The 47,369-nt window shown below is 61.8% G+C and carries 43 protein-coding genes, 1 tRNA gene and 3 pseudogenes; 17 read left to right on the forward strand and 30 right to left on the reverse strand.

The genetic code is table 11. The features are described 5' to 3' along the window. Positions 1-447: 447 nt before the first annotated feature. Positions 448-1,092: an outer membrane lipoprotein carrier protein LolA gene (locus K0M74_RS15560; protein ID WP_293974457.1), complete on the reverse strand. Its 645-nt coding sequence runs from the start codon at positions 1,090-1,092 to the stop codon at positions 448-450. 110 nt (positions 1,093-1,202) lie between these two features. Continuing rightward, positions 1,203-3,515 (reverse strand): DNA translocase FtsK 4TM domain-containing protein, encoded by a 2,313-nt coding sequence (locus tag K0M74_RS15565; RefSeq protein WP_293974460.1) that lies wholly within the window; start codon positions 3,513-3,515, stop codon positions 1,203-1,205. A 123-nt stretch (positions 3,516-3,638) separates the two neighbouring features. On the opposite strand from K0M74_RS15565, the gene K0M74_RS15570 reads away from it, so the two are divergent. Both K0M74_RS15570 and K0M74_RS15575 read left to right on the forward strand, forming a co-directional pair. Further along, positions 3,639-4,880, forward strand: a complete 1,242-nt coding sequence (locus tag K0M74_RS15570) for an FAD-dependent monooxygenase (RefSeq protein ID WP_293974463.1) — start codon at positions 3,639-3,641, stop codon at positions 4,878-4,880. 199 nt (positions 4,881-5,079) lie between these two features. After that, the gene (locus tag K0M74_RS15575; RefSeq protein ID WP_293974468.1) at positions 5,080-5,619 is read left to right on the forward strand and encodes a hypothetical protein; all 540 of its coding nucleotides are present in this window, start codon (positions 5,080-5,082) and stop codon (positions 5,617-5,619) included. A 147-nt stretch (positions 5,620-5,766) separates the two neighbouring features. Here the strand turns inward: K0M74_RS15575 and K0M74_RS15580 are convergent, their stop codons facing one another. Further along, complete coding sequence (locus tag K0M74_RS15580) at positions 5,767-6,417, reverse strand: LON peptidase substrate-binding domain-containing protein (protein ID WP_293974471.1); 651 nt, start codon at positions 6,415-6,417, stop codon at positions 5,767-5,769. Then, the gene (locus K0M74_RS15585; RefSeq protein WP_293974474.1) at positions 6,417-7,328 is read right to left on the reverse strand and encodes a tetratricopeptide repeat protein; all 912 of its coding nucleotides are present in this window, start codon (positions 7,326-7,328) and stop codon (positions 6,417-6,419) included. The genes K0M74_RS15580 and K0M74_RS15585 overlap by 1 nt, the downstream gene beginning before the upstream one ends. 172 nt (positions 7,329-7,500) lie before the next feature. Between K0M74_RS15585 and K0M74_RS15590 the strand changes: the two genes are divergently transcribed. After that, positions 7,501-7,575, forward strand: a tRNA-Gly gene (locus K0M74_RS15590). A 337-nt stretch (positions 7,576-7,912) separates the two neighbouring features. On the opposite strand, the gene K0M74_RS15595 is transcribed toward K0M74_RS15590, so the two are convergent. Beyond that, on the reverse strand, positions 7,913-8,290 hold the full coding sequence (locus tag K0M74_RS15595) for a transposase (protein WP_293974477.1): 378 nt from the start codon (positions 8,288-8,290) through the stop codon (positions 7,913-7,915). Beyond that, the gene (locus tag K0M74_RS15600) at positions 8,287-8,565 is read right to left on the reverse strand and encodes a transposase (RefSeq protein ID WP_293974480.1); all 279 of its coding nucleotides are present in this window, start codon (positions 8,563-8,565) and stop codon (positions 8,287-8,289) included. The genes K0M74_RS15595 and K0M74_RS15600 overlap by 4 nt, the downstream gene beginning before the upstream one ends. 203 nt (positions 8,566-8,768) lie before the next feature. On the opposite strand from K0M74_RS15600, the gene K0M74_RS15605 reads away from it, so the two are divergent. Together K0M74_RS15605 and K0M74_RS15610 are read left to right on the forward strand one after the other, a co-directional pair. After that, positions 8,769-11,729, forward strand: coding sequence for a TonB-dependent siderophore receptor (locus K0M74_RS15605; protein ID WP_293974483.1), 2,961 nt, complete (start codon positions 8,769-8,771; stop codon positions 11,727-11,729). A gap of 88 nt (positions 11,730-11,817) precedes the next feature. Next, positions 11,818-12,375, forward strand: coding sequence for a Rid family hydrolase (locus K0M74_RS15610; protein WP_293974485.1), 558 nt, complete (start codon positions 11,818-11,820; stop codon positions 12,373-12,375). Here the strand turns inward: K0M74_RS15610 and K0M74_RS19895 are convergent. The 13 genes and pseudogenes from K0M74_RS19895 to K0M74_RS15670 all read right to left on the reverse strand — a co-directional run bounded on the left by K0M74_RS19895 (position 12,372) and on the right by K0M74_RS15670 (position 25,299). Beyond that, positions 12,372-12,479 (reverse strand): oxidoreductase C-terminal domain-containing protein, encoded by a 108-nt coding sequence (locus K0M74_RS19895; RefSeq protein WP_366932681.1) that lies wholly within the window; start codon positions 12,477-12,479, stop codon positions 12,372-12,374. The two genes, K0M74_RS15610 and K0M74_RS19895, sit on opposite strands and share 4 nt — an antisense overlap. Further along, positions 12,431-13,462 carry an FAD-dependent oxidoreductase gene (locus K0M74_RS15615; protein ID WP_293974487.1) on the reverse strand — a complete coding sequence of 344 codons (1,032 nt, stop codon included), beginning with the start codon at positions 13,460-13,462 and terminating at the stop codon, positions 12,431-12,433. The genes K0M74_RS19895 and K0M74_RS15615 overlap by 49 nt, the downstream gene beginning before the upstream one ends. Further along, a pseudogene (gene fghA / locus K0M74_RS15620) lies at positions 13,438-14,286 on the reverse strand (S-formylglutathione hydrolase). Before fghA ends, K0M74_RS15615 begins: the two are co-directional and overlap by 25 nt. Before the next feature lie 6 nt (positions 14,287-14,292). Next, positions 14,293-14,610, reverse strand: coding sequence for a 2Fe-2S iron-sulfur cluster-binding protein (locus K0M74_RS15625; RefSeq protein ID WP_293974489.1), 318 nt, complete (start codon positions 14,608-14,610; stop codon positions 14,293-14,295). Then, complete coding sequence (locus K0M74_RS15630) at positions 14,610-15,722, reverse strand: S-(hydroxymethyl)glutathione dehydrogenase/class III alcohol dehydrogenase (RefSeq protein ID WP_293974571.1); 1,113 nt, start codon at positions 15,720-15,722, stop codon at positions 14,610-14,612. The genes K0M74_RS15625 and K0M74_RS15630 overlap by 1 nt, the downstream gene beginning before the upstream one ends. A 216-nt stretch (positions 15,723-15,938) precedes the next feature. After that, entirely contained in the window at positions 15,939-16,676 is a 738-nt protein-coding gene (locus K0M74_RS15635) for an SDR family oxidoreductase (RefSeq protein ID WP_293974491.1), read from the reverse strand. A gap of 96 nt (positions 16,677-16,772) precedes the next feature. Beyond that, entirely contained in the window at positions 16,773-17,231 is a 459-nt protein-coding gene (locus K0M74_RS15640; RefSeq protein ID WP_293974494.1) for an SRPBCC family protein, read from the reverse strand. A gap of 25 nt (positions 17,232-17,256) precedes the next feature. Further along, positions 17,257-18,594 (reverse strand): FAD-binding oxidoreductase, encoded by a 1,338-nt coding sequence (locus tag K0M74_RS15645; RefSeq protein WP_293974497.1) that lies wholly within the window; start codon positions 18,592-18,594, stop codon positions 17,257-17,259. Between the two features lie 76 nt (positions 18,595-18,670). Continuing rightward, positions 18,671-20,209 (reverse strand): aldehyde dehydrogenase family protein, encoded by a 1,539-nt coding sequence (locus K0M74_RS15650; RefSeq protein WP_293974500.1) that lies wholly within the window; start codon positions 20,207-20,209, stop codon positions 18,671-18,673. 138 nt (positions 20,210-20,347) lie between these two features. Continuing rightward, positions 20,348-21,475, reverse strand: a complete 1,128-nt coding sequence (locus K0M74_RS15655) for an iron-containing alcohol dehydrogenase (RefSeq protein WP_293974503.1) — start codon at positions 21,473-21,475, stop codon at positions 20,348-20,350. Positions 21,476-21,497: 22 nt separating this feature from the next. Further along, positions 21,498-22,697: a cytochrome P450 gene (locus K0M74_RS15660; protein ID WP_293974506.1), complete on the reverse strand. Its 1,200-nt coding sequence runs from the start codon at positions 22,695-22,697 to the stop codon at positions 21,498-21,500. Further along, entirely contained in the window at positions 22,690-24,360 is a 1,671-nt protein-coding gene (locus tag K0M74_RS15665) for an FAD-dependent monooxygenase (protein ID WP_293974509.1), read from the reverse strand. Before K0M74_RS15665 ends, K0M74_RS15660 begins: the two co-directional genes overlap by 8 nt. A gap of 15 nt (positions 24,361-24,375) precedes the next feature. Then, positions 24,376-25,299 (reverse strand): VOC family protein, encoded by a 924-nt coding sequence (locus K0M74_RS15670; protein ID WP_293974512.1) that lies wholly within the window; start codon positions 25,297-25,299, stop codon positions 24,376-24,378. Positions 25,300-25,602: 303 nt separating this feature from the next. On the opposite strand from K0M74_RS15670, the gene K0M74_RS15675 reads away from it, so the two are divergent. Then, the gene (locus K0M74_RS15675) at positions 25,603-26,475 is read left to right on the forward strand and encodes a fumarylacetoacetate hydrolase family protein (RefSeq protein ID WP_293974515.1); all 873 of its coding nucleotides are present in this window, start codon (positions 25,603-25,605) and stop codon (positions 26,473-26,475) included. A gap of 209 nt (positions 26,476-26,684) precedes the next feature. Here the strand turns inward: K0M74_RS15675 and K0M74_RS19900 are convergent. The 3 genes and pseudogenes from K0M74_RS19900 to K0M74_RS15685 form a co-directional block, all read right to left on the reverse strand. Further along, positions 26,685-26,744, reverse strand: a pseudogene (locus tag K0M74_RS19900) (hypothetical protein); the annotation flags it as partial. Continuing rightward, the gene (locus K0M74_RS15680) at positions 26,723-27,013 is read right to left on the reverse strand and encodes a hypothetical protein (protein ID WP_293974518.1); all 291 of its coding nucleotides are present in this window, start codon (positions 27,011-27,013) and stop codon (positions 26,723-26,725) included. The pseudogene K0M74_RS19900 and the gene K0M74_RS15680, both read right to left, overlap by 22 nt. Before the next feature lie 74 nt (positions 27,014-27,087). After that, positions 27,088-29,430, reverse strand: a complete 2,343-nt coding sequence (locus tag K0M74_RS15685) for a TonB-dependent receptor (RefSeq protein ID WP_293974521.1) — start codon at positions 29,428-29,430, stop codon at positions 27,088-27,090. Positions 29,431-29,656: 226 nt separating this feature from the next. Here K0M74_RS15685 and K0M74_RS15690 point away from each other — a divergent pair, with 226 nt between their 5' ends. Then, positions 29,657-30,574 carry a LysR family transcriptional regulator gene (locus K0M74_RS15690; protein WP_293974524.1) on the forward strand — a complete coding sequence of 306 codons (918 nt, stop codon included), beginning with the start codon at positions 29,657-29,659 and terminating at the stop codon, positions 30,572-30,574. A 4-nt stretch (positions 30,575-30,578) separates the two neighbouring features. On the opposite strand, the gene K0M74_RS15695 is transcribed toward K0M74_RS15690, so the two are convergent. After that, on the reverse strand, positions 30,579-31,508 hold the full coding sequence (locus K0M74_RS15695) for a 3-keto-5-aminohexanoate cleavage protein (protein ID WP_293974527.1): 930 nt from the start codon (positions 31,506-31,508) through the stop codon (positions 30,579-30,581). Between the two features lie 654 nt (positions 31,509-32,162). Continuing rightward, positions 32,163-33,065: an SDR family oxidoreductase gene (locus tag K0M74_RS15700; RefSeq protein WP_293974530.1), complete on the reverse strand. Its 903-nt coding sequence runs from the start codon at positions 33,063-33,065 to the stop codon at positions 32,163-32,165. Between the two features lie 98 nt (positions 33,066-33,163). On the opposite strand from K0M74_RS15700, the gene K0M74_RS15705 reads away from it, so the two are divergent. Further along, positions 33,164-34,012, forward strand: coding sequence for a helix-turn-helix transcriptional regulator (locus tag K0M74_RS15705; RefSeq protein WP_293974533.1), 849 nt, complete (start codon positions 33,164-33,166; stop codon positions 34,010-34,012). A gap of 306 nt (positions 34,013-34,318) precedes the next feature. Here the strand turns inward: K0M74_RS15705 and K0M74_RS19905 are convergent, their stop codons facing one another. Together K0M74_RS19905 and K0M74_RS15710 are read right to left on the reverse strand one after the other, a co-directional pair. Continuing rightward, positions 34,319-34,594 carry a tyrosine-type recombinase/integrase gene (locus K0M74_RS19905; RefSeq protein ID WP_366932683.1) on the reverse strand — a complete coding sequence of 92 codons (276 nt, stop codon included), beginning with the start codon at positions 34,592-34,594 and terminating at the stop codon, positions 34,319-34,321. Beyond that, positions 34,564-34,743, reverse strand: coding sequence for a hypothetical protein (locus tag K0M74_RS15710; protein WP_293974536.1), 180 nt, complete (start codon positions 34,741-34,743; stop codon positions 34,564-34,566). The genes K0M74_RS19905 and K0M74_RS15710 overlap by 31 nt, the downstream gene beginning before the upstream one ends. A gap of 253 nt (positions 34,744-34,996) precedes the next feature. On the opposite strand from K0M74_RS15710, the pseudogene K0M74_RS15715 reads away from it, so the two are divergent. The 9 genes and pseudogenes from K0M74_RS15715 to K0M74_RS15755 all read left to right on the forward strand — a co-directional run. Further along, positions 34,997-35,191: pseudogene (locus tag K0M74_RS15715) on the forward strand (hypothetical protein); the annotation flags it as partial. A 231-nt stretch (positions 35,192-35,422) separates the two neighbouring features. Next, the gene (locus tag K0M74_RS15720) at positions 35,423-36,166 is read left to right on the forward strand and encodes a LuxR family transcriptional regulator (RefSeq protein WP_293974539.1); all 744 of its coding nucleotides are present in this window, start codon (positions 35,423-35,425) and stop codon (positions 36,164-36,166) included. 83 nt (positions 36,167-36,249) lie between these two features. Further along, complete coding sequence (locus K0M74_RS15725; RefSeq protein ID WP_293974542.1) at positions 36,250-36,864, forward strand: acyl-homoserine-lactone synthase; 615 nt, start codon at positions 36,250-36,252, stop codon at positions 36,862-36,864. A 10-nt stretch (positions 36,865-36,874) separates the two neighbouring features. Next, positions 36,875-37,783, forward strand: coding sequence for a phytanoyl-CoA dioxygenase family protein (locus K0M74_RS15730; protein WP_293974545.1), 909 nt, complete (start codon positions 36,875-36,877; stop codon positions 37,781-37,783). Beyond that, a complete protein-coding gene (locus K0M74_RS15735) occupies positions 37,780-38,403 on the forward strand; it encodes a GntR family transcriptional regulator (RefSeq protein ID WP_293974548.1) in 624 nt (207 codons plus the stop codon). Before K0M74_RS15730 ends, K0M74_RS15735 begins: the two co-directional genes overlap by 4 nt. A 97-nt stretch (positions 38,404-38,500) precedes the next feature. Then, a complete protein-coding gene (locus K0M74_RS15740) occupies positions 38,501-38,623 on the forward strand; it encodes a hypothetical protein (RefSeq protein ID WP_293974551.1) in 123 nt (40 codons plus the stop codon). A gap of 72 nt (positions 38,624-38,695) precedes the next feature. Then, entirely contained in the window at positions 38,696-38,818 is a 123-nt protein-coding gene (locus tag K0M74_RS15745; protein ID WP_293974554.1) for a hypothetical protein, read from the forward strand. Positions 38,819-38,873: 55 nt separating this feature from the next. Next, entirely contained in the window at positions 38,874-39,527 is a 654-nt protein-coding gene (locus K0M74_RS15750) for a lasso peptide biosynthesis B2 protein (RefSeq protein WP_293974557.1), read from the forward strand. Beyond that, the gene (locus K0M74_RS15755) at positions 39,443-41,215 is read left to right on the forward strand and encodes an asparagine synthase C-terminal domain-containing protein (protein WP_293974560.1); all 1,773 of its coding nucleotides are present in this window, start codon (positions 39,443-39,445) and stop codon (positions 41,213-41,215) included. The genes K0M74_RS15750 and K0M74_RS15755 overlap by 85 nt, the downstream gene beginning before the upstream one ends. On the opposite strand, the gene K0M74_RS15760 is transcribed toward K0M74_RS15755, so the two are convergent. From K0M74_RS15760 to K0M74_RS15775, 4 genes are all read right to left on the reverse strand, one after another. Further along, complete coding sequence (locus K0M74_RS15760) at positions 41,122-43,110, reverse strand: Atxe2 family lasso peptide isopeptidase (RefSeq protein WP_366932684.1); 1,989 nt, start codon at positions 43,108-43,110, stop codon at positions 41,122-41,124. The genes K0M74_RS15755 and K0M74_RS15760 overlap by 94 nt on opposite strands. Continuing rightward, on the reverse strand, positions 43,104-46,046 hold the full coding sequence (locus K0M74_RS15765) for a TonB-dependent receptor (RefSeq protein WP_293974563.1): 2,943 nt from the start codon (positions 46,044-46,046) through the stop codon (positions 43,104-43,106). The genes K0M74_RS15760 and K0M74_RS15765 overlap by 7 nt, the downstream gene beginning before the upstream one ends. Before the next feature lie 63 nt (positions 46,047-46,109). Beyond that, a complete protein-coding gene (locus tag K0M74_RS15770; protein ID WP_293974565.1) occupies positions 46,110-47,069 on the reverse strand; it encodes a FecR domain-containing protein in 960 nt (319 codons plus the stop codon). After that, the coding region (locus K0M74_RS15775) for a sigma factor-like helix-turn-helix DNA-binding protein (protein ID WP_293974568.1) at positions 47,066-47,369 on the reverse strand (304 nt) is incomplete at its 5' end. The genes K0M74_RS15775 and K0M74_RS15770, both read right to left, overlap by 4 nt.

The raw sequence follows: 47,369 nt of genomic DNA on the forward strand, positions 1-47,369 counted from the left end.
TTCTTTAGACCTTTATTTTTCCCCCTTCGCGTCGGGGGGGGGGTCCGCTTTTTATATCCCCCTCCGCTTGGGGGGTGGGTGCATGGGGGGGGCTATCGGGGCCCGGCGGGGGGGGCGCAACGAGGATGCTTGGGTGTGCCAGCGCCGAGAATCATAAACCCCCGTCCCAGGGGCGGTGGAACGGGGGTTCAAGGTCAGCGTTCGTCACGCTCTTGAATGAAGACACCGGGCAATCCGGGTGGGGCAACAGGGGGAAACCCAAATCCGGGGCCGTGTTGGCGTCTTCGAGAGTTGAAATAGCCCCGCGTCCCTGTCGCCAAGCTGAACGAAAAACGGCGGCACAGCGCCGATTTTGCAGTTCGTCGATGCTGGGCGACGGTTCGGCGGAAAAAGACCGGGGAGTTTTGCAAGAAAACGCACCGGCCCGAATTTTTCGTTCAGCCTCGGTCAGCGACCGCGTTTGTTCGGGCGAGGATCGGTCCAGCGGAACGCCGAATCGGCGACCGCGACGTTGAATTTCTGGTTACTGAGGTCGATCCGCGTCCGGTTGTTCTGCGAATCGAGCGCGACCCAGCCGCGCAGACGCAGTCCGGCGGGCGCGCCACTATCGCGCACGAACACCATCGTGATCGTGCCATATTCGGGGCGTTTGGTATCCTTGACCTCGACGCTCAGCACATCGTTGCTGCCGGTGGGGATGACCTTGGCATATTTGGTCAGGTCGCGATCGGGGTCGAGCAGCGCGCCGAGCGGTGAATTCTTCACCGGCCAGCGCTGCACCTGCCGCACCTCATAATCGATCATCGTCAGTGAACTCCCGTCGCCGACGATCAGCAGCGGGACGTCCTTCTGATATTGAAACCGAATTTTGCCGGGGCGTTTGAGCGTCAGCTTGCCCGACAGGCGCTGGCCGTTGCGGTCGGTCTGGACGAAATCGGCGGTCATCGACCCGGTCGATTTGAGATGCGACTGCACCGCCGCGAGGGTGTTCGACGACTGCGCGACGGCAGGAACGCCGATCGCGAGCCCGGCGACGGTCAATGGCGTCAGCGTCCAGGCGGCAAGGCGGGTGAGGGAATACTTCAGGGTCATGGGACTCTCATTCTGTTCTATGTTCGCTCGGCTCATCGCAGGCGGGCATTGAACCCGCCGTGAACCTGCTCGTCAGACGCCGTTCAAACCGCGAGACGGGCGAAGGTTCCTCACCGCTGTTGGCCATATTGATCGGTCAGCACATCGCGGCGGCCGACATGGTTGGGCGGACTGACCAGCCCTTCCTCCTCCATCCGCTCGATCAGCCGCGCGGCGCTGTTGTACCCGATGCGCAGCTGGCGTTGCAGCCAGCTGGTCGACGCCTTCTGGCTTTCGACGACGATCTGGCAGGCTTTCGCATACATGCGGTCCTCGGCGCTGTCGCCGCCCGCGGGAGCGCCCTCCATCGCAAAGCCGCCATCCTCGGGATCCTCGGTGACGCTCTCAATATAGTCGGGGCGGCCCTGCCCGCGCCAATGATCGGCGACCGCGCGCACTTCGTCGTCGGACACGAACGGGCCATGAATACGCGTGATCTGCTTGCCGCCGGGGACATAGAGCATATCGCCCTTGCCAAGCAGCTGTTCGGCACCCGCCTCGCCCAAAATGGTGCGGCTGTCGATCTTCGACGTAACGTTAAAGCTGATGCGCGTCGGCAGGTTCGCCTTGATCACGCCGGTGATGACGTCGACCGACGGGCGCTGTGTCGCGAGGATCAGGTGGATGCCCGCCGCGCGCGCCTTTTGCGCTAGCCGCTGGATCAGAAATTCGACCTCCTTGCCCGCGGTCATCATCAGGTCGGCGAGCTCGTCGACGACGATCACGATCTGCGGCAGCGGCGCATAGTCGAGCGCCTCTTCCTCATAGACCGGCTGGCCGGTGTCAGGGTCGTAGCCGGTCTGGACGCGGCGGCCGAGCGACTTGCCCTTGGCGAGCGCGCCGCGGACCTTGTCGTTGTAGCTTGCGAGGTTGCGCACCGACAGCGACGACATCATCCGGTAGCGGTCTTCCATCTGCTCGACCGCCCATTTCAAGGCGCGGATCGCCTTTTTCGGTTCGGTCACCACCGGGGCGAGCAAATGCGGAATATCGTCATAGACGCTGAGCTCCAGCATCTTGGGGTCGATCATGATCATCTTCACCTGGTCGGGGCCAAGGCGATAGAGCAACGACAGGATCATCGCATTGAGCCCGACCGACTTACCCGAGCCGGTGGTACCCGCGATCAGCAGGTGCGGCATCGGCGCGAGATCGGCGATCATCGGGTCGCCGCTGATATTCTTGCCGAGAATGATCGGCAGCGCCCCGGTCTGGTCCTGGAACAAGGCACTGCCGATGATTTCGTGCAGCACCACCGACTCGCGGTTCGCGTTGGGCAGTTCGATGCCGATCACGGTGCGGCCCGGAATCGGCGCGATGCGTGCCGACAGCGCCGACATGTTGCGCGCGATGTCATCGGCGAGGTTCGACACGCGGCTCGCCTTCGTCCCCGGCGCGGGTTCGAGTTCGTACATGGTGACGACGGGGCCGGGGCGGACCGCGGTGACAACGCCCTTGACCTGAAAATCCTCTAGCACCGATTCGAGCAGGCGCGCGTTGCGCTCCAGCCCGGCCTTGTCGATCTGGCCGGTCGGTCCCGGCGGCGGCGGCGCGAGCAGGTCGATCGACGGCAGCTGATAATTGGTGAACAGCTCGGTCTGCGGCTTGGGCCGGGGCTTCGACGGCACGGTGCGCTGCGCGGGGTCCGCGATCTCTGGCGGCGCGCGGTCGCTGGGTTCGGCGATCGCGCGCGGGCGCACGACGCGCTCCATCAGGTTCGGCGCCCTGCCACTCTCGTCGGCGGCGCGCGCCGGCTCGGCGATGCGGCGGCGCTCGGCGGCGGGCAAGCGGAAGCGCGACGCCCATCCCTTTTCCAGCCGCAGCGCGCGCCACGCGAGCCACAGGCCGATGGTGACGAGTAGCAGGATGGTGGCAATGCGAATCAGCGCCGCCGCGGGTTCGCCCGCCGTCGCAAACAGCGGCGTGATCGCGCCGCCGATCAGCAGCGCGATGATGCCACCCCAGCCTGCGGGCATCGGTGCGCTCGTCGCGGGCGCCCACAGCTCGACGCCCAGCCCGACGAGCAGAATGCCGATGAAGCTGTAGGCGAGCTGGCGCAGCCAATAGGGTTGCGGCGCGCCTAGCCACAGCCGCCACGCGAGCAAGCCGAGCAGCGGTAGCAGCAAGGCAATCCCGACGCCGCCGATTGACAGGCCGAGATCGGCGAACCACGCGCCCGCGCTGCCCATCCAGTTGGCGGCGGCGCCGTGCGCGGCGGTGTTGAGCGCGGCATCGGTGCTGTCATAGGTGACAAGCGCGAGGGTCAGGAACAGCGTGAACAGCGCGAGCGCCGCCGCGGCGCTGATCACCAGCGATCGCGCGATGCTCTGGCGGAAAACGGTGCGCCAATCGGCCTTTGCCGGTGCGCCCTTGCGGCTGGCCATGCTGTTTGCGGTTCCTATCAGTTAACCACGGCGATATGCACATGCGCCGGACTCGCCGTCAAGCGCGGGGCAGCGCGCGTCCACAGCCTTTCCAAGCGCGCCGCGGCGCGCTAGGGCAGGTTCATGAGTGAAACCCTGCGCAGCGATGTCCTGATCTCGGGGGGCGGCCTCGTCGGCCAGGCGCTCGCCCTGGCCCTGTCGCACCATGGTCTGTCGGTCCAGATCGTCGATCCCGCCGACCCGGTCACGACGATCGCGCCGGGCTTCGATGGCCGCGCGTCGGCGATCGCCAGCGCGACTTGGCAGATGTTCGAAGTACTGGGGATCGCCGAGCGGCTCAAGGGTCACGGCTGTCCGATCCGCGCCATTCAGGTCGCCGACGGCGCCCCCGACAGCGGCCGCGGCGGTAATCTCGATTTCGTCACCGCTGACGGCGACCCGCCGCTCGGTACGATGATCGAGAACCGCCAGCTCCGCCTCGCGCTTGCCGCGGGGCTTGCCGATGCGTCGCTGGTCCGGCTGCATATGCCCGCCGCGGTCGTGTCGCGCGATATCGATGGCCATGGCGTCACGCTGACCCTCGCTGACGGTACGAAGCTCGTCGCCCCGCTGCTGATCGTCGCGGAAGGCCGCCGTTCGCCGACGCGCGACGCCGCAGGCTTCAGCATTGCCAACTGGTCGTACCACCACCATGCCCTGATCGGCGCGGTGTCGCATGAACGGACGCACGACAATGTCGCGCACGAAATCTTCTACCCCTCCGGCCCCTTCGCGCTGCTGCCGCTGGTCGATGACACCGAGGGACGGCATCGCTCGGCGTTCGTGTGGACGGTCGCCGAAAATGACGGTCCCGGTTTCGCCAAGCTCGGTGACCGCGGCTTTGTCGCCGAATTGCAGAAGCGCGCGGGCGGGGTGCTTGGCGCGATGCAGCTCGTCGCACCGCGCATGAGCTATCCGCTCGGCTTCCACCACAGCGCGTCGATCGTCGCCGAGCGCATCGCGCTGGTCGGCGACGCCGCACATGGCATCCACCCGATCGCCGGGCAGGGACTCAACCTCGGCCTGCGCGACGTCGCGGCGCTGACCGAAGTGCTCGTCGAGGGCGCACGTCTCGGGCTCGACCTCGGCGATGCTGCCTTGCTCGCGCGCTATCAGCGTTGGCGCGGGCTCGACAATATGATGGTCAGCCTCGCCACCGACGGGCTGACCCGCCTGTTCGGCATCCCCGGCCGCACCGCCGCCGCGGTGCGCCGCACCGGCTTGGGAGCGGTGCAGCGCCTGCCGATGCTCAAGCGCTTCTTCATGGACGAGGCGCGCGGCGAGGCGGGCGATTTGCCAAGGTTGCTCGCGGGGGCGGAGGTCTAGACGCAACCTCTTAGCCCGTTTGTGTCGAACGAAGTCAAGACACCTCGCGGTCTTACGCATCGTCGAGGGGCATCTCGACTTTGCTCGATTCGAACGGGATTGTACGTATTTCTACCTACCTCCTCATCAGCCCGCGGCTCATCTATTTCCCTATCCCCGTCACCGCGGCACCAACGCCGCAGCACCATGGGGACGGACCATGTCGGCGAAAAGCGACGCGCTCAAAACGGCGATGACAGACTATATCCAGGCGCGAACCGCGCGCGGCGCGGCGCCGGACGCGCGGGCGCGGGTGGTCGCCGACCGGGCGTTCGCGCGGCTGGCGGCGCTGGTGGCGCCGCGCATCCGCTACTTCACGCGCAGCTATGGATTGGCCGACGTCACCGACGATGCGGCGCAGGTCTGCGCCATCGCGCTCCACCGCGCCGCCGAACGCTATGATCCCGCGCTGGCGCGCATCACGACCTATGTGAACTGGCAGCTGCGCGCCAAGCTGCAGGAGCTGCGCTTCCGCCTCCACGGCAACCAGCGTTCGGCGGGGCGGCGGGCTTGTCACTGCGACGCTGTCGCTCGATACGCTGCAAGCCGACGGGGCCGACGACTGGCTGATCGATCCCGTCACAAAAGCCGCGACCGAACAGGCAGCGGGCGACGACCTCGCGGGCCTCGTCGCCGACCGGCTGGTCGGCGAATGGGTAGCGCGCCGTCGCACCACACTGCTGCGAGCTTCGCGAGTTGACAATGATCGCATCGAGACGCACCTCGCCGCCGAAAAGGCGCTGGTCCGCGATCAGCTCAGGGGGAACGACGCCGCGGAACGGCTGCGCGAATGCGACCGCCATATCGTCCGCCGTACGGCGCCTCGCAAATTGAACTGAGCACCCGCCTATTGCAGCGTCGCGCGCCCGTCGTCGCTGTCATAGCGGCCGAAAAATTGCATCAGCTGGACGACCAGCTCAGCGCGCGCGTCGATCGGGGTCGCTTCCAGCAGTGCCTGCTTCGCCGCGGCATCGAAGGGCGCGACCTGCGCGATGCCGTTGACCAGCGTCGCATCGTCGAGCTGGCCAACCGAATCCCAGTCGACGACATAGCCCTGCCGCGCCGCAAAGCGCTTGGCCTCGCGCTCCAGGCTGGCGCGTTCGACGCTCGAAAGCACCGCGTCGTCCTCGATCTCGGTTTCGATCTCGGCTTCGACCTGGCGAAACGGGGTGACGACATCGAGCTCGCGCCGGACGCGAAAGCGCGCGACGCCTTCAAGCACGAGGTTGAAGCGCCCGTCGTCGAGCGCCTCGACATCGACGATGCGTCCGACGCAGCCGACATCATAAAGCGCGGGCGGCTCGCGGCTTTCTTCGCCGGGCAACTGGCGCGGCTGGATCATTCCGATCTGACGGTCGCGCGCCAGCACTTCCTGCACCATCGCCGAATAGCGGGGCTCGAAAATATGCAGCGGAAGGTGCAGCCCGGGAAACAGCACCGCGCCGGGCAGCGGAAAAATCGCGATCCGCTGGATGGTCAGGGGCGCTTCGGCGTTCATCAGCCGAACAGGATCAGCGACAGACGACGGCGCTGCGCCGCGACCCACGGATCTTCCAGCCCGACGGCTTCGAACAGCGCCAGCAATTTGGCGCGCGCGCTATCCTCCTGCCATTCGCGGTCGGCGGCGACGATGTGGAGCAGATTGTCGGCGGCGGCGTCGCGCTGCCCCGCGCCGATCTGCGCGCTGGCCAAGTCAAAGCGCGCCTGATGGTCGTCGGGATTGGCGGCGACCGCGGCTTCGAACGCGGCCAGTTCACCCGCGTCGGGGGCGTCGGCGGCGAGCGCGAGCGCACTTTTTGCCTGCGCGATCGCGGGATCGTCGGCGAGTTCGGCGGGCACCATGTCGAGCGCACCGTGCGCGCTCGTCAGGTCGCCCGCGAGCACAAAGGCGCGGATCAATCCGCCATGCGCCGCGGCGTTGTCGGGCGCCATCTCGATGATCTGCCCAAAAATGCCGGCTGCGCGTGTCCCGTCGCCTTCGGCCAGCACGGTTTCGCCCATTTCGATCAGCGGCGCGATCTCGACCGCGCGCGCCTTCGCCTCGCTTTCAATCGGCAGCTGCGCGAGCAGCTGGTCGAGCGTTGTCTTCAACTGGCTTTCGGTTCGCGCGTTGGTCAGATTGGCGACCGGCTGCCCCTGAAAAATCGCATAGACGGTCGGGATCGACTGGACTTGGAACTGGCTGGCGATGAAGCGATTCGCATCGACATCGATCTTGGCGAGCAGTACGCCCTTTTCAGCGTAGTCGGCGGCGACCTTTTCCAGGATCGGGGTCAGCTGTTTGCACGGCCCGCACCATTCGGCCCAGAAATCGAGGATCACCAATTTGGTCATCGACGGCTCGACGACGTCGCGGCGGAAGGCTTCGACGGCTTCCTTCTCGGTGGGGTTCAGACCCAAAGTGGCCACGCGTCATGCTCCTGTTTAAAAATGCCAGGTCATCTATGTGGGAATTGCGGCGAATATGCCAACCCTTCGCCCGCGATAAGATGCGAAATGCATGAAGAGGGGTTGCCGACTCAAAAACCCGATGCTAAGCGCCCGCCTCACCCGCTGGAACCGACCGGTTTCAGCCGCCAGAGCGGGCGTAGCTCAGGGGTAGAGCACAACCTTGCCAAGGTTGGGGTCGAGGGTTCGAATCCCTTCGCCCGCTCCAGTTTTTCCAGTATTTTCAACGGTTTACGTAACGACTCGTTCGACGTCTAAAACGCTCGTTTTCTTTGGGCTACCACCGGGCTACCACGGATCAAGGTTGGTGCTCGCATCTCCTAAAGCCCACCAACGGTTGCGCAAGCATTTGTATCGGCGACGCATTCAAGGCAATGTAGCTATCCCTGGCTAGGGCCAGGACTCATTGATCAGAGCCAGAAGATGACGGTAGTGGCGAGGGCTACGGCGGAGAAGATGGCCTTCGGACACCGATCGTAGCGCGTGGCGACGCGCCGCCAGTCTTTGAGACGACCGAACATGATCTCGATGCGATTGCGGCGTTTTTAGCGCCGCTTGTCGTATTTTACGGCCCTGTTCCGTATTTGCCGGCCCAGGATGCAGGGCGTGATCCCCTTTTCCTGCAAGGCGTCACGGAACCAGTCGGCATCATAGCCTCGGTCGGCCAGCATCCATTGCGCTTTGGGCAGACTGCCATGCAAAGCGGCCGCGCCAGTGTAATCGCTGACTTGGCGAGCGGTCATGAAGAAACTGATGCGACGGCCATTCGCATCGGCGATCGGCGCAGGCGCGGAACCGCCTCCACAGCATGCAGCTTGGTGTCCATGCCGCCCTTCGTGCGCCCGATCAGGCGTCCCGGACCCCTTTTTTACCCGCAGGCTGGAAGCCGTGCGGTGAGCCTTGAGATAGGTCGCGTCGATCATGATCGTCTTGCGTTCGGGAGCCTGAGGTGTCGCCGTCCCTCCATTATGCGGATGAAGATGCCTTTGTCGCTCCACCGCTTCCAGCGCTTGTAGAGCGTCTTTTCCGGGCCGTATTCTCTCGGAGCATCGCGCCACCTCAGCCCATTGCGATTGACGAAGATGATGCCGCTCAAAACCCGCCCGTCGCCGACGCGCTCGCGGCCATGGCTCTTCGGAAAATAGGGCTGAAGACGCGCGATCTGACCGTCCGTCAGCCAATACAAATCACTCATCATTCAGGCCCTCGCAGTGAGCCTGAATCACAGCGGCCTGCTCAAATCAATGGGCCCTGCCCCTAGAATAAAATTCATCCGATGAATGATTGATACGTGATTCATTGATTTGAAGATTACGCAAAGCTCGAGCACAAACGCACACCTGCAAGCTAGATTAGCAATACAAGACAATTGGAAAGAAAATTCAGAATACAGGGGAAAGTATGAAAAGTAATCTTAGGAATTTTCGCTTTATCAGTCCGATTATTGCGTCTTCTATGGCAGGTTTTGGAGCCCCTGTTGTTGCTCAGGCAGTCGAGCCGCACTCGCCGACCTCAGATTCTGAAATTTCCTTGCCCATGGCAGACTCTGCTGACAGCGAGAATGCGAACAGCAACGAGATTGTTGTCACCGGGTCACTGCTCAGAAATCCCGCATCGGAGGGCCAGGCTCCGGTCCTGGTGCTCAATGCCGATGAAGCAAACCAGCGTCAGGCCAACACAGCGCAGGACCTGCTGCGTGATTTGCCGGGCGCGGTTGCCGGCATAGGCACTGCTGTCAACAATGTTGGCGTGACGGGAACATCGACCGTTAACCTCCGGGGCCTTGGGTCAAACCGCAATCTTGTTCTGCTCGACGGAAATCGTGTCGTCCCTTCTGATCTGACCAGCGTTACCGATCTGAATAACATTCCGCTGGCTCTGATTGAACGGACAGAGGTACTGACCGGAGGCGCATCGACCACATATGGGGCGGACGCTATTTCAGGCGTGGTGAATTTCATCACACGAAAGGACTTCGTTGGGGCGGAGATTGCGGCGAGCAGCCAGATCACGCAGAAGGGTGACGGAGCCTATCATCGGATCGACGTTACTTTGGGAGCCGATTTTGCCGATGACAGAGGTAATGCAGTTCTCTCGCTGGGCTATCAGAAATCTGATCCGATTTTTCAGAGCGATCGCGACTTTTCCCTGTTCAATGTCAACTCATTCACGGGTCGAGAGATCGGATCAAGTTCGGGCGTACCGTCGATTATTTCGATTGCAGGTACTCCTCTCAGCGGCCTGCAGGTGGATGCCGGGAGCGGTGCATTAGTCCCGGCCTATCGACCTTACAATTTTAATACGCTGAATCTGCTGCAGACACCCTTCGAACGATACAACGTCTACGGTGCGACACATTACGACGTCACCGATGATGTCACCTTCTACATGCGGGGGATGTATTCGCACAACGTCGTTACATCGGTTCAGGCACCCTCCGGGAGCTTTGGCAGCACCTTCGTCATTCCTTTGAGCAACCCCTATCTGCCGATCGCCGCGCGCGACCAGATATGCTCGGCACTGACCCTGAACCCGGCACAGTGCACAGCCGCGAGTTCAGCAAGCAGCGAGTCAGACCCGAACTACCGGACTATAAGGACCAACCTCTTCCGACGCGCCGTCGAAGTGGGACCTCGCATTTTCGACTTCACGACGGATCAATTCGATGCGCGCGCCGGCCTTCGCGGAGCAATTTCCGACAGCGTCTCGTTCGACGTGAGCGGTGCGTATGGCGAAAGCACGAACACTCAGAATGTCGAAGGCTATATACGGATCTCGCGTCTTGCCAATGCGCTGCTCGCGACAAATCCCGATAGCTGCCTGAGCGGGAATTCCGGCTGCGTGCCGGTCAACGTCTTCGGTGACGAGGGCAGCATCACGCCTGAGATGGCGCAATATCTGACTGCGGACAGCAGTTCATTCGTGAAAACATCGCTTGGTCAGATCCGCGGAGTCATCAACGGAGATTTCGGGACCAGCCTGCCCTGGGCATCTGATATGATCGACTTCGCTTTCGGCGCGGAGTATCGGAGCTACACCGCTTTGCAGGCCGGAGACGAACTATCAAGCAGTGGTGATCTCGGTGGTAATACCGGGGCTATCCTGCCAATCAGTGGCCGCTACGATGTGGTGGAGGGTTTCAGCGAAATCAGTATTCCTGTCATCCAAGACAGGCCAGGCATCGAAAATCTGCTGCTGAATGGCGGGATCCGCTACTCCAGCTACGAGATCTTTGCGCCGGATTCTCCAACCTTCAACACCACAACATGGAAAATAGGTGGCGAATATTCGCCAGTGAGGGGACTCAGGTTCAGGGGGGGCTACCAGAGGGCCGTCCGCGCGCCCAACTTTGGTGAACTCTTCAGTCCTTCACAGCGAACTCTCTCGTCACTCAATTCCGACAGATGTGCCGGTGCCGCTCCGACAACTGATGTCATTTTGCGCGCTGTGTGCCTGGCCCAGGGCGCCCCCGAAAGTGCCATTGGCTTCATTCCCGAACTGACCTCCGGTCTGGCCAATAACACCTCTGGCGGAAACCCGAACCTCAGCCCCGAAAATTCCGACAGTTATACCGTGGGGTTGGTCGTGGAGCCGTCAATCTGGCTCGACGGTTTTTCAGCGACAGTCGACTATTATCATATCAGAATCGTCGACGCGATATCCGCGCCCAGCGCCGCTGAAGTATACGGGCAGTGCTTCAATAACCTGACGGGCTCCAGTGCTGCCAGTCCCGAATGCACGCAAATAAGACGAAATCCGGTCGATGGGTCGCTTCTGGGCAGCGACGGCGTGCCTGGTGTACCGACTCCGCTGACGAATGCCGGAAAATATGAGACGGCGGGTATCGATGTCGGCGTCAATTATCGACGCAGCATCGGGGCGGTCGACCTCAATCTGAGTTTTAACGGTAACTGGACTTCGTATGCCCGGTATCAGGCAACCTCCGGTTCGGTGAACCGGGACTGTGCTGGCTATTACAGTGTGTCCTGCGGCTCGCTGCAGCCGAAAATCTCCTGGACCCAGAGAACGACGCTTGTCTACGATGACGTTTCTCTTTCCCTGCTCTGGCGGCACCTTGGATCAATGGAACAGGAGCCTCTGTCTGTCGCCACGGGTGGTTTGGCGTGTTGCGGATACGACAGGATTTCCGCCTACGATCTTTTCGATCTGACGGCGAGATTTGAACTGCGCGATCGCTTCACCTTCCTTGCGACCGTGCAAAACCTCTTCGATCGAGATCCTCCATTTGTCGGCGCCAATATCGGGCCCCGCAATCCCTCGTTCAACCAGGCGAACACCTTCCCCTCGACTTACGACGCGCTTGGTCGCCGTATCGCTGTAGGTGTCAATGTGACTTTCTGAGCAGACCTCGGTGAAGCAATCAGGTCGGGCAGCTGATGGATATGGCGGAACATATTTTCGGCCATGATATCGTGAAAGGTAAAATCGAATGACTCACAATCTTGCTGACAGACGCCGCGTTCTGACCGGGCTGGCAGGAGCTGTCGGAGCGGCGGCGGTGATATCTACAAATGGCCACGCGCAGGAGTCGAAGGGGACAGGAACCGAAGGACCGCTTCCACCGGAAGGTGAGATCACCAAATTCAGCACTGGCGGGTATTATGAAATCAATCACAATTACTCGCGAGCGGTAGTCCTCGACAACTGGATTTTCATGTCCAACACAGCCGGGATAGACCCTGCAACGGGCACATTTCCGCCGGATCCCGTTCAGCAAGCGAGGTTTGCAATCGATAAGATCGAGAAATCTCTTGCTGAGCTCGGCAGTGGTCTGGCGGATATCGTCCGTTATGTCGCCCACATCCCCAACAGAGATGACCTTTTTCCGGTGATGAACTTTGTTACGAGTCGCTTTGAGGGAATTGATCCTGCCGTGACCCTGTTATGTACGCCGCTTGGATCAGACGATTATAAAGTTGAGCTCGAGGTCACAGCCTATCGAACAGCAGGCAAGCGAACAGAGAAGCGCCTTCTGAAGAAGCTTTAATTTGCCTGACTCCGGCGCATGCTGCCGCCGGAAAAAGCGTGCCCGACTGACAGCCCTATAGTCTGAAGTCTGAGATCATACTGGTTGGACCAGAACCAAGGCAAAGCCCTATACGACGCGGTTTCCTCCAGATGTTTGCAGCTGCCGCCGCAGCCATATCGACAGTGTTCTGAACGCTTTCGAGGCGCAAGATCATGCCGCCAGCGAAGCGATTGTGATGTTCGGCACAATCTCCGTTCGCATAGACGTCCGGCAGCGAAGTACGGCAGTGATCGTCAGCTCTGATTCCGTTTTCGCCTGCTGCGCCTGCCTCGCACAGCGGACCGATGGCGGGAACGATACCAATGCCTTCGATGACCAGATCGCATTGCACGCGAGCGCCGCTCAACAGCCGTAAGGCGCAAAGGCCGTTCGCTACCTTGTCAGCGCCCCCAACCTGTACGCCGAAATGGAAAGCCACTCCGCGTGCCTCGTGCTCTTGCTGATAAAAGGCTGCGATCTCCTCGCCGGCCACGCGCGCCAGCGGACGATCCTGTACCTCGATCACCGAGACCCTGCATCCGCGTTCGCTCAGCACCGCAGCGGCCTCCAGACCGATGTATCCTGCGCCTATGATCGCGACCCCCGGAGTGTTTGCGCCGAGGTCGCTCCGCAAACGGTCGAAATCGGCCCGGCACCGGATGACATAGCTTTCTGACATGCCCGAAAGCGCTCCACCAACTCTGCGCGCGGCACCGCCGGCAGCCCAGATCATGGATTTCAATGCGATGGAATCTCCGTCCCGCGGGCGGGCCGTCTTGCCTGATGCATCAATCGCGACGACTTCTGCACCGAGCTGCAAGTCGATTTGCTTCTCGCCCCAAAAGCTTTCGGGGCGAAGGAGCATCTTGGGCAAACTGGTTTCGCCGGCGAGGTAGGACTTGGAGAGCGGAAGCCTCTCGTAAGGGAGCTCGTTTTCCGCGGAAAGTAGGACAATAGAGACCTGATAGCCCTTCCGGCGCAACTCGATCGCGGCATGGGCGCCTGCATGACCGGCCTCGACGATCAGAACGTCGGCACAACTCATCGCAGCCAATTCGCGCGCCATGAAACGTGATCCGCCATGACGGCTGAAATGAAATAGTAGGAGTGGTCGTAACCCTCCCGCATGCATATTTCCGGGCTCATTCCCGCCCTCGCACACGCGATCGCCAGCGCGCCTGTCCTGAACTGTTGTTCGAGGAACCGGTCGGCCGTGCCCTGATCGACGAGGAGACGTTCATGCCTCGCTCCGTCTTCGATCAGCGCCACCGCATCTTATTCTCGCCAGGCACCCGCATCCTTACCGAGATATCTTTCGAAAGCTTTCATGCCCCAGGGCACTTTCGTGCCACGACGGGACTGTACGCGCTGATTGACCTGAAGCGATCAGGTTTGCGGAGGCCGATCGTCAATGCGCCATGACCTCCCGTCGAATGCCCCATGATCGACTGCCTCGATATGTCTGCGGGAAAGTTGTGAGCCAGCACTGCGGGCAATTCCTGCTCGACATAACTCCTCATGCGATAATGCTGCGCCCAGGGCTCACGAGCCGCATCGACATAGAAACCGGCTCCTGTCCCGAAATTGTAGCGTTCAAGGTCCGGCACATCCTGGCCGCGCGGGCTCGTATCCGGCGCGACAAAGATCAGCCGATGATCGGCGCAGGCCCGTCGAAATTCACCCTTTTTCCGTCACGTTCGCATGTGAGCAGGTCAGGCCCGACAGATACCAGAGCACCGGCATTGTCTCGCCCGCTTCGAGCTCCGGAACTTAGGCAGAGAATGTCATCTCAGTACCTGTTTGCGTCGAGGCGTGGGTATAAACGCCCAGAACGCCGCCATACGCCGTGGCTTCGCTATCGGCATGGAGCTCGGGAGCTTTGCGCGACATTGTGGGTCAGTCTTCCTGCGCGATACGCACCTGCAGCCCATCGAGGACGTCTGTGATTACGATCTGGCAGGACAAACGCGACTGCCGGTTCCGGTGCCCGGAGCCGTCGAGCACATCGTCCTCATCTTCGCTCAGGACTGGAAGCCTCGGAACCCATTCCTCTGCGACATGAACATGGCAGGTCGCACAGGCGCAGCATCCGCCGCACAGGGCGAGGATCTCATCGAAGCCCGCATCGCGCAATCCTTCCATCAAGCTGACCCCCGCCGGGATCGCCACATCCTGCGTTTGGCCGGAACGCTGTGTTACCGTGATCGTCGGCATCAGAACACCACGACGCTACGGATCGACTTGCCTTCGTGCATCAGGTCGAAGGCGGTGTTGATCTCCTCCAGCCCCATGACGTGGGTGATCATCGGGTCGATCTGGATCTTGCCGGTCATGTACATGTCGACGATCCGGGGCACATCGGTGCGGCCCTTGGCCCCGCCGAACGCGGTGCCGCGCCAGTTGCGGCCCGTCACCAGTTGGAACGGGCGGGTGGCGATTTCCTTGCCCGCTTCGGCCACGCCGATGATGATGCTGGTGCCCCAGCCGCGGTGGCAGGCTTCCAAGGCGGTGCGCATCACTTCGGTGTTACCGGTGGCATCGAAGGTGTAATCCGCGCCGCCATCGGTCATTTCGACCACCTTGGCGACGGTCTCCTCGCGGCTCAGCCCCTTGGAGTTGAGGAAGTGGGTCATGCCGAAACGGCGGCCCCACTCTTCGCGATCGGGGTTGATATCTACCCCGATGATGAGGTTCGCGCTCGCCAGCCGCGCGCCCTGAATGACGTTCAAACCGATCCCGCCAAGGCCGAAGACCACGACGTTGTCTCCGACCTGCACCTTGGCGGTGTTGGTGACAGCGCCGACCCCGGTGGTGACGCCGCAACCGATGTAGCAGGCGCTCTGAAACGGTGCATCCTCACGGATTTTCGCGACCGCGATTTCGGGCAGCACGGTGAATTTGCTGAAGGTCGAACAGCCCATGTAGTGGTAGATCGACTGGCCCTTATAGCTGAAGCGCGTGGTGCCGTCGGGCATCAGCCCCTTGCCCTGTGTCGCGCGGATCGCGGTGCACAGGTTGGTCTTGCCGCTGAGGCACGACTTACACTGGCGGCATTCCGGGGTGTAAAGCGGGATCACGTGATCGCCCGGCTTGACGCTGGTGACACCCGGTCCGACTTCGCGCACGATGCCTGCGCCTTCGTGGCCCAGCACGCTGGGGAAGATGCCCTCGCTGTCCAATCCATCGAGCGTGTAGGCATCGGTGTGGCAGATGCCGGTCGCCATGATTTCAACCAGCACTTCACCGGTCTTGGGCCCTTCCAGATCGAGTTCGACGATTTCGAGCGGCTTTTTCGCTTTAAAGGCAACGGCGGCGCGGGTCTTCATGGCGTACTCCTTTTGCTTCCAGGTCGACCGGATGTCCGCAACCGCCTGCATGTCCGAGGAAAGGGCTTTCTGATCTGCTCAGCGCACGATCGTTTGCGTCTTTCCAGCTCGGGTTCGCAGATGCCGAAAGCGCATGCCCAAGCCAAATTGACCTGTACGATGCTCAAAATTCAGCAATCGAATAAATCCGGGATAAAAATTCATGAGACCCGGGCGTTAATTCATGCCCCCGTTCACGAAGATTGTCTGCCCGCTGACCCATCGCGTCCCGCTCGCGAGGAAAGCGATCACCTCTGCAATCTCGTCCGGCTTGCCCAGCCGGCCGAAGGGATTGAGCCCGGCAATCTTCCGCACGAGATCCTCGTCCTTACCGCGCAGGAAGAGATCGGTTTCCGTGGGACCGGGTGCGACGGTGTTGACGGTAATGTCGCGCCCGTTCAATTCCCGCGCCAGAATGAGCGTCAACGCTTCGACGGCGCCCTTAGTCATGGCATAGGGCCCGTATCCGGGAATGGCCTGCCTTTCCGCAGCGGTCGAGATGTTGATGATCGCGCCGCCGGGGCGCGTGCGCCTCGCGGCTTGCTGCGAGACGAGAAAGGCCCCCCGGATGTTCACCGCAACGAGGCGATCGAAGGTTTCGGGGTCGAACTCCACGAGCGGGCCAACCATCATGTCGCCCGCGCAATTTACTGTCACGTCCAGCCTGCCAAATGCCTCTTCCGCCGTGTCGAACAGGTTGCTGACATCGTCACTGGAGGCGACGTCACAGCGCACGGAAATGGCCGATCCGCCGGCCTGCCTGACGGCATCAGCCACCTCCTGCGCGGCAGCCTCGTTCGAATGAAAGGCGACAGCGATATCATAGCCTTCTGCGGCCAGCCGTTCGGCTACCGCACGCCCGATTCCGCGGGAGCCCCCCGTGACAACCGCCGTTCTTTTCGATTCTGATGCCATGGGCACCTCCCCGCTCCGTGATCAGGCCTCAACGTCATTCAGAATGCATCTGGACATCAGCGGCTGTCGCCGCCGGCACCGGTCTTCCCTCCTGCGTCAATCACGCGAAAGGTGAACGCCCAGCGCGGCGATGCCCGCCTGATAGGCACGCGACAGAAACTGACCGGCTTCCCCGGGATTACCTCCGGTTGCGGTGAGGCTGCTCGACCAGATAACAACGCTCCTGCCGCCTGAAAGCGGCAGCACCTGCATTTTCCCGAGATACCCTTCGAAGGGAAGTTCCTCCGGGGGAAGCAGCTCATATTCAAAAAAGCGTTCGCGATCCGACAAGGCCAGCAGCCGTTCTCGTGCAACGGCTCCGGTATCGAAGGTCATGCGTCGGATTGCCCCCACCTCACTGACGCCCGCACCACCCTCCATCACGCAAGAGACGATCTCACCGGCCCATCGAGCGGCGGAGGTGAAGTCCCGGAGTACTTGCCAGGCCGTATCGGCGTCAGCGGCGATCACGCCGCTCTCCTGAAGTCTGATAACAGTCAATTCGAACTCCTTCATCCGGGCGGCACGGCTGTCCTGGCTTTCAGTTTCCGCCGAAGCTGAAAAAGCGGCGCGCGGGATCGTATTTCGCGCGCAGGGTTTCGAGGCGCGCCAGATTGGACTCAGACATTACTCTGGCAGGGCGACGGCGCAGGTTTTCGTCGGCGAGCTGCGATCCCGCGCTGTGAAGCATGAGAGCTTCTGCGGCTTTCGTCGCCCAGTCACGATCCGAAGGCTGCCATTTTTTCCCGCGAAGGCCGCCATAAAGCGCGAGATAGGTCCGCGCCTCTATCGAGAAGGCCATGGCATCGCGCGTTCCCGGCGCGGGATTCCAGTTCAGCCAGAGAATGTGACTTGGCGCACCCGGCTGGTTTGCCGCAGTTTCCTGAAGCACCGGAATGACCTGCTCGACCGGTCCGTCGAGCCAGACATTGTCCGCATGCCAGCGGGTTCCGGTTGGAAAAATGACCTTCTCAGCCACTTTCATGATGTTGCCGAGGGGCGCGCCAATCAGGGGTAGCGTAAGACTGGCGGCGGGCCGCAGGGGGCCTTTGTCGATGAACGCGACCAGCTCCTTCGCCTCGGCCCTGCTTTCGGCGAATACCGGTGTGACGACCTCGACCCCGTGGCTGAAAATACCGAAGGCCTTCCGGTTGACGACTATCTGGAATTCGACCTGCGATGAGATTTGCGGGCCGATTTCATGCGCCCATCGGATGACCTTTTCCAGATGCTTCAGCCGGAAGACCTGCATCTTGATGCCCGTAAAACCAGGCCTTTCGTGCAGTGCGAGATAAAACTTTGTGACGATGCCGAAAAAGCCAGTCCCGCTTCCCCGCAGCGCCCAGAAAACATCTTCGTTCTGTGAGCGGCTTGCATGAATCAGCGTTCCATCGGCCAGCACAACGTCGGCTCCGGTTACGTTGTCGCAGCCAAGGCCCACCATACGGCTGTTCCAGCCGAACCCGCCCTGAAGGAGGAATCCGCCCATGCCCACGGTGAAAGCATGCGCCACAGGGAAGAACAAACCATGCGGCGAGAGGGCAGCGTCAAGGTCACCCGAAATACAGCCGGGACCAACCACGGCGCTGCGCCCGGCCGGGTCGATCGCGATCTCGTCAAGTGCGGAGAGGTCGATAAGCAGACCACTGTCGCGAATGTGATTCTGCGACCATGCATGCCCCCCGGAACAGCATGCGACCCGCCAGTTCCGGTCGCGGGCCCAGAGTACAGCCTGCGAGACATCGTCTGCCGATCGCGCTTTGACCAGCGCGTGGGGCCGGATACCGGGATCCTCTTCGCCGAAACTGGTCGCGAGCACCGCTTCGTCAAAGCCAGGCTCGCCCCTCTGCCTGGCTATTGCGCGCACGTCCGGGTTCATGACGTCCTCGACAGCGAATAGTGAGGGTTGCCCCGCGAACAAGGCGGAGCTGCGTGCGGCGGCCAAACCCCGGCCATCAGCTCTCCGAATTGGGCGCGGGTGCCCGCACAGCGTAGTTTGAATGCGGCTCTTCGAGATTGATGACCACCGCCTTCGATAGCGTATAGTGATCGATCGTCTCAAGACAGCCTTCCCGTCCGAAACCGCTCTGCTTGTACCCGCCAAGAGGCATTCCAGGCTTGAAGTTGTAGTACCGGTTGACCCAGATCATGCCTGTTTCAAGACCGCGCGCTATCCGATGCGCCCGGGTGAGGTTGCTGGTCCAGATGCCGCCGGCGAGACCATACTCGGTATCATTGGCCTGCCGAAGCATTTCCGCCTCGTCGTTCCAGCGGATAACCGATGTGACGGGACCGAAAATCTCCTCCTGCGCCACGCGCATATCGTTCCTGACGCCCGAGAAGATCGTCGGCTCGATGAATAACCCGTCCTCGAGGCCGGTGACGCTGGCCGGCTTGCCGCCCATCGGTATGTCGACGCCCTCATCACGCGCGAGGTCGAAATAGCCATTGACCTTGTCGTACTGGATCTTCGACGCCATGGCCCCGAGCTGGGTCGCCGGGTCGAGCGGATCTCCCTGGACCACGGCCTGTAGCTGGCGTCGGAAGGATTCGAGGAACTGATCCTCGACCTTTTCATGGACGAAAACGCGGGTCCCTGCCGAGCATACCTCGCCCTTGTTGAAGATGTTGGTGACCACGGCGGATTGCGCGGCCGCGTCGATGTTCGCGTCTTCGCAAACGATATTGGCCGACTTTCCGCCGAGCTCCATGGTCTGCGGGATCACATTCTTCGCCGCATAACCGATGATCTTCTGGGCCGTCGGGCGCGAACCGGTGAAAGTCACCTTGCGGACCTTTGGATGGGTCACGAGCGGTTCGCCGATGACTGGCCCGTAGCCCGTGATCACGTTGATCACACCGGGCGGGACGATATCCGCGATATCCTCGATGAACTGCATTACCGAAAGGCACGCGATCTCAGCGGGCTTGAGCACCACCGTACACCCCGCGGCCAGCGCCGGAGCCAGCTTGAACGCAGCCATCAGCAGGGGGACGTTCCAGGGAATGATCTGCGCGGCCACGCCGATCGGCTCGCGATGTACGAGCATCGTCGCATCGGCGAAATCGGCTGTCGAACCGTGCGGGTAGAATGCTGCTCCGGCGAAGAATTCGAAATGCCCCATCGCCCCGACGATATCGTGGGTGAAGGCGTCGGTTATCGGTTTGCCATTGTTGAGCGATTCCAGCAACGCATAGTCGAAATGCCGTTCACGAATGCGCTGCGCCAGCGCACGAAGAATGTTCTGCCGCTGCGCAGGAGCCGAAAGGGCCCATTTCGGGAAGGCGGCGGCGGCGGCCTCGACAGCCCGGTTGACGTCTGTCGCATTGCCGTCCTGGATGTATCCGACGAGTTGCCGGGTCGCCGGATTTTCGAGAGCGATCGTCTTTCCGCTATCGCCCGCGATCCATTCCCCGCCGATGAACTGGCCAAATGTCTTGGGCTTCCCGAGTTCGCCTGCCTTCTGACGCGCAAGCTCAAGCGTTATTTCCATTACCAATGTCCTCTCACGCCGACGCTTCCGATCCGGCTCACCCGATCAATTGATTTTCAGCCTCATCTGCTGGGCCATGCCGCGCCAGCGAGCAAATTGATGTATCCGGCCTTGCGAATAAGTCTGCTGAATATTGCATCAGTCAACCAGTGCCAGCGATGAATATAGCATCCGCTCGTAATCGTCCCGCGAAGGGGGATAATGGGCGAAACCATTCAGGAAGTGGGCATGCGCCGCGCTAGCCAGCCCGGGTACATCCTCGCTCCGGTATCCGAGCGCCGCGAGACTGATGGGGAGCCCGACCTCCTTCATGAGCCCGGCAAAAGCGTCTCCCAGAGAATCATCCGGATTGATCCCGAATGCGGCGCACAGCAGACATTTGTCTCCGCGCCTTTTCTCCAGCACCTGGTCCACCGTCACGACCACGCCGATCCCGCTCAGTATCCCGTGCGGAAACCCCTGGTCACTACAAGTGAGCGCAAGGGCATGCGCAGGCCCCGTCCCCATGCTCATCGCGATGCCTCCGGCATAGCTCGCCAGCAGCATTTCCGATCGCGCGACAAGGTCTCCCGGGTCTTTCATGACCGTACGAAGCGCACTGACACCTCGTCGCAGACCATCGAGCGCGATCAGTTTAGCGAATGGTACATCGTCCTTCGAAAGAAAGCCCTCGACGCAATGCGACAAGGCATCGATCCCGGTCGCGGCGGTGATGCGAGGCGGAAGCGTGCTGGTGAGTTCGGGAGCGAGCACCGTAAGCTTCGGCATGACCTGGTAAGACGCGATGCCAACGCCGGCGCTCTTGCTGTCCGGATGGATGCCTGCGTAGATATCCGCATCGCTGCCCGTACCTGCGGTGGTCGGGATCGCTATGATCGGCACGGCGCACCCGATCTCGCGCTCGGGATGGAGAGCAAAGGACGCAATGTTCTCGCCGGTGGCCACGACGACAGCGATGCACTTCGCCGTGTCGAGAACGGACCCGCCCCCGAAACCAAGAACACAGTCGCACGCGCTCGCTTGATAGGCCACCGCTCCCGCGTCGACATCGCCGAAGACGTTGTTTTCAGTCACGCCGTCGAAAATGGCATGATCGACACCGTCAAGCGCCGCCGCGAGTCTTTCCAGCAGTCCCGCGGCAACGATGCCGCGGTCAGTAACGACAAGGGGGCGCGCCAGACCCAGAAGCCGTAACTCCTTCCGCAAGACTGCAAGTGCTCCTTCACCGAATACGGTGCGTGGCAACTGGAGAACGGCCTGGTTCACTGTCGAATCCGTGGAGTTGCTTTCACGCCCATTGCGGCTGGATCACAAGCTTCGAAAGCCCGCGCAGCGTGTTGTGAAGCTCCCTGTGCTCTTCCACGATCACGAAGCTGTCCATCCTGTCGAGAAGGATGCGCAGAACCGTTTCGATTTCGAGCTTGCCGAGGTGGCGGCCCGCACACATGTGGGTTCCGTAGCCAAAGGCATTGTGATCACGCGCGTCGCGCATGACGTCGAACCTGTCCGGTTCCGGATAATGGCGTTCGTCGCGATTGGCCGCCGCATACTGCATGATCGCACGATCGCCGGCGTAGAGCCTGACGCCTTCCAGGTCATGATCCTTTGTCAGGACCCGCGTGAAGGCCCGGATCGGCGACTCCATCCGCAGAGCCTCATCAATCGCAAAGGGGACACGATCCCGATTCTCTTTCAGCAGGGCCCACTGGTCGGGATTGTTGCCAAGAAGGTACAGGGTGCTGCTGAGCCCGTGGATTGTCGTATCGAGCGCGGGCGCGGTGTAGTCCATCAGCATATTCTGCGCTTCCTGATGGGAGAGCTTTCCCTCGTCGGCAGCAACAAAGAGGGCAGCCGCCCAGCCGTCCGGATCCATTTCCTCGCGCTTGAGGCCGGCGAGATAGACGAAGGCTTCCTGGCCGATTTCGAGACCCGTCACCGTGCGCGGATATCCGTCAGGGCCCATTGCATCGAATAGCCCGGCGGCCCAGATCAGCATGTTGTTCTTCCCGTCCTCGCTCAACCCGAGCAGCTCGGTGACGACGGTGAGCGGCAGGAAGTGAGCCAGTTGCGAGACGGCATCGAAGCTGTCCTCCTGCATAAGGCTTTCGACATGGCCCGATGCCAGTCCATGCAGCCGCACCCTCAGGCCCTTCATCGCCCCGGGACTGAGTGGCCTTGCGAAGGTTCGCCGCAGCCTCATGTGTTCGGGGTCGTCGGCAAGCAGCATGATGCCGTCCGACGCCTGGTTCAGAATCCCGTTCATCGCGATGCCTTCGCGGGATGTGAAAGTCTGTGCGTCGAGAAGCGCCTTGCGAATGCTGCTGTAGCGCGGGACTACCCATGCATTGTGCCGGGACAGCCAGACAGCCGGGCCCAGATCCCTGAGCTTCCTGTAGTGCGGATAGGGATCACGCAGGACCTCGTCGGACCACAGATCCAGATCCGAGGCCGGCTGGCGTGTCCGGGTCGCTGTCGTTGCTTCAGGCATCTTCTCTCTCCGTTTGTCGCCCGGCCCTGCCGATGCTCTTGCGCATGACGACGAGCGCTTCCTCGCTGCTTACCCGGTCGCCCTGCCATGCGATATGTTCATCCGGCCGCGCAAGCACGAGCGCTTCGGGAAAGAACGCCGCGGCCTCGTGCGGAATTGTCAGGATTTCGAGCGGAACCGACAAAGCGCTCGCGGCGAGCCTAAAGGCGGTGACGCCGTCACTCGCCTGCTCCCTCGTCAGGAGCGTCAATCCGGGCCCGAAGCGATCGTAAACCGAAACCCCCGGCGCCAGCCAGAAATGCGGGACAAGCTTGCCCGGCACCGCAACGGGGTCGTATTCCTCGGCCACCGGCGCGCCGAGGTCATCACCTCCCGAAACGATCGGCGACCCTCCGTAATGGTATCCCAGCACAAGGCCGATCGTGTGGAATTCGCGGCGCTTCTGCTCTACGGCTTCCCTGCCAAGCGCTTCGCGGGCCGTCTGCCCTTCGCTGCCTGGATCTTCGAGATCCTTACGCAGCAGATCGGCACTCAGCACAGCATAATTGGCGACTGCTTCGTCGACCGTCCACCGGTGAACCTGCCCCCGTTCGTATTCGTAGCTGTCGAGGAGGCCTTCCCCGCCCCATCCCGCCAGAACGGCGCCCAGCTTCCACGCCAGATCGGCCGCATCGCCAAGTCCCATGTTCATTCCGTAGCCGCCAAAAGGCGGACGCAACTGACACGCGTCACCGGCGATGAAGGCGCGGCGGTCGCGATAGGTGTCGGCAATGAGCTCATGCGCATACCAGGGGTCGAGCGCCATGACCTCAAAGTCGACCTTCCTGCCTATGATGCCCTGCAGGTATCGGTCGATCTGCTCTTCGGTCATGCCGCTGTCGCCGCGCGGCAGCCTTTTAGCGATGTACCAGAGCTCGCCGATGGGTCCCATGATGCCCGGACTGTCCTCGTTGATCAGCCAGTGCATGATGCCGCGATTGGCTGGTGGATTCTTGTTGAGTTCGGGAATGCGCAACACCATGTTGTAATTGCAGGCGTAGGCATATCTGCCTTCGAGTTTTCCGCCGATGATCTCTCGAACCTTACTTGATCCGCCGTCGGCGCCGACGATGAATTTCGCACGCAAAGTAAATTCTTCTTCGTCGCCTTTCTGAAACGAAGCGGTCACGCCGTCATCATTCTGCGAGAAGCCGAGAAGCTGCGTCCCGTATTCCTGCTGCACGCAGGCGAGCTCGTCGAGGCGGGTCTTGATCACCTCCTCGACCTTGTATTGCGGAATCCATTCGCTCGGCTCGCAAAAGCGCAGGTCACCGGCGTGGCTGTTTCCGCGAAAGTAGATGTTGGGCAGCGTCGCGATATGGTGACCATAAAGACGCGTCTGGAAAACAATGTCCGTTGGCAGGTCGTCGGGCGTAGGACTGGCCTCGCGGACCTTCTGCGCGAGCCCCCAGCGCCGCAGATGTGTGAGCGAACGCATGTTGAGTGTCTTCGCGCGCGGTTGCGGCCCGCGCGAACCATCGCGTTCGACCATGATCACCCGGTGCCCACAAAGTCCGAGTGACAGCGAAAGCGCCAGCCCCACCGGGCCCGCCCCGATGACGAGCACATCGGTATCGAAACTCTGCGTGTCAGACACGGTCACCCCCGGCAATGCTTCGTCCAAAATCCATTCTCAGCATCATGCGAGCTCATAATTCGTGCCGAAATCTTCGGGAGGTCTCGGGCCCCATTGATAAAAGGAGTCTTCCGGGGGGCTGTCCAAAGCCTCCCAGCCAGCCCCCGCAGCGATGAAGTCCATGTCCGCAGAAAATTCCGCGTAGCTGCCCCAGGGATCGCGCGCGTAGTAGAAGTAGTTTGACCCCAGGACATGACGGCCAACACCCCAACCACTCGGATAGCCGGCCTCTTCCATCTGCATGGCGCCTTGGCCTACCTCGGCGATCGAGCGCACCTCCCAGCTGCTGTGATGCAGGCCCGGCCCCCCGGACCTCGCCAGCGCGACCATGTGATGTTCGCTCCCGTGCGGTCCGTGCATGAACGCGACATCGTCGCCTGACTTGTCGGAAAGTCTCAGGCCGAGATATTCCTGATAGAAAGAAATCGCCTCCGGCACGCTTTTCGAAAAGAGCGCGAGATGCGCCAGGCGACGCGGGCGGATCACTCCCATCGCGCTGCGCGGCCCCGTGCCCCTGGCATGGGAATAAAGAGGAGGGAGACCGCACTCGACCTTCTCATCAGGGGACGTTTTCCCGCTGACCGCGACCTCGACACAGAGACCGTCCGGTGCCTTGATCCACATACTGGTACCCAGCGCACGGATGGGCCGATCCGCCGCGACCGGCCCGAGACGCTCTTTGAACGCCTTTTCATCTTCAGGGAAAATCCCGAAACGAACCGACTTGAGCTTCTTGCGCTGCTCCCGGATGATGTCGGCCCAGACATGCTCGGAGCCGAAACACCGCAGGTAGAGCCGCGCCGCGCCCCGCTCCACATCCAGTCCGAAAGCGCGAAAGAATTTCTCCGCTGCATCGAGATCGGGAACTGCCAGTGTAAAGTGGTCAAGCGAATGGACGCCCAGGGGTCGCTGCTTTCCGTTCGTCATACTCTGCCTGCTCAGCCTCTCTCGCACCCGGCACTGCGGTTCGGGGCCTGCCGCTGTGTCCACAGTCAGGGTCGCCCCGGCCCCATGCAGACCGTTCTTTCGGCTGCGGGTATTGAAGGCGTCAGGACCTCTGGCAAATTGATGATCTGGGGGAGATTTATTTTCCACTGTGATGATGGGCCGTTATCCGGGATTCTTCCTCATTATTGGCAAAGAAAATACCGTCGGAAGAATGTATCAATTTGCAATATGGCGGTCCGTGTCAAATCTGCAGCCCGGCGAAAACTATAGAAGCGGAGACAGATGGTGCGGTTCGTACGGTTCGAATACCAGAATGAAACACAGGTCGGCGTTCTGACCGGTGAGACGATCACCTCGCTGGCGCCGCTGGCTTCCGAATTCCCGACCATGCTGTCTATCGTGCAGGGCGGAGACGAGGCCCTCGCCGCCGTGCGGGCGCATGTGGACCGGACCAGGCCGGATATTCCGCTTGCAAACGTCCGGCTTCTTGCGCCGATCGAGCAACCCGGCAAGTTTCTGGCCATAGGCATGAACTACCGAAAGCATGTCGAGGAATCGGCCCGCGTCGGGGTGAAGGCTCCGGCCAACCAGATGTGGTTCAACAAGCAGACAACCTGCATTTCCGGACCCTGTGACGACATCGATCCGGGGGTTACCGAAAAACTCGACTACGAAGCCGAGTTGGGTGCGGTCATGGGCAGGACGGCAAAGCATGTCTCGAGAGGCGATGCCCGAAGCTGCGTATTTGGCTATTTCGTCGCAAATGACGTTTCCGCACGCGACTGGCAATTTCACACGCCAACATTCACCATGGGCAAGTCGTTCGACACCCATGGCCCAATAGGTCCATGCATCGTGACTGCGGACGAGCTGGGCGATCCGCACGCTCTGGGAATCCGCTGCTTCGTGAACGGCGAACTGCGACAGGAAAGCAACACGAGCCAGATGCTCAACGACCTCTGGGATCAGATTGCCTACCTCACTACCGCGTTCACACTCCAGCCTGGTGACCTCATCGCAACAGGAACCCCGGAGGGCGTCGGGGCGGGCATGGATCCGCCGAAATTCCTGCAGGCCGGTGATGTGGTTCGATGCGAAATCGATGGCATCGGGGCGATTGAGAACACCGTTGCCGCCAGGTCCGAAGTGGCCTGAAAGAACTGCGAATGATCCTGGTTACTGCTCCCACCGGAGACATTGGCCAGCTTGTCGTGCGAGCGTTTCTGGCCGCGGCCGGGGAGTTGCGACTTATCGCGGTGTGACACGCAGACCTGGCGCATTGCCCGACTACCTTCAGGCAGTGGTGCGAGGCAGGCCGGCGTGTACGCTCCGTCTGCGAGGCTCATCATCGTTCGGGCAAGCACAAGCATGAACAGGCCCGTCGCAAGACCGCTGGCACCGATCAGGACCGAAAACGCAACCATGGAAGCCACGAGCACGCGGCGGCGGCCGATGCGGTCCGCAAGATGGCCCCGTGAAAAGAGCGGCCACGCCCCAGGCGATCGACAGGGCGCCCCGCAATGATTCCGAGATCGCTGAAGTTCAGTCCGAGATCCCTCGCGATGGCCGGGAACACGGGTGAGATCATGAAGCGATCCACGCCCACGAGTCCGAAACCGAGAGCTAGCAGCGTGACCGTGCGCCAATCGGTGGATTTGCTGATTTCCTGTTTTCCCGGCGCGGCTTCCGTCACTGTCCCTCGCTCTTTACAAAAAGTGCAGCGGGGAGCCATCGCGGGCTCCCCGCTGCCGGAGAGGCCAGCAGGGGTCAGAAGCGCTTCGTGACTGTCACGCCTGCCGTGAGAGGCTCACCAAACTGAGCGGTATTGGGGAAGCCGAGAAGGCCGTTCGATGTGGCCTTGTTGCTGTAGTAATCGTCGTCCAGTAGGTTACGGACATAAGCTGTGACCGTCAGATCGGTCGCGTCCGCTTCCCAGGTAAGGAAGAGATTGACCATCGTCCTGGAAGGCTGGCGAAGTTCCGCAACGTTGAATTCAGTGAAGAAGACCTCGTCGAACCAGGTCACGTTGGCTCGCGGCGTGAAGCTGCCAACATCGGTCACTATCTCGTAACCGATGTTGCCGCCGATCTGCCAGCGCGGCGCGTTGGCGAGCTGATTGCCGCGCAGATCTTGCAGGCCGAGTTCGGGCTGGCTCGGATTGACGCTCTCGAACTCCCTGTACTCACCATGGAGATAGGCACCGTTGAGATCGAGCGTCAGCGCATCGGTCGGCCGGATCGTGATCTCGGCTTCCGCACCGTAGAGCCTGGCTTCGGCAGCATTGCGAGTGATGAGATTATTGCCGATGACGATATTCTGCTGGAGATCCTCGTAGTCATAACGGAAGGCTGAGACGTTCGCGCGCACGAGATCGTCGAACATATCCGTCTTCACGCCGATTTCGTAGTTCGTGAGGCTTTCTGGTCGGAATGGAGCCTGCAGGCCTCCCAGGTTGAAGCCGCCTGACTTGAAGCCTTGCGAGAAGGTCGCATAGAAGAGCGTGTCGGGCGTGGCCTGGTAACTGAGGGTGATCTTGGGGTCAAAAGAGCTCCACGTTTCTTCCTGCTCGCGAAACCCGGCTCCGAGTGGACCACCGCCGAACAGTCCGTTTGCCGGATCGAGGTCCGGTCTGAGGCTGTCGCCTTGTTCGAACAGTGACAGGACATCGAGCTGACGGCCTTCGAAGATGTTCTTCTTCTCCGTGCTGTAGCGCGCGCCAAGCGAAAGTTCGAGCTTGTCGGTGAGATGGATGTCGGCCTGAGCGAAGGCGGCAAAAGCATCAGTTCCGACATCACCGAAAGTGGCGAAGAAGTCGATCAGATCGACAGGATCGCGTCCTGCCACCAGCGCAGCGAACGGACTTCCGGGCTGCTGCAGCACAATTGCCTTGTGGGGAACCTCGTTGAGCGCGGAATTGCTTTCATGGAAATAATACCCGCCGACTATGATGTCCGCGAACTCGCCGAACGAATGCGCGATGCGAACCTCCTGGGTGAACAGCTCCGATTTTTCCGAGATGTACTGGCGGGTAAGTTCCTGGACGAACCCGTCGACATTGGATTCTAGGCGGGCATCGAGCGAGCGATAGGCGGAGATTAGATTGAGCGTCGTATTGCCTCCCAGTTCGAACTCGGCATCGAGAGCGATGCCATAGGTTTCGATCTCCTGCCGAGGTCCGAAGCTGGCGCTGTCCTGCACGTCGCGCGGGACGCTGTCCGGACCGCCGAGAATGAAACCGAGGGGCGTGATATTGAAATTACCAGGGCCGCCGTAGCGATAGCCACCGGACCGGTCGTTGACCCGGGAGTAGTCGCCGGTCAGCCTGATCTCAACCGCTGAAGACGGCTCGAATATGAGACGGAGGCGCGAGCTGATGCTCCGCTCGTCTCCGACATCGGCTCCCGACGTCAGATTCTCGCCGAAGCCTTCGCGGTTGACCGCCCTCACGGCGAGACGCGCGCCGAGGGTATCGGACAGGCGAACCCCGACTGCGCCTTCGGCCGCGAGCAGACCGTAGGTCCCCACGGTCGTCGACCCGTACCCGTTGAAGGTCAGGCCCGGATCCCGGGTGAGGATGTTGATCGTCCCCGCGATCGCGTTGCGACCATAGAGCGTTCCCTGCGGACCGCGCAGCACCTCCACCCGATCGACATCGTAGAATCCGAGGAGGCCGGCTTGCGTCCGGCTCTGGTATACGTTGTCGGAATAAAGAGCGACTCTCGTCTCTCCGCCAGGCGATATACTGTTGTATCCGATGCCCCGGATAAAGATGCGCGCATCGCCGGCATTGCGCTGAAAAGACAGGTTGGGGATTACATCATTGAGGCCTTCTATGTTGGTGATACCCGAAGACTGAAGATTTTCACCGCCGAGCGCGGTGATCGCGATGGGAGTGCGCTGAGCCGTCGATTCCCGACGTTCGGCAGTCACGACGATCGTATCGAACCGGTCCTGTCCGGGGGCATCGGCGGTGACTGCTTCACTGCCTTGCCCGGCCTGTTCGGCTTCGCCCGCATTCTGCCCATACGCTGCGCACGGAAGAACCGCGATGGAGATCAGGGATGCACTGCTGAAGATTCTGCGCAGTGCGGTTGTGGAAATGCCTTTCACTATGTCCTCCCCATGTGTCGCTGCCTTTTGCAGAGCAGCTCTTGCCGGGTTTCCGGCTCTTATCGGGAGGTCATATTCCGGCAGATTCCACCTTGTTCAAATTGATATATCGCGGCAACAACATCTTTGACAGTGATAATGGTCCCGAAAAAGCGGGGTCGCAACGATCCGTAGTTGCGGCAAGCGCCTCGTTTTCAGGGTCGCAGAATGGAGCGAAACCCGGGCAATGGTAAATTTGCGCACGTTCGATCTGAACCTCTTGCGGGTGTTCGAGGCGGTGAACATCCACCGGAGCGTGACACGAGCGGCGGACAACCTTGGCATGTCCCAGCCCGCGGTGAGCAACGCCCTTAACCGACTCAGACAGCAGCTGGATGATCCGCTTTTCGTCCGTACGCCGTCGGGAATGGACCCCACACCCAAGGCGCGCGAACTGGCCAAGGCCGTCAACAGCGGCCTCACCTCCATTCGCTCTGGTCTCCTGGCAGGCACCCAATTCGATCCCGCAGTATCGCGCCGCCACTTCACTCTGCTGATGACCGATGTGGGAGAGATCTCGTTTCTTCCGCCGCTTCTGGAAGCCATCGGAAGAGAAGCCCCGAACATCGATATCCACGTTCTGGAATCCGGTCTCGAAACATACGGAAGCCATCTGGAAAGTGGGATTGCGGACCTTGCTCTCGGCCGGATCAGTCTCAGCGAAGGATTCGAGGCGCGCCTGATTCACAACAGCCCTTTCGTGGTCCTGCTGGGGAAACACAATCCGGTCCTGAATGGCAGCGAGCCAACAATGATTTCCTACTCGCAATACATGTCCTGCCGGCATATTCTCGTCCAGCCAAGAGGAGCTTCCGCCGATCCGATCCACGCCGCCCTGGGGAGAGACGCGAAGAGGCGGGAGATAGCCTTGACGATCCCGCACGCGACTGTGCTTCCGGGAATAATGCGCAATACAGACTTACTCGCGACCATCCCGAAGGTAGCCGCCGACAAACTGATCGCGGCAGATCACCATTCTCTGACATCCGTGCCGGTCCCGTTCGAGATACCCGAAAACGAAGTCTTTATCTGGTGGCATCGCAGAAACACCGCTGACGAAGGCCATGCCTGGCTGCGAGAGACCCTCGCCAGCGCCGGGGTCTGACCATCTAGAAGTCGGCCCGGCCTGAGCCTTTCAGGCCCAGCATTTCCCGCGTCTCTGCCGGTGTGGCCGGTTCGCGGCCCATCTCAAGGAGGATCCGCACAATTTTCTCGACCTGCTCGGCGTTCGAGCGAGCGAGTTTGCCGCGTTCGATGAAAAGGCTGTCTTCCAGACCTACCCGCACATGGCCGCCCATCAGTGCGGCCTGAGTCAGAAAAGGCATTTGGTAACGGCCAGCCGCAAGGACTGACCACTGGAAGTTATCGGGGCCGAACAAGCGATCAGCGGTCTGCTTCATGAACATCAGATTTTCCAGGTCGGGGCCGATTCCGCCCATGATCCCGAAGATCATCTGGATGAAGAAAGGAGGCTTAACCGCGCCGGTGTCGACGAAGTACTTCAGGTTGTAGAGGTGCCCGACATCGTAGCATTCATGCTCGAATTTGGTGCCCGCGTCGGACATCGTCGTGAGGATCGTGGAAATGTCTCGAAACGTGTTCCGAAAAATGTAGTCGTCAGATTCTTCCACATAGGCCTTTTCCCAGTCGTGTTTCCAGCTGGTGATCCTCCGGGCTGCGGGGAAGAAGGAGAAATTGATCGAGCCCATGTTGAGCGAACAGAGCTCCGGCCTGAATTCTATAGCAGCGGCCAGCCTCTCGCCGACAGTCATCCTGGTCGACCCGCCTGTGGTAATGTTCACCACGGCATCGGTGCCCTGCTTGATGGCGGGAAGAAATTGCCTGTAGATGCCCGGGTCACCGGTAGGCTGCCCCGTCCCGGGAACGCGTGCGTGCAAATGAAGGATCGCGGCCCCAGCTCTCGAGGCATCGATCGACTGCGAGGCGATCTCGTCCGGCGTGACCGGGAGAGCGTCGGACATGGTCGGCGTGTGAGCTGACCCTGTCACCGCGCAGGAAATAATAACTTTGTCTCGCATCCCGTCCTCCGTTTCGGAAGGGCACTGGCCGCTGGCGGGCCATGAAACCAATGGATAGTGAGGTCTTGAAAAATTCACCTCGGTTATAACTGGCCAGTATTCCGTGCCTACCCGGCAGCACCCTCTGAGCACGCACCCCTGAGCTCATCATCGTCAAGAACGGATGACAGGCAGGCGGCGGGCCTTGGTTGCACCGTTAGTGACGCCTGAAACGGATCGCGCGCTGAGACCGCCAGGTGACAAGCTGATGCCGATTCAGGCGGAAATGCCCGCAGAGGTAATACCGCGGCCCCGCCGCGCATGGCAGGCTGCCCGTTGGCCTCCCAATCAGGGCAAGAATGGCATTGGCTACGGCAGGTGAAATCGGTGCCAAACCCGGTTCCTCCATCCCTGTCGGACGGTTGGAGGTCGGGATAATATGGTTCTCAACTTGCGGCATTTCGTTCATCCTGACCACCCGGCAGCTGTCGAAATTGGTTTCCTGCGCAATTCTTTCGCGCAGCGCTACCGCCCCGAAGAGACCGGGGGGACAGGCCAACGCCGACGCTGCCTTCCAGCTGGGCGGCGACTTGATCAGGAGATACGGCAACGCCGCAATCGACCCTTTCCCCTTTGAGAAGAGGGCCCAGCGATGACCTGAATTGGTTTACACCGTCAGGCGACAGGCTCCGGTGCGTAATCCATTGCCTGCAAATCAGCTATCAGGCCCGGACCAGCCGGTTCCCAGCCAAGTCTAGCCCTTGTCCAGTCGTTCGACGCTGCACCGTTGCGGCCAATGAACATCGCCAGCCAGCCGAAATGGGCTTCGGCCTCTTCGGGAGGCAGCGAGACCAGCGGAACATCGAGGCCGGCGGATACCGCCTCAGCGATATTCCGGAAAGCAACGCCTGGCTCGCCAACTGCATGGTAGGTTTCGCCACCCGTTCCGTGCTCGAGCACCGCTGCAAATATCTGCGCGACATCGGTGACATGCGCCGCCGACCAGCGGTCATCGCCGTCACCGACAAAGCCGGCACGGCCCGAAGCGCGGGCGTGTTCGATGTAAAAAGTAATGAGGCCCTGCTTGACCGGATCGTGCACCTGAGGAAGCCGGACGACCCGTACATCCACGCCCGAGGCGAGAACCGACCTTGCGGCATTCTCGGTCGCGACGCGGGGAATGGGCGCGCTTGCGTTGAACGCTGCTTCAAGCGCCGGCTCGCCATCGCCGCTGTCACCAAGCACAGTGGCTGAGGTGACGATGAAAGGTCGGTCAGACCCCTGCAATGCAGCGCCAAGCGCGGTGATCACGCTGTGGTCCTTTTCGCAGTTCGCCGCATAGGTTGCAAAATTATGGTCGAAGGCCGTGTGGATGACCGCGTCGGCCTGCGCTGCACCTTCCTGCAGGCTTTCGAGATCCTCGATGGTCCCAAAGTGAGGGCGTGCACCGGCCGCCTCAAGCTGATGCTTGCCGCTTTCGGAGCGTGTCAGCGCCAGGACCTCATGTCCTGCGGCCAGAAGTTCCGGAATGATGCGCGAGCCGATGAAGCCGGTCGCACCTGTGAGAAATATCCGCATTAAGAGCCCTTCACGAATGTTGCGAAGCGCTCTTCGGCGTACAAAACATCTTATTAAAGTAGTGGTATTATCATATTAAAACAGCCAACAGGATTGCGATGTCTGAAAGTAGCAGCACACCCACTCCGCTCGGGGCTTTCCTTCGGGATCGCCGGGCACGGATGGACCCGGCGTCCTTCGGCTTTGGCGGACGGCGGCGTACGCCCGGTCTGCGCCGGGAAGAAGTGGCCCAGCGGGCAAACATCTCACCGACCTGGTATACCTGGCTTGAACAGGGGCGCGGAGGGGCGCCGTCCTCCGATGTGCTCGATCGTCTCGCAAACGGGCTGATGCTGACCGCACCCGAGCGCGAGCACCTCTTCCTGCTGGCGCTCGGGCGCCCGCCGGCGATGAAGTATTCGCGGCCCGATCATGTGACTCCGCGGCTACAACGGGTGCTCGACGCGCTGCCGACCAGCCCGGCGATCATTAAGACGGCCACCTGGGACGTCATCGCATGGAACACAGCGGCGACCCGGCTGCTCACCGATTACAGCAAGCTCCGGCGCGAAGAGCGAAATGTCCTGCGTCTGATCTTTACCAATTCCGTCACCCGAGCCGCGCAGGATGATTGGTGGAATATCGCGCGATATGTGGTTGGTGCCTTTCGTGCCGACGCAGCCCGCGCCGGGGCGGGCGCGGAAATCAACGCCATCGTCGATGAATTGTCGCGCATCAGTCCCGAATTCGAGAGCCTGTGGCGCGAGAATGATGTTGCGGCCCATGCCGATGGCATGAAGCGCCTGCGCCATCCGGAACACGGACTCATCGAACTCGAATTCTCGGTGTTTGCCGTGGAGGGGCGCCCTGACCTCGGGATGCTGGTCTATAATCCCGCAACACCTGATTCCGCACGCCGTGTAGCAGAACTCCTTTCTGCACAGAATGATGGCAGCGCGAACCCCTGAACTTGGTCAGGTCAGTACGCTTCAGACGGCCTCCATCCGTACGTGACACCGCTGAGACCTTCGAGTTGTGACCAGAGCTTTTGAGCAGACGCCTGGTCCGTCGCTGCTCCGGGAACCTCGAGCTGATCCGGTGCGCCGCCCAGCCCACCAAATCCGGCCGGGCCGATATAGCTTCCACCTCCCGCCTCGTTCCGACTTTCCCTACTCCTGCAGGTATGACGATGGCGGCGAGAGCCGTTGCGTGATCTTAGCGCTATAGCGAAATGGTGACGCTAATCTTCGCCGACCACTGCGCGTCGTGCGATTTTAAGCCAATGCTGGGACTTCCCGCTCTTTCTTCTGAAATGGGGCGGGCTGACCTAGCGCTTCTGCTATTGGAGCGGTCGCAGGGCCAGCTGCCATGCTGGCGGGATCATGCGAGACATGCGCATAAATAGCGGTAGACCGGGCATTCGAATGCCCAAGCAATGACCCGACCATTAGTAGCGCTTCACCCCCCGAAGCGGCCGCGCTCCCCAAGGTATGACGCAGAACGTGCGGCGTCACGCCAGTCAGGCCGGCTTTCTTGATGGCCGCCTGCACACGGTTTTTGTTCCCTGATAGAATCCATCGCGGCGCTCGGCCGGGAACATGTAGCCATCTGCTTCATCGGGCTTAATAGCCTCAAGAAGCGCGGTGGCAGCCGCTCCCAGCGGACGAACACTACGGCCGGTTTTGGAATTGTCGAACATCAGCAAGCCGCGTTTGCGATCAACTTCCGACCATTTCAGGCCCGCAATCTCGTTTCGACGGCAGCCCGACAGCGCCTACAAGCGCGCGATGTTCACGGCCTTGGCGTTAGCGCCCGCGGCTTCGACCGCGTGGAGCGCGCCGCCCAGTTGTTTCACTTCTTCGATTGAGAGGAAGCGCGTCCGGTTGTTGTCCGTTTTTCGGACGCTCGCGTCTTCGACCGGGTTGTGCGTGACGCGGGCTGAAAACCTGGGTGTCGTGCAGGTCGCCTTTCAACCCGACTGGAACCGCCACGGAAAAGCAGCGCCGTTTAAGCGGAACGACCGAATGCTCGACGCGCCGCCCGTCGGGGTGATCGTCTTTCCTGGAACCGGAATTCTGGACAATTTCGCCGACAAGGCGCGCAAGATGGGAATTCCGATCTGGGATTTTCGGAACAGATCAAGCTGAAGCCGCGCGGCGCGCCGTTTTGGGAATTAGCCCCGATTTGGCTCTATATCTCGAATATAGTAGGAATATATGAGCTTAGCCGCCATTTTCGGATTCTCCCACGATCGCCTGGACCAGCGGCGGTTACGCCGTCGGCGGCCGGCCTTGTAAGAGGGCGGGGCTTGCCGGCCCTTACGAGGGGCACGCGGATCGACTGGCTCGGAAACGGCGGTCGGCGCGCCAGGGTTCGTAATGCCGACAATCGACACCGCCCACGCCTTCGAGCTGGAATTCGCGCATATAAAAAACGGGACCAATCTGGCCAACCTGCTTCGTGACGCCTGCGCCTCCATGGGCTGCGCCTGGTTCGCGCTCAGCCACCATGTCGATTTTCTCGCCACGCCCGAGAAGGGCGTGCGGCTTCACAATTATCCGGACGAGTGGGCCTATTGGTTCGATCAAAACCGCCTCGGGCCGTCCGATCCCGTACACCGGGCGAGCCAGCGCAGCAGGGCGGGCTTTCTCTGGCACGACATGCGGCGCTACGACGCACCGCGCCCCGGTGACGAGATGATCCTCGCCGAAGCCCGGCGCCATGGCATCGGCGACGGGCTGACAGTGCCCGCCCATCTTCCCGGTGATGCCCATGGCTCGGTGTCATTTGCATGGCGGCCCGGCTCCGCGGCCGATCCGGACGCGCTCCAATTTGCGCGCATGATCGGCGGCGCCGCCTTCGAAGCGGCGGACCGGATCGCCCATCCCGAAAGGCTGCACATCGGTCCGCGCCTGACCCACCGCCAGCGGCAATGCCTCATTCGGGCCGCTCAGGGCAATCCAATTCGGCGGATCGGACTCCATCTCGACATCTCGCCGGACACCGTGCGCGAGCACCTGCGCAACGCCCGCCAGCGCTATGGCGCCAATGGCGGCACCGTGCTGACGGTGCGCGCGCTTTATGATGGCGACATCAGCTTCGCCGATCTCGTTCGCCGCTAAAAAACGCCTGCACCCCCCTATCATGCTATGGTGCAGCTGAAAAAAGCGGTTCAATTGGATCGCCTCTTTGAAAGGAGGCATCCATGTTACTTATCATCGACCATCAGAACGTCGCGCGCGAACATCGAGCCCTTCGCTCGATGTTCGAGGCGCGTAAGCGTGTTTTCATCGACCTTCTAAATTGGGACCTTCCCGCGCTTGCCGGCCGGTTCGAGCTCGACCATTTCGACGATGTCGATGCGACCTATCTCATCGTGACCGATGGCGATGGCGAGCATCTCGCCTCGGCGCGGCTGCTTCTCACCACGCAGCCCGGGCTTCTGGACAGTCTGTTCCCGCAGCTCGTTGACGGACCGGTCCCGCAGGGACCCAAGGTTCTCGAAATCACCCGCTTCTGCCTGTCGCCGGGGATCGGGGCGCGGCAGCGGAGGGTCGCGCGCGATTCGCTGCTGGTGGGACTTGTCGAATTCGCACTCGCTAACTCTATCCGCACCTATACCGGCGTCGCCGAGCTCGGCTGGTTCCGGCAGATCGAGGCTTTCGGCTGGGACTGCCGGGCGCTCGGCGCGCCCTGCCTTCACGGCGGCCAGGCGCTCACGGCGCTTCGCATCGACCTCGACGGTTCCACCATCTCCCGCCTCGCCGCAGCGGGCATTGTCAGCAAGGCGGTCGCGGTCTCCGCGGCGCGCGCCGCGTGAGGAGGGCATGATGATTGTTCATCCGGACATGGCAGTAATGCCTGCCTGCCATTCGCCCGCAGGATGTGAGCTGCTCGAACAGGGCTATACCATCCTGCGCGGTGCGGCTTCCGCTTCGCTGATCGGCGGCATCGCGCGCGATCTCGAACCGCGTTTCGCGGCGACGCCCTTTTGCGAAGGCGGTTTTTACGGCGAGCGTACCAAGCGCTTCGGCCGGCTTCTCATCCGCTCGCCGCTTATGGGCGAACTGGTGATGCACCAGCCGATCCTCGATCTCGCAGAACTCGCGCTCGGGAAATGGTGCGAGAGGATCCAGCTCAACCTCGCGCAGGCGATTGAACTTCATCCCGGCGAGCTCGCACAGTTTCCGCATCGCGATCAGGACATGTGGCAGGGCTCCCTCGGCGAGGTAGAATATCTCGTCAATGTCATGTGGCCGCTGACCGATTTCACCGAGACGAACGGGGCAACGCTGATCTGGCCAAGGAGCCATGGTGTCGAAGCGCTCGTCGAGCAGCCGGCCGAGCCGCCGATCGTCGCGGAAGCGGAGCCGAGCGACGCGATCGTCTTTCTCGGCTCCACCCTGCACGGCGCGGGGGCGAATCGCAGCGTGGCCGCGCGGCGCGGCATCATCGTCAGCTACTGTCTCGGGTGGCTCAAGCCCTATGAAAACCAATGGCTTGCCTATCCGCCCGAGGTCGCGAAAGACTTTTCGGCCGACCTTGCGGCGCTGGCAGGTTATGCGCAGCACCGCCCCAACCTCGGCAACTTCGAAGGCCAATGTCCGTCGGTCCTGTTCGGCGGCTGCCCTGCCGAGCCGCTCGCCGCGGTCGACGCGCTCCGCCCCGACCAGAGCGCGCTGCTTGCCGATCATATAGCCCGGCAACGATCCGCGCATAGTGAGGAGCGAGCGGCATGAACGCCGGCTCGACGATGGAGCGGGTCTATCTCGAACTTAAGGCGCGGATCGTCGGCGGTGCCTATCCGCCGGGGACGCGCCTCGATCCCTTCCACCTCGCCAAGCGGCTTGCCGCAAGCCCGACGCCGGTGCGTGAAGCGCTCCATCGCCTGTCGGGCGAACGCATTGTCGACAGCTGGCACCAGGAAGGATTCCGGCAACCGATCTTCGCCGAATCCGACCTCAGCGACATCTATCGCTGGACCGGCGCGCTCGTCGGGCTTGCGCTCGGCGCGCCAGCAATTCGGTCTATAGAGCCAGCGACATCGCTCGTGGCGATGGAGGTCGAAGATTATCCGGCGCGAGTCGCGCGGTTGTTCCGGGCGATCGCCCTTCTCAGCGACAATCGCGAGCTTCGTTACGCGATCGTCAATTCCGTCGAGCGGAGCGAGTTTTTCCGCGCGGTCGAGGTGCGGACCGATCCCGTTGCAGAGGAGCAATTAGCCACAATGGAGACGGCATATCAGGCGCAGCGCTGGGCCGAACTTCGCGGCAAAAGCGCCGCATTTCACCGTCGGCGGGTAGCGCGGGCGGGCCGGGTCGTCGCCGAACTTCGGCCGCGCTCGCAAACAATCGAATGATATTCTCCGGATTGTGAAAACACATAAATTCTATCTTTTCCAGCGGCGTAAGATCGTCGGTGCCGCAATTCCGCGGCACGTGTGAAAGGAAACGATCATGGATCGTGAAACCAACGACCTCGTCGAACTCGGCAGTGTCAGCACCGACACCGCCGGCGAAGAGCGCTTCGGCATCGAGCCGGGCGGCAAGGAACTCGTCGCGGGCCTGCGCCAGGACTGAGACGGGCGTCCGGGGGCCGGCCGAGCCGGCCTCCGGCACCGCCTGTTTGAACGTTTATGAAAGGCTGCGACGATGAACAACGAAACGAACGACCTTGTCGAACTCGGATGCGTCAGCACCGACGCGGCCGGCGAGCACGGACTTCCCATGGAAATGGGCGGCCGCGAAGATTGGGCCGGTCTTACGCAGGACTGACCTTCACGTCGGGGACCGGCTTCGCCGCCCGTCTCCTGTTTTACTGGAACAGAGTATGGGCTGGAAGCTGGTCCCCGGTACGGGCTTTTGCGAGACGGGCGGCCAGCTCGTCTTTCTCGACTTGCGGCGCGACAGGTATTTCGCGCTTGAGGGCAACGATCGTTCGGCGTTCGAGCGCCTCCGCTGCGGCGAACCGAATGACAGTGATGCGATGACGCGGCTCGTTGCGACGGGACTGCTCCGCCGATGCGATGGTCTGAGCCAAATCGAGCCTACTGCGGTTGAAGTGCCCGATCACGACCTGTCAGCTGTTGGCGATACGAGCGTCGACTTCGCCATGGTTGTCCGGGCCGGCCTAGCGCTACACTGGGCACGCCGCGCGATGCGCCCGAACCGGCTCGCGCAGACCTTCGAATCTCTGCAGGCGCGAAGGTCCGCGCTCGGGCGTGAAACGGACGATATGGCTACGACCGCGGTCGCAGCAGGCTATGCGGGCAATCGGTGGATGCATCGCGCACCGCCGCGCTGCCTAGTCGATGCGCTGGCCCTTGATCATATCCTGTTGTCCCGCGGACACGCTGTCACTTTCGTATTCGGCGTGCGAACGGCGCCGTTCAAGGCCCATTGCTGGCTTCAGACCGCATCTGCCATTCTCACCGGCACCGCTGCCGAAGCGCGCAATTTCACCCCGATCCTCGTGATCCGATGACACCCGCTATCCTTGCATGGCTTGGAAACCTGGAAGCGGGTGCTGACGTGGCTCTGGCCGCTGAACGCCATGGTATGATCGCGGTAGACCAGTCACCGGGCAGGCTGATATTTGCGAGCGAAAATGTCCCGCTAAATCGAAAGGCTGACGGCCGGATCATCATCGGAGATTGTTTTGGCGATTCGACGCGCTCGCCAATGCCCGAGCCCTGCTGGGGCAATTTCCTCGCTTTCTTCAAGAATGGAAGACGGCAAAGCGTCGAACGGGCAGCACTCACCGGCCTGCCGCTCTACTGGCGCCAGAGACCGGACGGTGTCCTGCTCGCGTCGGACGAACGGCTAATGCCGCAAGCCGCGCCGGTCTCGGTCGACTGGGACTTTGTTGCGCACACGCTAGCCTTCATCAACCTCCGCTCTGAGCAGACCGGCATGGCTGGGCTCCGCGAGCTGTTGCCGGGGACGCGCATCGATTGTGAGGGAGGCTGTGCCGCAGTCGTTTCGACATGGTGCCCTTGGGACTTTGTTGCCCAGCCGAAATCGGGGGAACTGGCCGACATCGCGTCCGATCTCGAGCGCCGGATCATTGACTGCACGGCAGCGTGGAGCGCGACGCGGCGCGATATCATTGTTGAACTCTCTGGGGGGCTCGATTCCTCCATCGTGACCGCGGCACTCGCCGCCGCCAGCGCCGACTTTTCCGCGATCACGTTCGCAACCCCTGACGCCGAGGGCGACGAGCGCCGCTATGCGCGCGCGGTCGCGTCCCATTACGGCATCAAACTCATTGAGGTCGAGCATGACGATCAGGCGATCGATCTTGCCGCTCCGCTTGCTGAAGCGTCCGCGCGGCCGGGCGCCTACAGCGTCCTCGGCGGCCTGGATCTGGCATTTGCCGAAGCCGTCCCTGATCGCTCGCGGTCGATATTCGGCGGGATCGGAGGCGACAGCGTATTTCATCTCGACGGCACAATTGCCCCCATTCTCGACGCCTACGCCTCCTTTGGTGCGTCCCGACAAGCATTCGAGACGATGCGCGACGTGGCACGTGCCAGCGGCGCGACGGTCTGGGAAGCAGCAAGGCTGGCGTGGCGCGCCCACCGCGCCGGCCCGCGGATCGGCTGGCGCCGCGACACGGACTATTTGAATGAGGCGCGGCTGCCGTCAGCGCCCTATTCACATCCGTGGGACGGCGGTGCTGAGCAGTTTTCGCAGGCCAAGCGCAATCATGTGGAATCGGTGCGGAGAATCTTGGATTTTCTCGACCGCCCGCGACGCTGGCTAGGGCGTGAGACCTTTGCTCCCTTATTATCCCGGCCTGTCGTTGAGCTGTGTCTGGCGATCCCCAGCGGAACATGGTTTTCCGGCGGACGAAATCGCGCGGTCGCGCGCGCGGCCTTTGCGCGTCGATTGCCCGCCGACGTCGTCTGGCGACGCGGGAAGGGGCGCATGGAGGCGCTCTGCGCCGCAGCCTATCTGAGGCAGCGGACAGGGCTGAAGGAATTACTTCTTGCAGGACAGCTGGCCGAGCGCGGGCTGCTCGACCTGCCGGCAATCGAGTACTATCTCGACCGAGATCTTGTCGAGGGTGATTTTGACTATTTTCGCCTGATCGAGATCGCCGACGTCGAGCGCTGGGTGCGAGCTGTTGAATCGGAAGGCAGGGCCGGGTTCAGCTTTGCCCATCGTTGATACTGCTGCGCCTTGGAAGGATCGGGATCGACCTCGCCTTTCAACCAGAAGCGAAACCAGTCGAGATTGCGCTCGTAGGCGGCCAGTTTCTGCCGCGGCTCGACCTTGATGTGTGGGGCGTACGGGAAAATATGTGTCTCGCCCATATGCGCGGTCGCGAGCCGGCTGACCAGTTCAATGGAAAGGCGGGCCTCTTGCTCGGGGAATTGCATCAGAACCGGTGCGCTGATCTTGTCGATATTGAGCGCCGGTGAAAGCCGCTTCCAACCATCCGGCGTCTCGTCAGGCGACCGCACGCCCCATGTCTTCTCGATATTATCGTCGAAGGTCTCACGTCCTGGTCGCGCGTTGAACCAGTAATAGGCCGGCTCCATCTGGACCGAAGCAATCGATATTGCCTTGAGGATGTTGCTGCGGGTCGCGGTCCACATCGTGACCTCGCTTCCGAAGCTGAGCCCGCCCATGCCGACCCGGTCTACATCCACGATCCCCCTGTCGGACAAGAGCTTCGTCACGCTCTCCACCGCTGCGAGCGCCCTGTCATAGCGAACGGCCTTATCCACATTTCCTGGAACAGCGTTGATGCAGAGCGACGCGATGCCATGCGCGGCGAGCGCGCGCAAAGGCCATTCATCGCCAACGCCCCCGCGAAGATAGCCCGCGCAGCTATAGTAAGTGATGAAGAGCGGCAGCCGCCCGGGGATCTTCGGGCGAATAAGAACGCCCGACGCACGGCTGCCGCCCGCCTGCCACACGATCGTTTCGGCAAGGAGCCCGTCGTGGTCAGGATGGGAATTGGGAGCGTCGATGATCTGCTTGGTGCCATTTTTGCCGATGCGGACGAGGCGCGGTGGCAGTGCGGCCGCGGCTTCAACGCAGAAGAGCGCATCGCCCGTCAGCGCGCACGGCGTGAAATATTTGCGGTCGCCCGAAAGCTGACCGTCGGATGCTGCCATTTCTGTCAGTCGCCGGCTTTTTTGCGACCAGCGCTGTAGGCGTTGACGAAAATCGGCGTCGTGCGTCGCGACGATGGCGTCGCCGCCATCGAGCGCGTGCCACCACGAAAGGCGCGGGAGTTCGGCGGCGCAGCCGACTTTAGTCTTGCAGACACCCTGCGCTTCGAGTGATGCGCGCAAATCGGAGGGAAGGTCGCTCGTCAGGAGAAAGAGAGAGTCTCGTTGCGGTGCGAGCAACGCTTTCTCTTCCCCGCGCGCAAGGCGCGTCAAGCCGTCCGGCGCGCGGGCCGAGATTTTGCGAGGTTCTGCGGAGAGCAGGGGCGCGCGATCGAACCAGTCGTTCACAAAACGTTGGCTCGCGGCGCGGCCGTTGACCAGGGCGCCGCGGAAGAGAGGCTGCGCGAGATCGGTGTGACCGTCGACGAGAATGCCATTTTCGCGTTCGGCTTCTTCGGTGCGGGCGATCACGTCGCGCGGCGGACCTTGGCTGGCGACGAGCGTTCCGTCCTCGCTGAACGCAAAGGTCTCGACATCGCCTTCTCCCGCAACAATTGGACGAAATCCCGATCCGTCTGCGGAGCTCGCCCAGAGCGCGACCCGGCCATCGACGAGCGCGCGGATGACAAGGCGCTTCCCGTCCGGCGACCATTTGGCTTCACCGGGGATGATCACGCCAGCATCGTTCCACATGGCCGTCCCGGCGCGCCCCAGCGAACGCGGCGCCGACTGCCCGTCGGCAGCAACGATATACCAATCGACGTCGATCCGGTTGGTCAGAGTTGATGGACGCTCGATGCGATACGCAATCCATTTGCCGTCGGGCGATGCCTCGATTCCCGAGATATCAGCAGTCTCGGCAATCGCGCGCGACGTTATCTGACTGGCCGCAGGTGACGCTGCGGCCATCAGGGCGACGAGAAGGGCTGCGCGGCTTACCATCGGATGACTGCCTGGACCGAGATCATGCGACCAAGTGGGCTCGCCTTTTCCGGATCATAGCCGAGCGCCGACGTCTGGCTCTTGTTGTTCACATAGGGCGGATCGCGATCGAAAAGATTCTGGAGTGCGAGGCTGAGTTGGAGGCCGCGCCCATCGGTTTCGTCGGCTTTCTGGCCGATGCGCTGCGACAGGGTTAGATCGACCGTGGTCCACGACGAGACATGCTCATTGGGGATCGCGACCTGGTTCCGATAGCCATCGGTGTAGTTGACGAACGCATTGGCAGAAAATCCGCCCTTTGCCCATCCAAGGCGTCCGCGAAGCCGCCATTTGACCGGGCTCGCATAAAGACCGACGAAATCGCTGCTCGCCGAGCCGGGAGACAGCTGCTTGATGATCGAGAAAATGTGCGTGCCGCTGACTCCGAGGTCGAGCCTCCCTCCCTCGAACTCGGGCGCGTAGCCAAGATCGATGTCGATGCCGTTCTGATGCTCACGTGTAAGATTGCGGGTCTGTCCGTCCAGAATCGCAACGACCTGGTTCGGCGCAATGGCGATCGGGTTCGTGAAGCTTGGCTGGTCATAGTAGAACTGGACGAGATCGAGCGGTGGATTGTCGAGGACGACGCCCCCGAAGACGTCGCGGTTGGCGAGGAAGCGCAGATAATCCTCGGTGAGGGTTCCGATTCGATCGCGATAGTCGACGTCGAAATATGTGAGCGAAGCCTTGAAACCAGGCATCGAAGATGGCGCAATATCGAAGCCGGCAGTCCAGGTCGTCGCTTTCTCCGGCTGTATGTTCGGTGCATAACCAAAGAGCGCGAGGACGTTAGAGCTTCCGGTCGGCGATGCAGGATCAGGAACCGAGAGCGTCGTGTAAAGCGACAGCGCCGGGCCTATCAACTCGTCAAACTGCGGCGCTCGAAAGGAGGTGCCGTAGGAACCACGTAGCGCGATGCCTTGAACTGGCTCCCAGCGAAGGCTGAACTTGGGATTCTCGGTGCGGCCAAACTGGTTATAGTCCTCGATGCGCCCAGCGAGCGTCAAGTCGACCTTGTGGAAGCCCGGCATCTCGTTATCGGGTCCGAAGACGGGCACGAGCATTTCGGCATAGATTGACTTTACATGACGCGGGCCGGGGAAACCCGGATAAGGCGCGGCGACGGGAGCGAGCGTGCTCTGGTCCTGAATGCGGAAATAGTCATTGGCCTCGCGGCGATACTCGGCGCCAACCGCGAGGCGGACATCGCCTGCAGGCAATCGGAACAACGGTCCATCGGCGCGGAGCGCGGCTGACCATGTTTTAAAAGTGTCGATCGTTTGGTTGCTGCCGCGGATATAGTCGATCGTCGCCTGATTGTTCGCCGTGCCGTCGCCGAACACGTTGAACGACGTTGCCGGATTGGTGTCGGCGAGCGCGACCGCGAGCCGCGCACTATTCACGGAATTGCGTGTGTAGGCCTTCCCTTTCTGGATCCCATACGCCCCCCCCAGCTGAATGCGCCAGTCGCCAATCGTCTTTTCGAGGCCGGCCGACGTCGAGAGTGCACGAACGCGGCCTTCGTTGATCTGCGGCCCGACATCGTTGACGAAATTGTAGGTAACCTGGACCGGCTGCCCCGTGCCGATCGGATCGACATAAAAGGGGTTCGTTACGGGAACGCGCGCGGTGCGGAGCGCGGTCACGTTGCTGATCCGGCGATAATTTCGCTGCGCGGCGAGGATGCTCGCGTGAAAGGTCAGGCTGTCGGTGATATCGAACTCGCCCGCGGCATAGAGACTGTGAACCCGCTGGCGCGGCAGCAGGTCGGTTTCGGCGCGATTGTCGCGGCGATTTTGGACGCCGGGAAGCAACTGAGCCGCCGTCAGGGTGCGGCCATTTTGACCACCCGGAATGCCGAAGAGCTGGCCATTCGCCGCTCGGATCGTGCCGGGACTCGCGTAGATCGAACGATAGTCGGGACCGCCGAAGGGACGGAGGTCCTCGCGCGCGAAGTCGCGCTCCGATGCCGCAAGAGTGCCACGGTCGCTATATTGATAAGCGAGAACGAGGTGGCCACCATTCCACTTCTTCCCGAGCAATTGGCTGAACTGGACTTCGGTCATGTCGCCGTCGGCGGTGCCAGCGCGCAGGATCGTTTCGGCGCCTTCAAATCGATTGCGGAGGCGAAGATTGATGACGCCCGCAACCGCATCGGCACCATAAATCGCCGAGGCGCCGTCGGTCAGCACTTCGATCCGTTCGACCGCAGTCATCGGGATGAGAGAAATGTCCGCGAAGAGGCCGCCGGTGCCGCCCAGCGCGGGCCGCGCGCCGTCGATCAGAACGAGCGTCGAATTGGTGCCGAGGCCGCGAAGGTTGATGCTCGACCCGAGCGTCGAATCGTTGCCTGTGCCGTTGCGCGTCGTCGCGCCGGTCGTCGTTTCGTTGGAGCCGCCCATGAACGCCTGCGGGAGCGACTGGAGCAATTGCTGAACCGTGCCGTAGCCGCTCTTCTCAATCGCCTCCCGGTCGATCGTCACAACCGGCGAACCGGCCGGCCCCGCTCCCCGGATGCGCGAGCCGGTCACAATGATCGCGCCATCCGCGCCGCTTTCAGTCGATCCATTGTCGGCCGCAGCGCCGTTTCCCGCGCGCAATGTGAGAGCGCCTTCGACCAGCTCCGGCAAAAGGCCCGTTCCTGCTAGCAGTCGGGAGAGGGCGCGGTCCGACGACATCCGGCCGCGCACCAAGATCGAACGCCGCCCCTTGACTAGCTCGGTCGCGAACAGAATCTGGCGTCCCGAAACGTCCGCATATTCTTGAAGCGCGTCCCCGAGCGGCTGTGCCGCAATGTCATAATCGCGCTGGTCGGTCTGCGCCTGCGCAGCGACCGGACAGAGCGCGCCGACAGCGCATCCCGTGGCCAGAAAAGCGGCCAGCAAACTCTTGTTCATCCTATCCTCCCAGCGGCCTTCATGGCCGTCTGAGGGGGCAAGACGGATTGGGTCGAAGAACTCCTAGTGGGTTATTTTCGGCATCAGGACATAGCCGCCCGCCTGATCTTTCACATCGAGGTCGAGCGCGGCCGCGAGCTGACGGGCGAGTGATCGCGCGTCCGAAACATCGAAACGCCCGCTGACCAGCCGTCCGCCGATTGCCGTATCGGCGAGCCGGATCTTGGCGCTGTTGACCCGATTAGCACGGTCGAGGACGGCACCGAGGGGGAGCCCTTCGGCGAGGAGGAGGTTCGGTCCTTCGGCTTCGCTGACGGGATTGGACATGGTGACGGTCTCGCCGTTCGGCCTGGTCTCGACGAGTATGGGCGCATCCTTCTCGACCGCGGCGCGCTGGCCGGGACGGAGGCGGAGCGGGGCTTGGGGGTTGGCGGTGGCGCGCACCTCTACCGACCCCTCGACAAGATGAACGACCGGCCGCCGTCCCGTCAGATCGACCTCGAAGATTGTCCCGAGAGCGGTGGTTTCACTCACCCCCGCTTCGACACGGAACGGCCGCTCGCTGTCATGCGCGACCGTGAAGCGCGCGCGGCCGCCGACAAGGTGCACGCGCCGTTCGCCCGACATGAACCGCCCGTCGACGCGAGCGCCGTCCATCAGCACGACGCGAGTGCCGTCCTCCAGAATGACTTCGCCGGTCGCATTGTCCGCGACGATCGGATCGGTGCCGCCATTGCCGAGCAGCACCCAGGCTAAGGCCAGCGAGATCGCCAGGACCAGCGCGGCGGCGAGCGCCCAGTGCGCGCGCAACGGGGGTGTCGCCTTTGACGGCACTTGGCGGTGCGCGGCGAGATGTTCTTCCGCCACGCCGCCAGTGATGAGCCAATCTTCTTTGGCGTTTGCATAGGCCTCGGCATTTTCGGGATCGGAATGCCAGGCATCGAACTCTGCCCGGTCCGCCTCGGCGCCAGGCGTGCGCATGCGTGCAAACCAATGCGCGGCCTCCGTGTCGCGGTCGCTCACTTAGTGTCGGCCCGCGCCTTGCGGATCGCGATCATCGCCTGTGCGATATGCCATTCGACGCCCTTCACGCTGATTCCTTTCGCTGTCGCGATCTCCTCATAGCTCAGGCCATCGAACCGATGCATCACGAATATGGAACCAGTTTGGGGCTTTAATTTCTCGATCGCCTCGCCGACGCGCCGCATCGTGTCGCGCGCCTCGAGCGCTGCATGGGGGTCAGGGCCAGCGATATCCTCATCCACGAAACTGTGATGCAGCGAAGTCTGGCGCCCCCGGTGGGCGCGCGCCCCGGGGGGGGGG

Source organism: Sphingopyxis sp. (assembly GCF_019459305.1).
In the GTDB taxonomy this organism is placed as follows: domain Bacteria; phylum Pseudomonadota; class Alphaproteobacteria; order Sphingomonadales; family Sphingomonadaceae; genus Sphingopyxis.

Bases quoted from the DNA above. Each gene is read 5' to 3' on its own strand.
- K0M74_RS15560 (WP_293974457.1), bottom strand. From the start codon at position 1,092: ATGACCCTGAAGTATTCCCTCACCCGCCTTGCCGCCTGGACGCTGACG.
- K0M74_RS15565 (WP_293974460.1), bottom strand. From the start codon at position 3,515: ATGGCCAGCCGCAAGGGCGCACCGGCAAAGGCCGATTGGCGCACCGTT.
- K0M74_RS15570 (WP_293974463.1), top strand. From the start codon at position 3,639: ATGAGTGAAACCCTGCGCAGCGATGTCCTGATCTCGGGGGGCGGCCTC.
- K0M74_RS15575 (WP_293974468.1), top strand. From the start codon at position 5,080: ATGTCGGCGAAAAGCGACGCGCTCAAAACGGCGATGACAGACTATATC.
- K0M74_RS15580 (WP_293974471.1), bottom strand. From the start codon at position 6,417: ATGAACGCCGAAGCGCCCCTGACCATCCAGCGGATCGCGATTTTTCCG.
- K0M74_RS15595 (WP_293974477.1), bottom strand. From the start codon at position 8,290: ATGATCGACGCGACCTATCTCAAGGCTCACCGCACGGCTTCCAGCCTG.
- K0M74_RS15600 (WP_293974480.1), bottom strand. From the start codon at position 8,565: ATGATGAGTGATTTGTATTGGCTGACGGACGGTCAGATCGCGCGTCTT.
- K0M74_RS15605 (WP_293974483.1), top strand. From the start codon at position 8,769: ATGAAAAGTAATCTTAGGAATTTTCGCTTTATCAGTCCGATTATTGCG.
- K0M74_RS15610 (WP_293974485.1), top strand. From the start codon at position 11,818: ATGACTCACAATCTTGCTGACAGACGCCGCGTTCTGACCGGGCTGGCA.
- K0M74_RS15615 (WP_293974487.1), bottom strand. From the start codon at position 13,462: ATGGCGCGCGAATTGGCTGCGATGAGTTGTGCCGACGTTCTGATCGTC.
- K0M74_RS15625 (WP_293974489.1), bottom strand. From the start codon at position 14,610: ATGCCGACGATCACGGTAACACAGCGTTCCGGCCAAACGCAGGATGTG.
- K0M74_RS15630 (WP_293974571.1), bottom strand. From the start codon at position 15,722: ATGAAGACCCGCGCCGCCGTTGCCTTTAAAGCGAAAAAGCCGCTCGAA.
- K0M74_RS15635 (WP_293974491.1), bottom strand. From the start codon at position 16,676: ATGGCATCAGAATCGAAAAGAACGGCGGTTGTCACGGGGGGCTCCCGC.
- K0M74_RS15640 (WP_293974494.1), bottom strand. From the start codon at position 17,231: ATGAAGGAGTTCGAATTGACTGTTATCAGACTTCAGGAGAGCGGCGTG.
- K0M74_RS15645 (WP_293974497.1), bottom strand. From the start codon at position 18,594: ATGAACCCGGACGTGCGCGCAATAGCCAGGCAGAGGGGCGAGCCTGGC.
- K0M74_RS15650 (WP_293974500.1), bottom strand. From the start codon at position 20,209: ATGGAAATAACGCTTGAGCTTGCGCGTCAGAAGGCAGGCGAACTCGGG.
- K0M74_RS15660 (WP_293974506.1), bottom strand. From the start codon at position 22,697: ATGCCTGAAGCAACGACAGCGACCCGGACACGCCAGCCGGCCTCGGAT.
- K0M74_RS15670 (WP_293974512.1), bottom strand. From the start codon at position 25,299: ATGACGAACGGAAAGCAGCGACCCCTGGGCGTCCATTCGCTTGACCAC.
- K0M74_RS15675 (WP_293974515.1), top strand. From the start codon at position 25,603: ATGGTGCGGTTCGTACGGTTCGAATACCAGAATGAAACACAGGTCGGC.
- K0M74_RS15690 (WP_293974524.1), top strand. From the start codon at position 29,657: ATGGTAAATTTGCGCACGTTCGATCTGAACCTCTTGCGGGTGTTCGAG.
- K0M74_RS15695 (WP_293974527.1), bottom strand. From the start codon at position 31,508: ATGCGAGACAAAGTTATTATTTCCTGCGCGGTGACAGGGTCAGCTCAC.
- K0M74_RS15700 (WP_293974530.1), bottom strand. From the start codon at position 33,065: ATGCGGATATTTCTCACAGGTGCGACCGGCTTCATCGGCTCGCGCATC.
- K0M74_RS15705 (WP_293974533.1), top strand. From the start codon at position 33,164: ATGTCTGAAAGTAGCAGCACACCCACTCCGCTCGGGGCTTTCCTTCGG.
- K0M74_RS15710 (WP_293974536.1), bottom strand. From the start codon at position 34,743: ATGTTCGACAATTCCAAAACCGGCCGTAGTGTTCGTCCGCTGGGAGCG.
- K0M74_RS15720 (WP_293974539.1), top strand. From the start codon at position 35,423: ATGCCGACAATCGACACCGCCCACGCCTTCGAGCTGGAATTCGCGCAT.
- K0M74_RS15725 (WP_293974542.1), top strand. From the start codon at position 36,250: ATGTTACTTATCATCGACCATCAGAACGTCGCGCGCGAACATCGAGCC.
- K0M74_RS15730 (WP_293974545.1), top strand. From the start codon at position 36,875: ATGATTGTTCATCCGGACATGGCAGTAATGCCTGCCTGCCATTCGCCC.
- K0M74_RS15735 (WP_293974548.1), top strand. From the start codon at position 37,780: ATGAACGCCGGCTCGACGATGGAGCGGGTCTATCTCGAACTTAAGGCG.
- K0M74_RS15740 (WP_293974551.1), top strand. From the start codon at position 38,501: ATGGATCGTGAAACCAACGACCTCGTCGAACTCGGCAGTGTCAGCACC.
- K0M74_RS15745 (WP_293974554.1), top strand. From the start codon at position 38,696: ATGAACAACGAAACGAACGACCTTGTCGAACTCGGATGCGTCAGCACC.
- K0M74_RS15750 (WP_293974557.1), top strand. From the start codon at position 38,874: ATGGGCTGGAAGCTGGTCCCCGGTACGGGCTTTTGCGAGACGGGCGGC.
- K0M74_RS15760 (WP_366932684.1), bottom strand. From the start codon at position 43,110: ATGGTAAGCCGCGCAGCCCTTCTCGTCGCCCTGATGGCCGCAGCGTCA.
- K0M74_RS15765 (WP_293974563.1), bottom strand. From the start codon at position 46,046: ATGAACAAGAGTTTGCTGGCCGCTTTTCTGGCCACGGGATGCGCTGTC.